Genomic DNA, 54,047 nt, shown 5'->3' with positions numbered 1-54,047 from the left:
CGAACCTCCTCTGCCCGGCGGCGGATGTCGGCGGTCGACGAAACGGGGATGGTCAGCGTTTTCAACGGATCGCTTCCTATATAGGTAACGACCAGCTGCCAGTCGGGGTGTCCTTCAAAGAGGCGGCGGATTCGTGTCAGCGACCATTCCGTAGCAGGGCTAGGGCGCTGCTTGACTTCGATGGCTATGTTGGCTCCCGGCTTTTTGGCGATGGCATCGGGCCGATAGGAGCCGAGGAACGCCGGAAGGTCGTCAGGCCGGGGATCGACAACAAAGGTGAAGCCCTGGTCAACATATTGAGCCCGCAGTCCCGCAAGGAACTCACGCTCAGCCTCTTCCGGCCAGGATCGAGCGGGTGCAGTCATTAGAGCCTCCTCCAGCTCAGATCGTTGTCGGCACGGACATATACAACAGGCGCGGGGCTCTCCGAAGCCGTGATTGTGTCCAACGCCGCCGCGAGCTGTTCGCTCGGCTCGGCGAAGGTCCATCTCACCCCGGGTTCGAACTTCTGGGCGACGACGCGTTCGACAACCTGATCGTCCAAGTGAACCACTCCTATCAAAGCGTCCATAATTGGCTTCACGATGTTATCGATGTCGCCGCCCATAGGAGCGGTGGGAAAATAGTAGATCGTCAGTGCAAGCGGCTCTTCCTCAAGGTACGTCCACTCTGCAGTTTCTCTTACTCGATTCCGGGCGGCCTCTTTCACCTCATTCTTCCAACGCACCTTCGAGGCAGTATTCGCTTGCAACGAAAGAGGAGTACCCACTAGGTAGAATTCGAAAGGGAAAAGCAAATCCTCGTCGCCCAATGCTATGCCCCACCTGCGATGGGTTCAATATCGGTAGTACCCTGCCGGGTCGTGTTCAATTAGGCAATGCTCTCCCTAGACTGGCCGCCCTCACACCGGATACAGCCGGTCCGCGAATTCGCCGAACGCCACCGCCGGCTGCGGCTCTCCCCAGCGCCGGTCCTTCACCTGCTCGGGCGCCGTGTCCTGCGCCATCAGCGCCACCAGGTCCTGGCGCACCCGCTTGTCGTTGCGCAGGTATTGGTGGCCGATCCAGTTCGGCTCCACCTCATGCGTCGGCACCGGCTTGAGGTCGGCCCCGGCCACCACCTCGCTGTAATCCACCACCTTCACATTGCCTGGCAGGTCCTTGGGCCGGCCCGGCCCGGCGGTGCCCAGCCGGTCGCCGCGGTTCACCTGGCCCGAGACCAGCGAGACCACCCCATCGGCGCGGTTCACCCCGATGGTCACGTAGCGCGCGAGGCTGGCCAGCGGCCGCATCCCGCCGGCGCTGTCGCTGGCCCAGCCCTCGCCCGCGTCGAACACATCCGCCGCGTCATCCCCGGCCATGATCACCGCCTGGCGGAAGACGCCCTTGGGCAGCGGCGAGAAGCGCTGCGCCATCTCCTGCATCGCGCAGCGGGTCGCCCGCGCGCCCATCGAATGCGCGAGATAGACGACCGGGACCGTCGGCTTCAGCGCGGCCACGGCCGCGACCAGCCGCGCCAGCGCGAGGCCGGAGCTTGCCGCATCCACCTGATCATCCTTGTAGGCGCCGATGCTGCCGACGCCATTGCTCGGCCAGGTGAAGCACAGCGGCACCAGCGGCGGCGCGCCACCCTCCTCCAGCCAGGCGCAAAGCGCGCCGGTGCGAGCCATGGCGGCGGAAAAACTGTAGTTGAAGCCATGCACCGAAAGCAGCGCGATGCCGCCCTCGGCCTTGGCGAGCCATTGCTTCAGCACGGTCACCAGCCCGCTGTCGGGATCATCGAACGCCTCGACATGCGGCGTGCCGGCCTTGCCCTCCAGTGCCGGATCGGCCTCGCCGGAGGTATCCACCCAGCCGGCCAGAACCCGGCCCGGCGGATCGTCCGGCACCGTGCCGAAGCCCGGACCCTTGGGGTCGAACAGGCGATTGGTCGCGAAAAACACCAGCCTTGTGGCCATGATGTCATCCCCCCGAACAGATTGGGATCGTATCAAACAGGACTTCCGGGCGCCAGCGGATTGCGGCGGCGATGCTGCTTGCGGAACGGCGCGGGAAGCCCCGAGACTGGCCGCGATCCAGGGAGAGATCAGGACATGAGGCTTTCATCCATCCCCCGGCTCCTCGGCGCCGGGATGCTGTTCCTATCGGCCCAGATGCTCTCGTCCCCCGCGGCCGAGGCCCAGCCCGCCACGGATATCATGGGCGCCATCCGCGGCCGCGGGATGCTGATCTGCGGCGTCTCGCCCTCCACCGCCGGCTTCGCCCTGCCCGACAGCCAGGGCGTCTGGCGCGGGTTGGATGTGGATATCTGCCGCGCCATCGCCTCGGCCTTGCTCGGCGATGCCTCCCGCGTGCGGAATGTGCCGACCTCGGTGCAGCAGCGCTTCACCGCGCTGCAATCGGGCGAGGTCGATGTGCTGGCGCGCAACACGACCTGGACCCTGGGGCGTGAGGCCTCGCTCGGCCTCGCCTTCGCCGGCATCTCGTTTTACGACGGCACCGGCTTCATGGTGAAGGCGGCCTCGGGCGTCACCAGTTCGCGCGGGCTGGACGGCGCGACGGTCTGCGTCTCGCCCGGCTCGACCACCGAACTCGGCGTCGCCGACTACTTCCGCCAGACCGGCATGCGGTTCAGCCCGCTGCTGATCGAGGATATCGAGGCGATGCGCGGCGCCTTCATCGCCGGGCGCTGCGATGCCTATGCGACCGACGTCTCCTCGCTGGCCGCCTTCCGCTACGCCCAGGGTGCCAATGGCACGGCCTGGCGCATCCTGCCGGAAGTGATCAGCAAGGAGCCGCTCGGGCCGGCCATCCGCAAGGGCGACTGGAAGTTCTTCGACCTCGTGCGCTGGACGCTCTACGCGCTGCTGACCGCCGAGGAACTGGGCGTGACCAGCCAGAACATCGACCAGATGATGGACAGCACGGTGCCGGAAGTGCAGCGCCTGCTGGGCCGCACCGGGGGGCTGGGCACGGCGCTCGGGGTGGATGACGCCTGGGCCGCGCGCATGATCCGTCAGGTCGGCAATTACGCGGAGATGTGGGAGCGCAACATCGTGCCGATCGGCATCGAGCGCGGCCCCAACCGGCTGTGGAGCCAGGGCGGGCTGCACTACGCGCCGCCGATGCGGTAGGCGGCCGGGTCCGGGGGGGCGGTTCCGCCCCCCCGGCGTGCCTCAGCCTGCCGCGAGGACCCGCCACACCTTCTCCGGCGTCGCCGGCATGTCGATATGCGCGATGCCCAAGGCATCCGCGACCGCCGAGACGATCGCCGGCGGCGCCCCGCAGGAGCCACCCTCCCCCGCGCCCTTCACCCCAAGCTCATTGGTCGGCGTCGGCACGATGTTGAAGCCGAGCACGAACTCCGGCGCATCGGCGGCGCGCGGCATGGCGTAGTCCTGGAAGGTGGCGGTGAGAAACTGGCCGCTCTCCGGGTCGTAGCGGGCATGTTCCAGCAGCGCTTGGCCGATGCCCTGCATGATCGCGCCATGCGCCTGGCCATGCACCAGCATCGGGTTGATCAGCCGCCCGCAATCATCCACCGCGGCGTAGCGCGCCAGGGTGACGGCGCCGGTCTCGGGGTCGATCTCGACCTCGGCGACGTGGCAGCCATTGGGGAAATTGCACTCGGTGTCGCGGCGATAGATGGTCTGTTCATCGAGGCCCGGGGCCTCGCCCTCGGGCGGGGCGTGGGACAATTCCATCACCTGGTCCCAGGAGGTGGTGAGGTCGGTGCCCGCCACACGGAACTGCCCGTCCTCGAAACTCACATCCTCGACGCCGGCTTCCAGCAGATGCGCCGCGAGGCGCTTGGCCTTGGCCATCACCAGATCGGAGGCGCGCAGCGTCGCCACGCCGCCCATCTGGCTGGAGCGCGAGCCGCCGGTGCCGGCGCCGGTCTGCACCGTGTCGGTGTCGCCCTGGACCAGATCCACCGCCTCGAAGGGCAGGCCGAGGCGTTCGGAGACGATCTGGGCGAAGGCCGTCGCATGGCCCTGGCCATGGCTGAAGGTCCCGACATGGAGCTTCACCCGCCCCGCCTCGATGCGGACCCGCGCCCATTCGAAGGGCTGGCCGCCCGAGGCCTCGATGAAATAACCCAGGCCGATGCCGCGCTTTTTGCCGGCGGCCTCGGAGGTGGCGCGACGGTCCGCGAAACTGTCCCATTCCGCGAGGTCGAGGGCCATCGCCTGCGTCTCGGCGAAATGGCCGCTGTCGATCAGATTCCCGGCGGTGTTCTTGTAGGGGATCTGGTCGGGGCGGATGTAGTTGCGGCGGCGGATCTCGTCGCGCCCGATGCCGAATTCCCGCGCCCCCATGTCGAGCATGCGCTCCACCACATAGGCCGTCTCCGGCCGCCCGGCGCCGCGATAGGCATCGGTGCTGGCGGTATTGGTGAAGACGCAGCGCACCTGCTGATGCACCGCCTGGATGTCATAGACCGTGCCCGAGATGCGGGCGCCGGCGACCGTCGGGATGCGCGGCCCGAAATCCATGAGGTAGGCACCCATCGCCGCATCGGTCCGCACCCGCAGGCCCACGGCCTTGGCAGTGTCGTCGAAGGCCATTTCGGCGGTGGTCACCTGGTCCCGCCCATGCGGATCGCACAGGAAGGTTTCCGTTCGCCCACTGCGCCATTTCACCGCCCGCCCCAGCCGCTTGGCGGCCCAGAGCACCATGGCCGATTCAGGAAACAGCTTGCCGCGCAGGCCAAAACCGCCGCCGACGTCCGGGGAGATCACCCGCAGCCTGTCCATCGGCACGTTGAAGATGAACTTGGCGAGGGAGTCGCGGACGCGGATCACCCCCTGGGTCGGGCTATGCAGCACATGGCGGCCGGCCTCGGCCTCCCATTCGCCGATGGCGACGCGGGGCTCCATCGGGTTGCCGACGAGGCGCTGGTTGATGAAGGAGAGAGAGACCCGCCGCGCGGCATGGGCGAAGGCGGCATCCGTCTCCTCCCCCCGCCCGCTGTCCCAGAGCACGCAGAGATTGTCGGCCCGGCCCTGGTCGTCCCAGATCACCGGGGCATCTGGGTCCATGGCGCGGGCCGTGTCGGTGATGCTGGGCAGGGGGTCGTAGTCGATCTCGACCAGCTCGGCGGCGTCCTGCGCCTGGGCGCGGGTCTCGGCGACGATGAAGGCGACCGGGTCGCCGACAAAGCGCACCCGGCCCTCGGCCAGGATCGGGCGGGGCGGGCAAAACAGCGGATCGGCGCTGGGGATCTCGACCTGGAGCGGGATCATCCCCAAGCCATCCTCGCGCGTTTCCGCCGCGGTCAGGACCGCGAGCACACCCGGGGCGGCGCGGGCGGCACTGGTGTCGATCGAGACGATCCTGGCATGGGCATGCGGGCTGCGCAGCACGACGCCATGCGCCTGGCCGGGCAGGTCGAAATCATCCGTGTACTGGCCCTGGCCGGTCAGGAAGCGGATGTCTTCCTTGCGGCGCACCGGCTGGCCGATCCCGAATTTTTCCATCGCGCGCTCTTCCCTGCTCGTTGCGGCCAGCATCGGATCGGGGGGCGGGGCGGGCAAGGGCCGAGCGGCGCCAAAACGCGACCAGGACCATGCCGAGCGCCGCGAGCAACACCCAATGCACCGGCCGCGGCGCCATGGCCCAGTCGAGGTTGGCGGCGGCGATGCGCTCGGCCGGCAGCCGGGTGGCCAGGGCGTACCAGGCATATTCCAGCCCTGCGGTCAGCAGCGTCACCACCGGGGCCATGGCCAGCAGCACCCAGGGGTTGGCCCGGCGTTCGGCCGGCAGCAGCCGCCAGCCCATCAGCCACAGGAACAGCCCGGCCGAGAGCGTCGCCTCGGTCACGTCGATCTTGCCCTGGAGGAAATGGTGGAACAGCGCGAGTGCCGTGATCGGATAGATCAGCCGATGCAGCCGCTTCCACCGCTTGCCCATCCGCCGCAGCGCCGCGTCGGTCGAGGTCCAGCCCAGCACCGCCATCCCGGCGAAGGCGACGAAGCCGATGGTGAGATAGAAGCGCAGCGCGATCTCGGAGACGATGGTGAGCGGCTTGTAGCCCTGCTCCGCCACATAGAGCGCCACATGCAGCCCGGCATAGGCCAGCGCCGAAAGCCCGATCATCCGCCGGAGCAGCACGCATTCCGGCCAGACGGCGGTCCAGCGCAGCGGCGTCACCGCCAGGGCCAGCAGCAGGCCACGGACGGCCCATTTGCCGCTCTCATGCAAGGCGGCGGGCAAGGGCTCCGGGTCGAAGGCGCCGGTATAGGCAAGGTAGAGCATCCACACCCCGGGGGCGCAGAGCAGGGCGAAGCAGGCCAGGCGAAGGGCCGAGACACGGCCACGACGATCCAGCCACGGGCAGAGCGAGAGGAGGGACATGCAGGGGGTTCGCTCCACAGGCGCGGATGGATAGCCTGGGATGTGGGGTCCGGTGCCCCAAACGGCAAACGGGGCCGGGGGATTGCTCCCACCGGCCCCGCCGTAGTCAGAGACGAAAAGGGCGGATCAGCCCTGGTCGTCGTCCTCGCTCGCCGCCTCGGGGCGGGGACCGGAGTCCAGGCCCTTGGCGGCAGTGTCGCGATCGACCAGCTCGATCACCGCCATGTCGGCGGCATCGCCGTAGCGCATGCCGGCCTTCAGGACGCGGCAATAGCCACCGGTACGACCCTTGTAGCGGTCGGCGATGGTGGTGAAGAGCTTGTCCACGATCCGCTCATCGCGGATCACCGCATAGGCCTGACGCCGGGCATGGAGCCCGCCGCGCTTGCCGAGGGTGATCACCTTCTCGACGTAGGGCCGGAGCTCCTTCGCCTTGGGAAGGGTCGTGGTGATCTGTTCGTGCTTGATCAGCGCCGTCGCCATGCTGCGAAGCATGGCAAATCGGTGGCTGGTGGTAACGCCGAGCTTACGGCCGGCAACTCCGTGACGCATTGTCTTATCCTATCCGGTGCCAGCTGCTCAGAACGGCTCTTCAATCTTCTTGGCGAGGTCTTCGATGTTCTCGGGGGGCCAGCCGGTCACGGCCATGCCGAGACCCAGGCCCATCGAGGCGAGGACTTCCTTGATCTCATTCAGCGACTTGCGCCCGAAATTCGGGGTGCGGAGCATTTCCTGCTCGGTCTTCTGAACCAGATCGCCAATATAGACGATGTTGTCGTTCTTCAGGCAGTTCGCGCTGCGGACCGACAGTTCCAGCTCGTCCACCTTGCGCAGCAGGTGACGGTTGAAGCCCAGGTCTTCCTCGACTTCCGCCGCCTTGAACTGCGTCGGCTCGTCGAAGTTGATGAAGAGCTGCAACTGGTCCTGCAACACGCGGGCGGCGACGGCCAGAGCGTCATCGGGAGCGACGGTGCCGTCGGTCTCGATGGTCAGCACCAGCTTGTCGTAGTCGGTGCGCTGACCCACGCGGGTCGGCTCCACCTTGTACGCCACGCGGCGGACCGGGCTGTAGATCGCATCCACCGGGATCAGACCGATGGGGGCATCCTCGGGCCGGTTCTCGGCGGCGGGGACATAGCCGCGGCCGATGTCGATGGTCAGTTCCATCGACAGCTTGGCGCCTTCGTCCAGCGTGCAGATGACCAGATCCGGGTTCGAGATCTCGATATCCCCGGTGGTCTGGATCTGGCCGGCGGTGACTTCGCCAGGACCGGTCGCGGTGAGCTGGAGGCGCTTCGGCCCCTCGCCCGGCATCCGGATCGCAAGCTTCTTGATGTTCAGGACGATGTCCGTGACATCCTCACGCACGCCCGAAAGCGCGCTGAACTCATGCAGGGCGCCATCGATGCGGATCGCCGTGACTGCCGCGCCCTGAAGGGACGACAGCAGCACGCGCCGCAGCGCATTGCCGAGGGTGACGCCGAAGCCGCGTTCCAGCGGCTCGGCGACAATGGTGGCGGTGCGATTGGGATCGTTCCCCGGCTCGACGTCGAGCTTCTCGGGGTGGATCAGGTCGCGCCAGTTGCGTTCGAGCAAGTGCTTCTCCTCCTCAGACGCGCCGGCGCTTGCGCGGACGGCAGCCGTTATGGGGGATCGGCGTCACATCGCGGATGGCGGTCACGTAGAAACCGACCGCCTGCAAGGCGCGCAGCGCCGACTCACGGCCCGAGCCCGGACCAGAGACGTGAATCTCGACCGTCTCCATGCCGTGCTCGCGGGCCTTCTTGCCCGCATCCTCGGCCGCGACCTGCGCGGCATAGGGGGTGGACTTGCGGCTGCCCTTGAAGCCCTGGCTACCGGCCGAGGACCAGGCGATCGCATTGCCCTGCGCATCGGCGATGGTGACGATGGTGTTGTTGAAGGAGGCCAGCACGTGGGCGACGCCGGAGGAGATGTTCTTCCTCTCCTTGCGCTTCACGGGGCCGCGGGCCGCGCCCGCGCGGGGTTCGCGAGCCATTACTTGGTCACCTTCTTCTTGCCGGCGATCGCGACCGCCTTGCCCTTGCGGGTACGCGCATTCGTATGGGTGCGCTGGCCGCGGACCGGAAGGCCCTTGCGGTGACGCAGGCCGCGGTAGCAGGCCATGTCCATGAGGCGCTTCTTGTTCATCGCCTCTTCACGGCGAAGGTCGCCCTCGACGCGGTAATCACGGTCCACGACTTCGCGGATCTTCATGATCTCTTCGTCGGTGAGCTGGTTCACCCGGCGATCCTCAGGGATCTTGAGGCTTTCACAGATCACCTTCGCATTGCTCGGGCCGATGCCGAAGATGTAGCGGAGGGAGATGAGAACCCGCTTGTTGGCGGGGATGTTCACGCCGGCGATACGCGCCACTGGTGTCACTCCTGGGGGCCGAAGCCCGCGATTGGCCCCGCCCCGGAACCGGGGCGGCAGCGGTGGGTCTTGAGGTGATCCTCACGCAGGCCCCAAGTCGGGCATACGCAAATACGCGCGCGGCCGGGTTGGGCCCGTCCGTGCGAGAGGGGGCGGTTAGACCCCTATGGCGTCGGAGTCAAGCCGAGGCGTGCGTCTTGGCCAGAATCGCGTCGATCTGCGTGGCGACATCGGCCATCTCGGCCATGCCATCCACCGTCTCCAACCGCCCACGGGCGGCGTAATAGGGCAGCAGCGGCGCGGTCTGGCGGTGGTAGGCCTCCAGCCGCGCGGCCACGAGCTCGGCCTTGTCGTCGGCGCGACGGATGAAACCCGTGCTGCCGCAGACGTCGCAGACGCCGGCCTGGGCCGTCGGCTTGAAGCGGTCGTGGTAGCCCGCACCGCATTTGGCGCAGGTGAAGCGGCCGGCGATGCGTTCGACCAGCGCCGCGTCATCGACCTTCAACTCGATCACATGGTCCAGCGTCAGCCCCTTCTCGGCCAGCACCGAGTCCAGCGCCTCCGCCTGCGGCAGCGTGCGGGGGAAGCCGTCCAGGATGAACCCCCGCGCGCAATCGGGCATGGCGACCCGCCGGGCCAGCATCGCCGTGATGATGCTGTCCGGCACCAGGCCACCGGCCTCCATGATCGCCTTGGCCTCGGCGCCGACCTGGCTGCCGGACTTCACCTCGGCCCGCAGCATGTCGCCGGTCGAGATCTGCGCGATCCCGTGCTTGTCCTCAAGCCGCTTGGCCTGGGTTCCCTTGCCCGCGCCCGGCGGTCCCAGAAGGATCAGGTTCATCGCGTCTTGCTCCATCAGCGTCGGTTCGGCTGGCCACGCCCGCCAAGACGGGCCTTTTTGATCAGCCCCTCGTACTGGTGCGCGAACAGGTGGGATTGCACCTGCGCCACTGTGTCCATCGTGACAGAGACGATGATCAAAAGGGAAGTGCCGCCGAAGTAGAAGGGCACGCCATACTGCGAAATCAAAATCTCAGGAATGATGCAGACCAAGGAAAGATAGATCGCACCGATGGCCGTCAGTCGCGTCAGCACCCGATCGAGATAGTCAGCGGTGCTTTGGCCGGGGCGGATACCGGGGATGAAGCCGCCGTATTTCTTGAGATTATCGGCGGTTTCGACCGGGTTGAACACCACGGCGGTGTAAAAGAACGCGAAGAACACGATCAGCGCGACATAGAGCGCCATGTACAGCGGCTGCCCATGCGCGAGCCAGGCCGCCACCACCGAGACCCAGCTATCCGCCGCACGGTCACCGAAGCCGGCGAAGGTCGCGGGCAGCAGCAGCAGCGAGGAGGCGAAGATCGGCGGGATCACGCCGGCGGTGTTCAGCTTCAGCGGCATATGGGTGTTTTCGCCGCCGAACATGCGGTTGCCCACCTGGCGCTTGGGATATTGCACCGGGATGCGCCGCTGGGCGCGTTCCACGAAGACCACCAGCGCGATGACGCCAAGCGCCATCACCATGAAGAACAGGATGAAGACCGGCGACAACGCGCCCGTCCGCCCGAGTTCCAGGGTCGAGGCCATCGAGGACGGCAGGTTGGCGACGATGCCAGCGAAGATGATCAGGCTGATGCCATTGCCGACGCCGCGGGCGGTGATCTGCTCGCCCAGCCACATCAGGAACATGGTGCCGCCGACCAGGGTGATGACCGAGGAGGCGATGAAGAAGGGCCCGGGATCGGAGACCGCAGGGCCGAAATTGCCGCGCATCGACTCCAGGCCGACCGCGATGCCATAGGCCTGGAACAGCGCGATCACGAGGGTCAGGTAGCGGGTGTACTGGTTCAGCTTCTTGCGGCCGGATTCGCCCTCTTTCTTGAGGGTTTCCCAGGCCGGGATCGCCGCGGTCATCAGCTGCACGATGATGCTGGCGCTGATGTAGGGCATGATGTTCAGCGCGAAGACCGTCATCCGCCCGAGCGCGCCGCCCGAGAACATGTCGAACATGCCGAGCACGCCATTGCCGTGCTGGCGCAGGATGTCGGCCATGACGCTCGCATCCACGCCGGGCACCGGAACATAGGTGCCGATCCGATAGACGATGAGGGCGGCGAGGGTGAACCAGATGCGCTTCTTAAGCTCGGTGGCCTTGCTCAGCACGCCAAGATTCAGATTGCCCGCAAGCTGTTCTGCGGCGGAGGCCATGTCGGACGACCCTTCGATAAGACGAAAACGGCGCCGGCGGGAGGTCCCGCGCGGCGCCGCCTGGAAGTGAGTAGCCGACCCCCGGGGGGGTCGGCAAGCGGATCAGGCTTCCGGGGTCGGCTCGGCCTTGACCGCGGTCAAGGTGATGGTGCCGCCCGCGGCCTCGATCGCCGCCTTGGCGGCCGCCGAGGCGCCCGCGACGGTGATCGTGATCGCGCGGGTGATCTCGCCCTTGGCCAGCAGGCGAACGCCCGCCAGACCGGCCTTGGTCCGCACCACACCGGCGGCGCGCAGGGCGTCCTCGGTGATGGGCTCGCCGGCCACGAGACGGCCTTCCTCGATCGCGGCATTCAGAACGCCGATGTTCAGCGCTGCGAATTCGCGACGGAAGATGTTCACGAAGCCGCGCTTCGGCATACGCCGGTAGATCGGGAGCTGACCGCCCTCGAACCCGTTCAGCGACACACCGCTACGCGCCTTCTGACCCTTGACGCCACGGCCGCTGGTCTTGCCCTTGCCCGAGCCAATACCACGACCGACGCGCTTGAACTTGGGCCGCGCGCCCGCATTGTCGCGCAGTTCATTCAACTTCATCGGATTATCCCTCCACCTTGATCAGGTGGGCGACCTTGGCGATCATGCCGCGCACCGCGGGCGTATCTTCCAGCTCGCGCGACTTGCGGATCTTGTTCAACCCGAGGCCGATCAGCGTCCCCTTCTGCCCCGGCTTGCGGCCGAGGACAGAGGCGATCTGCGTGACCTTCACGGTCTTCTTGACGAGATCAGACACCAGCGGCCTCCCCCGTCTCGACGACCGCGGCGGCTTCACGCTTCTGCGGCAGCAGATCGGTGACCTTCTTGCCACGGCGCGCGGCCACGGCCCGGGGGCTCGTGCAGCGGCTGAGGGCGGAGAAGGTCGCCTTGACCATGTTGTGCGGGTTCGTGGTGCCGGTGCATTTGGCGACGACATCGCCCATGCCCAGCGTCTCGAACACCGCGCGCATCGGCCCACCGGCGATGATGCCCGTGCCGGCCGGGGCCGCACGAAGGATCACGCGCCCCGCGCCGAAATCACCGATCACGTCGTGATGCAGGGTCCGGCCCTCGCGCATCGGCACCTTGATCAGGCCACGCTTGGCCCGCTCGGTTGCCTTGCGGATGGCTTCGGGCACTTCACGTGCCTTGCCAGCCCCCCAGCCGACGCGGCCCTTCTCGTCACCGACGACGACCAGAGCGGCGAAGGAGAAGCGACGGCCACCCTTCACCACCTTGGCGACGCGATTGATGGTGACCAGCTTGTCCTTCAGCTCATCGCCCTGCTCACGCTCCGGCTGACGCTCCGGACCACGATCGCTGCGGCGACGACGGCGATCGCCCTCGCCACCACCTTCACCTGGGCCTGCAGCCCTTGGTTCCCGTGCCATCTAGATGCTCCTCAGAACGACAGCCCGCCCTCGCGGGCGCCGTCCGCCAGGGACTTGACCCGGCCATGATAGAGATAGGGACCGCGGTCGAAGACCACAGCCGTGACGCCGGCGGCCAGGGCGCGTTCCGCGACCAGCTTGCCGACGGCCGAGGCCGCATCCTTGTCCGCGCCGGTCTTGAGCGTCTCGCGCATCGGCTTTTCGATCGAAGACGCCGCGGCGAGGGTCCGCCCCTGGCTGTCGTCGATCACCTGCGCGTAGATGTGCTTGCCCGACCGGAAAACCGACAGGCGCACGCGCCCACCGCTCTTTTGCTTGAGTGAATAACGCAGACGCGACCGCCGCCGCGTCTCGAGAGCGAGCTTGTCCATTACTTCTTCTTGCCCTCCTTGCGACGGATGACTTCGTCCGTGTACTTCACGCCCTTGCCCTTGTAGGGCTCGGGGCCGCGATAACCGCGGATTTCAGCTGCCACCTGGCCAACCACCTGCTTGTCCGAACCCTCGACCTTGACCAAGGTCGGCTTCTCGCAGGTGATCTTGATGCCCTCGGGCACCTGGTAGCGGATTTCGTGGCTGTAGCCGAGGTTCAGGATCAGCTCCTTGCCCTGGACCGCGGCCTTGTAGCCGGTGCCGGTGATTTCCATCGACTTGCTGTAGCCGGTCGAAACACCAACAACCATCGTGTTGATCAGCGCCCGCGTGGTGCCCCACAGCGTGCGCGCCTGGCGATCCGAACCACGAGGGGCGACCGCCACCTCATTGTCCCGGATCTCCACATCAACATGATCGGTCAGGGCCAGCTTCAGCTCACCGAGCTTCCCCTTGGCCACGACGGTGCGGTCCATGAGCGACACAGTCACTCCGGCCGGCACCACCACAGGATATTTGCCTACGCGCGACATTTGCCCATGCCCTCCGTCAGAACACGCGGCAGAGGACTTCGCCGCCAACATTGGCGGCGCGGGCCTCATTGTCGCTCATCACGCCGCGCGGCGTGGAGAGGATCGAAATACCGAGACCATTGTACTCCTTCGGGAGCTCCTTGATCTTGGAATACACCCGACGCCCCGGCTTGGAGACGCGGCTGATTTCCTTGATGGCGGGCTCGCCCTCGGAATACTTCAGCTCGATGTGAAGGTTCTTGATGCCCGGACGAACGTCCTCGATGCGCCAGCCGCGGATGTAACCTTCCCGCTTCAGCACTTCCAGGAGATCGGCGCGGAGACGCGAGGCGGGCGAGACGAGCTTCGTCTGCCGCGCGGACTGCGCGTTGCGGATGCGGGTCAACAGATCGCCCACAGGATCGGATAGCGACATGCCGGGTCCCCTACCAGCTCGCCTTGACCATGCCGGGGATCTGGCCTGCGGAGGCGAGCTCCCGCAGCTGGATCCGGCAAAGCTTGAACTTGCGATAATTGCCGCGAGCGCGGCCCGTGATCTCGCAACGCAGACGGATGCGGTTCTGGGCACCGTTGCGCGGCAGCTGCGCGAGCTTCAGAGTCGCCTCGAAGCGCTCCTCGACCGGCAGCTCGCGATCCATCACGATCTCTTTCAAGGCAGCACGCTTGGGGGCAAAGGCTTTCGCCATCGCCTCGCGCCGCTTGTTCTTCATGATCGAAGATGTTTTCGCCATGACTGTCCTAACCCTCCGGAACCTGCCGCGGCGTGCGCGGCGGTTTTCCCAAACTCAGTTGATGAAAGGCAGATCGAAAGCCTTAAGCAGGGCCTTCGCTTCCTTGTCGGTCTTCGCCGTCGTCACGAACACGATGTCCATGCCGCGCACGGTGTCCACCTTGTCGTAGTTGATCTCGGGGAAGATGATCTGTTCCTTCAGGCCGAGCGCGAAATTGCCCCGCCCGTCGAAGCCCTTATTCCCCGGCAGGCCGCGGAAGTCACGCACGCGCGGCAGCGCGATGGTGACCAGGCGGTCCAGGAACTCGTACATCCGGGCGCGGCGCAAGGTGACCTTGCAGCCGATCGCCTGACCGGCACGGATCTTGAAGCCGGCGATCGCCTTCTTCGAGATCGTCTTGATCGGCTTCTGGCCGGCGATCATCATCATGTCGGCAAAGGCTGCATCCAGCTTCTTGCCATCGGCGGCGGCTTCGCCGACGCCCATGTTGATGACGATCTTCTCCAACTTCGGCACTTCCATCGGATTGCCGTAGTTGAATTCCTCGGCAAGCTTCTTCCGCACGACATCGCCGTACAGAATCTGCATCCGGGGAAGCTCGCGAGCTTCGCTCATGCGTCGATCACCTCGCCGGACGCCTTGGCGAACCGGACCTTCTTGCCGTCATCCAGAACCTTGAAGCCGACGCGGGTCGGCTTGTCGCCCTTGGGGTCCAGCAGCGCGAGGTTGGAGAGGTGGATGGGACCCTCCTTCTCGATGATGCCACCGGGCTTGCCCATGCCCTGCGGCTTCGTGTGCCGCTTGACCATGTTCACACCCTGCACGAAGGCGCGCACTTCCGTCGGCGAGATGCTGAGCACCTCTCCGCGCTTGCCCTTGTCGCGACCGGCCAGAACCTGAACCGTATCGCCCTTGCGGATCTTCGCAGCCATTACAGCACCTCCGGCGCCAGGGAGATGATCTTCATGTACTTCTTGGCCCGCAGCTCGCGCACGACCGGCCCGAAGATGCGGGTGCCGATCGGCTCGCCCTGCTTGTTGATCAGCACCGCGGCATTGCTGTCGAAGCGGATCGCGGAACCATCGTTGCGCCGCACCGGATAGGAGGTGCGGACGATGACGGCGCGATGCACCTCACCCTTCTTCACCTTGGCGCGGGGAATGGCATCCTTGATGGACACCACGATGATGTCACCGACGCCGGCGGTCCGACGCTTGGAACCGCCGAGCACCTTGATGCACATCACCCGGCGTGCGCCGGAATTGTCAGCCACGTCGAGGTGGCTTTCGGACTGGATCATCGGTCTGGCGCCTTATGCCGCAACAGCGGCGGTGGCGGCTTCGAAGCCCTCGGGCTTCGGCACCGTCTCGCCGTTCCGAGTGATCAGCAGCCAGGTCTTGGTCTTGCTGATCGGCCGGCATTCCTCGATCTGAACCAGCTCGCCGACCTGGGCGATGTTCAGCTCGTCATGCGCGGCGTAGCGCTTCGAGCGCCGGATGAACTTCTTGTAGAGCGGATGCATCACGCGACGTTCGATCAGGACCGTGATGGTCTTGTCCGTCTTGTCGCTGACGACCCGCCCGGTGAGGACGCGCTTCGGCATGGCCGGGGTCTCCTCTTCAGGCGCGTGTTGCGGCGGCGCGGTTGCGCTCACCGATGATGGTCTTGACCTTGGCAATGTCGCGGCGAACCACTTTCACGCGGCTCAACGCTTCCAGCTGCCCGGTCGCCCGCTGAAAGCGCAGGTTGAACTGCTCCTTCCGCAGGTCGAGCAGCATGGCCTGCAGCTCATCGGCCGATTTGGCCCGAACATCAACAATCTTCGTCATGATCAGGCCTCCGCGCCCAAACGCTGCACCAGCTTGGTCTTGATCGGCAGCTTGGCAGCACCGAGGGCAAGCGCCGCGCGGGCGGTTTCCAACGGCACGCCGTCGATCTCGAACATGATGCGACCGGGCTTCACCCGGCACACCCAGAATTCCGGGGCACCCTTGCCCGAGCCCATGCGGACTTCGGCGGGCTTGGTCGACACGGGGACGTCGGGGAAAATCCGGATCCAGACGCGGCCCGCACGCTTCATCTCACGCGTGATCGCGCGGCGAGCCGCCTCGATCTGGCGCGCGGTGATGCGCTCCGGCTCCAACGCCTTCAGGCCGAAGGCGCCGAAGTTCAGCGTGAAGCCGGCACGGGCGATACCCTTGATCCGACCCTTATGCGCCTTGCGGTAGGTCGTGCGCTTTGGTTGCAACATCGTCGTTCAGCCTTACCGATCTCTCTCAGCGCTGCGGGGCTTGTTCGGCCGCGCGCTTGTCCTGCGCCATCGGGTCGTGTGCGAGGATCTCGCCCTTGAAGATCCAGACCTTCACGCCGCAAGTGCCATAGGTGGTCTTCGCCGTGGCCACGCCGAAGTCGATGTCGGCGCGCAGCGTGTGCAAGGGCACGCGGCCTTCGCGATACCACTCCATACGCGCGATCTCAGCACCGCCCAACCGGCCGGAGCAGTTGATCCGGATGCCACCGGCCCCCAGACGCATCGCCGACTGCACCGCGCGCTTCATCGCACGGCGGAAGGCCACGCGACGCTCGAGCTGCTGGGCGATGGACTCCGCGACCAGCGTGCTGTCGATCTCCGGCTTGCGGATTTCGACGATGTTCAGCGAAACCTCGGCGCCGGCCAGCTTGGCCATGTCCTGGCGCAGCTTTTCGATGTCCGCGCCCTTCTTGCCGATCACCACACCCGGACGCGCCGCGTGGATGGTGATGCGGGGCTTCTTGGCCGGACGCTCGATCACGACGCGGGAGACGCCCGCGCCCTTCAGCCGCTCACGCAGCGTGTTGCGCAGCTTGAGGTCGGCATGCAGCAGGGCCGCATAGCCACCGGGGCCACGGCCCGCATTGGCGTACCAGCGGCTGTCCCAGGTGCGATTGACGCCGAGCCGCAGCCCGATCGGATTGACCTTGTGACCCATTACGCGGCCTCCCCCTGCGAGGCGGCGGCAACTTGCGCCTGCTCGGCAACCACGATTTTCAAATGGCTGAACCACTTCTCGACACGCGCCGCCTTGCCGCGACCGCGGGCCTGGAAGCGCTTCATGACCATGCTGCGGCCCACCTCGGCACGCGCCACAACCAGACGATCGACGTCCAGTTGGTGGTTGTTCTCGGCATTGGCGATCGCGCTTTCGAGCGTCTTCTTCACAGTCTGCGCGATGCGCTTCTTGCTGAAGGCGAGATGCGCGATCGCGTCCTGCGCCTTGGCGCCGCGAATCATCGCGGCCACCAGGTTCAGCTTGGTCGGCGAGACCCGAATGTTCTTCAGGATCGCCTGGGCCTCGGTCTCAGGAAGACCGCGGGGATGATTCGGCTTGCTCATGTCAGCCCCGCTTCGCCTTCTTGTCCGACGAATGGCCGGTAAAGGTCCGCGTCGGCGAGAATTCGCCGAACTTGTGACCGACCATGTTCTCCGACACCTGCACGGGAATGAACTTCTTCCCGTTGTAGACGCCAAAGGTCAGCCCGACGAACTGCGGCAGGATCGTGCTGCGACGAGACCAGATCTTGATGATCTCGCTCCGCTTGCTCTCCCGGGCCGCATCCGCCTTGCCCAGCAGGTAGCCGTCAACGAACGGCCCCTTCCAAATGCTGCGCGCCATGGCGATCAGCCCTTCTTCACGGAAGCGCGGCGGACGATCAGGCTGTCCGTGCGCTTGTTGTTGCGCGTCTTGAAGCCCTTGGTCGGCTTGCCCCAAGGCGTCACGGGATGACGACCGCCGCTGGTGCGGCCCTCGCCGCCGCCGTGCGGGTGATCGACCGGGTTCATGACGACGCCGCGCTGATGCGGCTTGCGGCCGAGCCAACGGCTGCGACCGGCCTTGCCGAGTTCCTGGTTCTGGTTGTCCGGGTTGGACACCGCACCGATCGTCGCCATGCATTCGCCGCGCAGCAGGCGGACTTCGCCCGACTGCAGCTTGACCTGCACGTAGCCGCTGTCCTTGCCCACGAGCTGGGAGAAGGTCCCGGCCGAACGCGACATCTTGCCGCCGGCGCCGGGCTTCATCTCGATGTTGTGGATGATCGTCCCGACCGGGATCGCACCCATCGGCATCGCATTGCCAGGCTTGATGTCGGCCTTGAGGCCGGCCACCACCGAATCGCCCACCTTGAGGCGCTGCGGCGCGATGATGTAGGCGAGCTCGCCATCCTCATACTTCAGCAGCGCGATGAAGGCCGTGCGGTTGGGATCGTATTCGATCCGCTCCACGACGCCCGGCACATCGAACTTGCGACGCTTGAAATCGATGATGCGGTAGGTCTGCTTGTGTCCACCCCCACGAAACCGCACGGTGATGCGGCCGTGGTTGTTGCGCCCGCCCGAGGAGGAAAGCCCCTCGGTCAGGCCCTTCACGGGCTTGCCCTTCCACAGATCGGACCGGTCGATCAGCACCGTGCCGCGAAGCGACGGGGTGACCGGGTTAAAGCTTTTCATCGCCATGGCGTCACGCAAGCCCCGTCGTCAGGTCGATGCTCTGCCCGGCTTCAAGCCGGATCATCGCCTTCTTCCAATCAGAACGCTGGCCGGGCCGTCCCTTGAAACGCTTGGACTTGCCCTTGACCACCAGCGTGTTCACCGCCAGCACCGTGACGCCGAACAGGCCTTCGACCGCGGCCTTGATCTCGGGCTTGGACGCCTCGAGCGGCACGCGGAAGACGATCTGGCCGGTCTCGGACAGCATCGTCGCCTTTTCGGTCACCAGCGGTGACAGGATGGTCTGGTACATCTTCTCGCGGGAGATGACCGTCTTGGCCGCCCGCCTCTGAACTTCGCTCACGACAGCCGCTCCTTCAGGGCCTCGACGCCGGCGCGGGTGACCGCGAGGACGTCGTGGTTGAGGATGTCGTACACATTGGCGCCGATGGTCGGCAGCACATGCACGTTCGGCAGGTTGCTCACGACGCGGCCGAAGTTCTCATCGACCAGCGCATCGACAACCAGCGCCGTCTTCCAGCCCAGCGCCTTGACCTTGGCGGCCATGGCGGAGGTCTTGGCGTCCGACCCGGCCGAAGCCATGTCGAGCACGATAAGCTTGCCCTCGGCGGCCTTCTGGCTGAGCGCGCTGATCAGGCCCAGACGACGGACCTTCTTGTTCAGGCTGTAGCCGTGGTCGCGCACGACCGGCCCATGCACGATGCCGCCCTTGCGGAACTGCGGTGCGCGGAGCGAGCCCTGACGGGCGTTGCCCGTGCCCTTCTGGCGGTACGGCTTCTTGGTCGTGCCGGACACTTCGCCCATGCCCTTGACCTTGTGCGTGCCGGCACGGCGCTTTGCGAGCTGCCAGTGAACGACGCGCGCCATGATGTCGGCACGAGGAGCGGAGCCGAACAGCTCGGCGGGGAGATCAATCTCCCCCGCCGCGGCATTGTCCAGCGAGATGACGGGAAGTTGCATGTTCAGGGCGCCCCTTACGCCGCAGCCGTCGGATAGGGCGCATCGGCGTGCCGCTTGCGCTTCACCGCGTCCTTAACCATCACATAGCTGCCCTTGGCGCCAGGCACCGCGCCCTTGACCAGAAGCAGACCCTTCTCGAGGTCGTAGCCCGCGATCACCAGGTTCTGGGTGGTCACGCGCTCGGAGCCGAGATGGCCCGCCATCTTCTTGTTCTTGAAGGTCTTGCCCGGATCCTGACGGTTGCCCGTCGAACCATGGCTACGATGGCTGACCGACACGCCATGCGACGCCTCGAGACCCGAGAAGTTCCAGCGCTTCATCGCGCCGGCAAATCCCTTGCCCTTGGTGATGCCGACGACGTCGACGATCTGGCCCTTCACGTAATGTGCGGGCGAAACCTTGGCGCCGATGTCCAGCACCGCATCGGGAGCGACGCGGAATTCGAAGATCTTCTGGGGAGCCTCGACGCCGAGCTTGGCGAAGGCACCCTTGTTGGGCTTCGAGACGGTCTTCGCCTTGGCGTGGCCAATGCCGATCTGCAGCGCGACATAGCTGTCGCGTTCGTCCGAGCGCTGGCCGACGACACGGGTGTCATCGACGTGAAGAACAGTGACGGGGATGGTGGAGCCATCCTCGTTGAACACGCGGCTCATGCCGAGCTTGCGTGCGACCAGGCCGGTCCGGCCATAGGTAGCCATGACGTCGTCCTCAGATCTTGATTTCGACGTCCACGCCGGAGGCCAGATCGAGCTTCATCAGCGCGTCCACGGTCTGCGGAGTGGGGTCGACGATGTCGAGGAGCCGGCGGTGCGTCCGAATTTCGAACTGCTCCCGGCTCTTCTTGTCCACGTGCGGCGAGCGGTTCACGGTGAAGCGCTCGATCTGCGTGGGCAGGGGAATGGGACCACGGACCCGCGCGCCCGTGCGCTTGGCCGTGTTCACGATCTCCCGCGTGCTGCCATCCAGCACGCGGTGATCGAACGCCTTGAGGCGGATGCGGATATTCTGGCTGTCCATGGCGATGGGCCTGTTCGTCCTTCCGACCTACTTCTCGATCTTCGCGACGACGCCCGCACCGACGGTGCGGCCACCTTCGCGGATCGCGAAGCGCAGACCTTCATCCATGGCGATCGGCGCGATCAATTCGACGCTCATCGTCACATTGTCGCCCGGCATCACCATCTCCACACCTTCCGGCAGCTGCACCACACCCGTCACATCCGTCGTGCGGAAGTAGAACTGCGGACGGTAGTTGGTGAAGAACGGGGTATGACGCCCGCCCTCTTCCTTCGTCAGCACATAGGCTTCGGCGCTGAACTTCGTGTGCGGCGTGATCGAGCCCGGCGCGGCCAGAACCTGCCCGCGCTCCACATCCTCACGCTTCGTGCCACGCAGCAGCGCGCCGATGTTGTCGCCCGCCTGCCCAGAGTCCAGCAGCTTGCGGAACATCTCGACGCCGGTGACCGTCGTCTTGACCGTCGCCTTCAGCCCGATGATCTCGACTTCCTCGCCGACCTTCACCACGCCGCGCTCGACCCGACCCGTCACCACCGTGCCGCGGCCAGAGATCGAGAACACATCCTCGACCGGCATCAGGAACGGACGGTCCATCGCCCGCACCGGCTGCGGGATATAGGCATCCACCGCCGCCATCAGCTTCAGGATCGCCTGCTCCCCCTTCTCCGGGTCCTTGTCCTCCAGCGCCATCAGCGCCGAGCCATGGATGATCGGAATGTCGTCGCCCGGGTACTGGTAGGACGAAAGCAGCTCGCGCACTTCCATCTCCACCAGTTCCAGCAGGTCGGGATCGGCCATGTCGGTCTTGTTCAGGAACACCACCAGCGCCGGCACGCCGACCTGGCGCGCCAGCAGGATGTGCTCGCGCGTCTGCGGCATCGGGCCGTCCGCCGCCGAAACCACCAGGATCGCGCCGTCCATCTGCGCCGCACCCGTGATCATGTTCTTCACGTAATCCGCGTGACCCGGGCAATCGACATGCGCGTAGTGACGGTTCGCCGTCTCATACTCCACATGCGCCGTCGAGATCGTGATCCCGCGCGCACGCTCCTCCGGTGCCTTGTCGATCTGGTCATACGCCGTGTAGGTCGCACCGCCCGACTTCGCCAGAACCTTGGTGATCGCCGCCGTCAGCGACGTCTTGCCATGATCCACATGCCCGATCGTGCCGATGTTGCAGTGCGGCTTGTTCCGCTCAAACTTCGCCTTGGCCATCGTAATCTATCCCTCGAATCGGGTTCTGCGTTACCAGCGGTAGTGGCTGAAGGCCTTGTTGGCCTCTGCCATCCGGTGCGTGTCTTCGCGCTTCTTCACAGCGGTGCCGCGGTTGTTGGCCGCATCAAGCAACTCACCGGAAAGACGCTCTTCCATCGTGTTCTCGCCACGCTTGCGGGCCGAATCGATCAGCCAGCGAATGGCGAGGGCCTGGCGCCGCTCGGGGCGGACCTCGACCGGCACCTGGTAGGTGGCGCCACCAACACGGCGGGACCGCACTTCGACCGACGGCTTCGTGTTGTCCATGGCTTCATGGAACACGCGCAGCGGATCGGCAGCGGGGCCGGCACGACGCTTCAGGGTTTCCATCGCCGCATAGACGATGCCCTCAGCGGTGCTCTTCTTCCCGTCGTACATCAGCACGTTCATGAAACGGCTGAGCACGAGATCGCCGAACTTGGGATCCGGCAGGACTTCACGCTTTTCAGCGCGGTGACGACGCGACATGTCTCAGACCCTCACTTCGGCCGCTTGGCGCCGTAGAGCGAGCGCCGCTTGCGCCGCTTCGGCAGGCCCTGGGTATCCAGCACGCCGCGCAGGATGTGGTAGCGCACGCCAGGAAGATCCTTCACGCGGCCGCCACGGATGAGCACCACAGAGTGCTCCTGCAGGTTGTGCCCCTCACCAGGGATGTAGCTCACGACCTCATAGCCGTTGGTCAGCCGGACCTTGGCGACCTTACGGAGGGCGGAGTTCGGCTTCTTCGGCGTCGTCGTATAGACGCGCGTGCAGACGCCACGCTTCTGCGGGCAGCCCTCAAGCGCCGGAACCTTGTTCCGGGTCGGCTTCGGCTCGCGCCCCGCGGCGATGAGCTGGTTGATCGTCGGCATGACGCCCCTTCGTACCCGTCCATACAATACAACAGCCCAGCGCCAAACAGTACCGCCCGCCCAAGAGCGCAGATGCGCATCCCTGGCGGGCACTGTCCTGCCTGCGGCCTGTGTCGGGGGGTATCCCGACGGCGCCGCTGGCGCAGAACTGTCAACCAAACCAGCCTAGATGACCTCAGATCATCAAGGCGTGTGGGCGGCTTCTAAGCGGCCGCCCACATTGAGTCAACCCATCGCCTATTCGGCTGCAGGCTGCGGGAGGGCAGGAACCACCGCAGGCAGCCGTCCCTTGTCCCTTTGGGCCGCAATCGCGCGCAAACGGTTCATAACCGAGCCCGTGCCGGCGGGAATCAGGCGCCCGACGATCACGTTCTCCTTCAAACCGTTCAGCGTATCGACCTTGCCGGCCGTCGCGGCCTCCGTCAGCACCCGAGTCGTCTCCTGGAAGGAGGCGGCCGAGATGAAGGAGGTCGTCTGCAACGACGCCTTGGTGATGCCCTGCAGCACGGGTTCGGCCCGCGCCGGACGCTCCTTGGCGGCCAGGCGCTTGTCGTTCTCGGCCTCGAACTCGATTCGCTCGACCGTCTCGCCGACCAGGAAGGTGGTGTCGCCCGGATCCAGGATCTCGACCTTCTGCAGCATCTGGCGAACGATCACCTCGATGTGCTTGTCGTTGATCTTCACGCCCTGGAGTCGGTAGACGTCCTGCACCTCGTTCACGAGGTAGTTGGCCAGAGCCTCCACCCCCATGACGCGCAGGATGTCATGCGGCACGCGCGGCCCGTCGACCAAGGGGTCGCCGCGCTTCACGTAATCGCCTTCCTGCACCGAGACATGCTTGCCCTTGGGCACCAGGTACTCGCGCGGCACGGGCGGCTCGTCATCCACCTGGTCCGGCACCACCAGCACGCGGCGCTTGGCCTTGTAGTCCTTGCCGAACTCCACGCGCCCGTCGATCTCGCTGATGATGGCGTGATCCTTCGGACGGCGCGCCTCGAACAACTCGGCGACGCGCGGCAGACCACCGGTGATGTCACGCGTCTTGGACGACTCGCGCGGCAGACGCGCCAGCACGTCGCCGGCGGCGACCGTGGTGCGGTTGTCGGTCGAGAGCAGCGAGCCCGGCGGCAGGAAGCTGATCGCCTCGGTCCCGTTCACGCGGCGGACCACCGCGCCATGCTCATCCTTGAGCAGCAGGCGCGGCCGCAGGTCGGCGGCCTTGCCCGGGGCCTTGTATTCGACGACCTCCTTGAACGAGAGGCCGGTGACGTCGTCCTGGCGATCCATGAGGGTGATGCCCTCGATCAGATCGGCGTATTCGACGACACCCGCGCGCTCGGTGATGATCGGAAGGGTGAACGGGTCCCACTCGGCCAGCTTCTGGCCGCGCGCAACCTGCGCCCCCTCGTCGGTCAGCAGCTTGGCGCCATAGGGCACGCGGAAGCGTGCCCGTTCGCGGCCGGCCGCATCATACAGCAGGATCTCGCAGTTCCGGCTCATCACGATCGGCGCGTTCTGGCTGTTCACCACGATGTTGCGGTTCAGCACCTTCACGCTGCCATCCGCGGTCGCCTCGACCGCCGACTGCTCGGCGCCGCGCTGGGCGGCACCGCCGATGTGGAAGGTACGCATGGTCAACTGCGTGCCCGGCTCGCCGATCGACTGCGCGGCGATGACACCCACCGCCTCGCCGATGTTGACCGGGGTGCCGCGGGCAAGGTCGCGCCCATAGCAATGCGCACAGCAGCCGGTGGCCGCCTCGCAGGTCAGCACGGAGCGGATGAAGACCTCCTCCACGCCGGCGCGCTCGATCTTCTCGGCATCCGGCTCGTCGATCAGCACGTTGCGGCCGACGATGACCTCGCCGGTCGCGGGATCGATGATCTCGCGCTGCGTGGTCCGACCGAGGATCCGTTCGGACAGCGGCGAGACGACCTCACCCCCATCCATCACGGCGCGCACGGTCAGGCCGCGGTCGGTGCCGCAGTCGATCTCGGAGATGATGCTGTCCTGCGCCACGTCCACCAGACGCCGCGTCAGGTAGCCCGAGTTCGCCGTCTTCAGCGCGGTATCGGCCAGGCCCTTGCGAGCGCCATGAGTGGAGTTGAAATACTCCAGGACCGACAGGCCTTCCTTGAAGTTGGCGATGATCGGCTGCTCGATGATCTCGCCCGAGGGCTTGGCCATCAAGCCGCGCATGCCGGCCAGCTGGCGCATCTGCGCCGGCGAGCCACGCGCACCGGAATGGGACATCATCCAGACGCTGTTGGTCTGGTGGCCCACTTCCTGGCGGGAGATTTCCGCCATCATCGCCTGCGCGACCGCGTCGGTGCAGCGCGACCAGGCGTCGACGACCTTGTTGTAGCGCTCGCCGGCGGTGATCAGACCGTCCAGGTACTGCTGCTCGAAGTCCTTCACCTCGCCCTTGGTCTCGGCAATCAGGCGCCCCTTGCTGTCGGGCACCATCATGTCGTCCTTGCCGAAGGAGATCCCCGCCTTGGCCGCATTGGTGAAGCCGAGGCCCATCAGGCGATCGGCGAAGATCACGCTCTCCTTCTGGCCGCAGTGACGATAGACGGCGTCCATGACGTCCGACACCGCCTTCTTGGTCAGGGTGCGGTTGACCAGCGAGTAGGGCAGGTTCGGGTGCAGCGGCACCAGATTGCCGATCATCACCCGGCCAGGGGTCGTCACCACGCGCTCCATGACCAGCTCGCCGGCGGCGTTCATGGTCTGGCGGCGCATGCGGATCTTGGTGTGCACGGTCAGCGACTTGCCGGCCAGCGCCTGCTCGATCTCACCCATTTCCGAGAAGGCCTTGGCCTTCTGGTCGTCGGCGACGCGGAATTCGGGCGTCTCCAGGCTCAGGTAATAGATGCCGAGCACGATGTCCTGGCTCGGCACGATGATCGGCTTGCCATTCGCCGGGCTCAGGATGTTGTTCGTGCTCATCATCAGCACGCGGGCTTCCAACTGCGCCTCAAGGCTCAGCGGCACATGCACGGCCATCTGGTCGCCGTCGAAGTCGGCGTTGAAGGCGGTGCAGACCAGCGGATGCAGGCGGATCGCCTTGCCCTCGACCAGCGTCGGCTCAAACGCCTGGATGCCCAGGCGATGCAAGGTCGGCGCGCGGTTCAGCAGGACGGGGTGCTCGCGGATCACCTCTTCCAGGATGTCCCAGACCTCGGGACGCTCCTTCTCCACCATCCGCTTGGCGGCCTTGATGGTGGTGGCGTGGCCGTATTTCTCAAGCTTGCTGTAGATGAAGGGCTTGAACAGTTCGAGCGCCATCTTCTTCGGCAGGCCGCACTGGTGCAGCTTCAGCTCCGGCCCGACCACGATGACCGAACGGCCCGAGTAATCGACGCGCTTGCCGAGCAGGTTCTGCCGGAACCGGCCCTGCTTGCCCTTCAGCATGTCGGACAGCGACTTCAGCGGGCGCTTGTTGGCGCCGGCGATCGCACGGCCGCGGCGGCCGTTGTCGAACAGCGCATCCACCGCTTCCTGCAGCATGCGCTTCTCGTTGCGCACGATGATGTCGGGCGCGCGCAGCTCGATCAGGCGCTTCAACCGGTTGTTGCGGTTGATGACGCGGCGATAGAGGTCATTCAAATCCGACGTCGCGAAACGCCCGCCATCCAGCGGCACCAGCGGACGCAGCTCGGGCGGGATCACCGGGACGACGTCCAGGATCATCCACTCCGGGCGGCAGCCGGACTCGCCGAAGGCTTCGAGCAGCTTCAGCCGCTTGACCAGCTTCTTGCGCTTGGCCTCGGAGGTCGTCTCCTTCAGGTCGCCGCGCAGCTTCGGCGCTTCCTTCTGGATGTCGATGCCGTGCAGGATGTGCTTCACCGCCTCGGCGCCGATGCCGACCTGGAAGGCATCCTCGCCGAACTCGTCGATCTTGCCCTGGTAGGCATCCTCGCTCAGCAGCTGGTGCAGCTTGAGGTCGGTCAGACCCGGCTCCAGAACCACATGGCTTTCGAAGTAGAGGACCTTCTCCAGATCCTTCAGCGTCATATCGACCATCAGGCCGACGCGGGACGGCAGCGACTTCAGGAACCAGATATGGGCGACCGGGCTCGCGAGCTCGATATGGCCCATGCGCTCACGGCGCACCTTGGCCAGCGTCACCTCGACGCCGCACTTCTCGCAGATGATGCCGCGGAACTTCATGCGCTTGTACTTGCCGCACAGGCACTCGTAGTCCTTGATGGGCCCGAAGATGCGGGCGCAGAACAGCCCGTCCCGCTCCGGCTTGAAGGTGCGGTAGTTGATCGTCTCGGGCTTCTTGATCTCGCCGTAGCTCCAGGAGCGGATCTGCTCCGGGCTCGCGATCGCGATCTTGATCTGGTCGAAGGTGAGGGCCTGGCCGGTCTGGCCCAGGATCTTCATCAACTCGGACATGCTGGCGTCCTTTCCGTCGGGCCGCCGGATCGGCGGCACATGAAACCTGTCGGGCGCCGCGCGTCGTGGCGCGGCGCCCTGAAAATCACTCGCTGCGGGTTTCCAGATCCACGTTCAGGCCGAGGCTCTTCAGCTCCTTGACCAGCACGTTGAAGGATTCAGGGATGCCCGCCTCGAAGGTGTCCTGATCGCGCACGATGGCCTCATAGACCTTGGTGCGGCCGGACACGTCGTCGGACTTCACCGTCAGCATTTCCTGCAAGGTATAGGCGGCGCCATAGGCTTCCAGCGCCCAGACCTCCATCTCGCCGAAACGCTGACCGCCGAACTGCGCCTTGCCGCCCAGCGGCTGCTGGGTAACGAGCGAGTAGGGACCGATCGACCGCGCGTGGATCTTGTCGTCCACCAGGTGATGCAGCTTCAGCATGTAGATGTAGCCGACCGTGACCTTGCGCTCGAAGGTCTCGCCCGTGCGGCCATCCGTCAGCGTCACCTGCCCCGAGGATTCCAGCCCGGCGCGGGCCAGCATGCCCTCGATGTCGCTCATCCGCGCGCCGTCGAAGACCGGGGTCGCGATCGGGATGCCCTTCTTCAGGTTGTCCCCAAGCTCGATCAGGTCATCCTCGGACATGCCGGCGATGTCGCGCTGGTAGATTTCCTCGCCATAGATGTCGCGCAGCTTCTCCAGCAGATCGTCGCGGGCGGCCGCCGTGCGGCGGTAGTCCTCGACGAGCTCGCCGACCTGCTTGCCGAGCGTCGCGCAGGCCCAGCCCAGATGGGTTTCCAGGATCTGCCCGACGTTCATGCGCGACGGCACACCGAGGGGGTTCAGCACGATATCGACCGAGGTGCCATCATCGAGGAACGGCATGTCCTCGATCGGCACGACGCGGGAGACGACGCCCTTGTTGCCGTGGCGGCCGGCCATCTTGTCGCCCGGCTGCAGCTTGCGCTTCACCGCGACGAAGACCTTGACCATCTTCATCACGCCGGGCGGCAGCTCATCGCCGCGCTGCAGTTTTTCCACCTTGCTGTCGAACCGCTTCTGGAGCTTCTCGACCGCCGCATCGAACTCGCGCTTCAGCGCCTCGATCTCGGCCATGGAGGCGTCGTCCTGCACGGCAATCTGCCGCCAGGTCATGCGGTTGAACTCGGACAGCACCTCATCGGTGATGACCGTGCCGGCCTTGACGCCCTTGAAGCCGCCCGCGGCCTTGCGGTTCAGCAGCCGCTCGCGGAGACGCGAGGTGAAGCTGCGCTCCTGGATCGCGCGCTCATCGTCGCGATCCTTGGCCAGACGCTCGATCTCCGAACGCTCGATCGCCATCGCGCGCTCGTCCTTGTCCACGCCACGGCGGGAGAAGACGCGGACATCGACGATAGTGCCGGTGACGCCCGGCGGCAGCTTCAGCGAGGTGTCGCGAACATCCGACGCCTTCTCGCCGAAGATGGCGCGCAGCAGCTTCTCTTCCGGGGTCATCGGGCTTTCGCCCTTCGGCGTCACCTTGCCGACCAGGATGTCGCCCGGCTGCACTTCGGCGCCGATGTAGACGATGCCGGCCTCGTCGAGGTTGCGCAGGGCCTCCTCGCCGACGTTCGGAATGTCGCGGCTGATCTCTTCCTGCCCGAGCTTGGTGTCGCGGGCCATCACTTCGAATTCCTCGATGTGGATCGAGGTGAAGACGTCATCCCGCGCGATACGCTCGCTGATCAGGATGCTGTCCTCGAAGTTGTAGCCATTCCAAGGCATGAACGCGACCAGCACGTTCCGGCCGAGTGCCAGCTCGCCCAGATCCGTGCTCGGACCGTCGGCGATGATATCGCCGGCGGCGACCGCGTTGCCCACCTTCACCAGCGGGCGCTGGTTGATGCAGGTGCTCTGGTTGCTGCGCATGAACTTGCGCAGGCGGTAGATGTCGACGCCACGGGTGGTGCCGTCCTCGCCGGTCGCACGCACCACGATGCGCGCGCCGTCGATGCTGTCCACGATGCCTTCACGCCGGGCGACGATGGTCGCGCCGGAGTCGCGGGCGACCGCGGCCTCCATCCCCGTGCCGACCAGCGGCGCGTCGGACTGGATCAGCGGCACCGCCTGGCGCTGCATGTTCGAGCCCATCAGCGCGCGGTTGGCGTCATCGTTCTCAAGGAACGGGATGAGCGCCGCGGCGACGGAGACGAGCTGCTTCGGCGAGACGTCGATCGCGGTGACTTCCTCCGGCTTCACCAGCCGGAAGTCGCCGTTCTGGCGCACGCTGACCAGCTCGCTGCGGAAGGCGCCGGTTTCGATGTCCACATCGGCATCGGCCTGGGCGACGACCAGCTTGTCTTCCTGCATCGCCGACAGGTAGATCGGCTCGCCGGTGATCTTGCCGTCCTTGACCATGCGGTACGGCGTCTCGATGAAGCCGTACTTGTTCACCTTGGCGAAGGTCGCGAGGCTGTTGATCAGGCCGATGTTCGGGCCTTCCGGCGTCTCGATCGGGCAGATGCGGCCGTAATGGGTCGGGTGCACGTCGCGGACTTCGAAGCCCGCGCGCTCACGCGTCAGACCGCCAGGCCCGAGTGCGGACAAACGACGCTTGTGCGTCACTTCCGACAGCGGGTTGGTCTGGTCCATGAACTGGGACAGCTGGCTGGAGCCGAAGAACTCGCGCACCGCCGCCGCCGCCGGCTTCGCATTGATCAGGTCATGCGGCATGACGCTGTCGATATCGACAGAGCCCATGCGCTCCTTGATCGCGCGCTCCATGCGCAGCAGGCCAACGCGGTACTGGTTCTCCATCAGCTCGCCGACCGAACGCACCCGGCGATTGCCGAGGTTGTCGATGTCGTCGATCTGGCCCTTGCCGTCCTTCAGCTCCTGCAGGGTCTTCACCGTCGCGACGATGTCCTGCTTGCGCAGGATGCGCATGGTGTCCGGCGCCTCGTCGAAGGAGAAGCCGAGACGCATGTTCATCTTCACGCGGCCAACGGCCGAGAGGTCATAGCGGTCGGGGTCGAAGAACAGGCCCTTGAACAGGGTCTCGGCCGTGTCCGGCGTCGGCGGCTCACCCGGGCGCATGACCCGGTAGATGTCCATCAACGCTTCTTCGCGGTTGGAATTCTTGTCCACCGCGAGGGTGTTGCGGATCCAGGGACCGACCGTCTGGTCGATCGCCAGCATCGGCAGTTCGTTGATGCCGGCCTGCTCCAGCAGCACGAGCTTGGGCTCGGTCAGCTCCTCGCCGGCCTCGACCCAGATCTCGCCGGTCTCCAGGTTGACCAGATCCTCGGCCAGATAGCGGCCAAGCAGGTCGGCGCGGCTGACCAGCACCTCGGTGGTGCCGGCCTCGGCGATCTTCCGCGCGACGCGCGGGGTCATCTTGGCTTCCTTCTCGGCCACGACCTGGCCGGTCTTGGCATCGATCAGGGGCTCGATCAGCTTCACGCCACGGAAGGCGTCGGGCTCGAACGGGCGGCTCCAGCCCTTGAGGCCGTGGCGGAAGGCGACGCGGCCATAGAAATGCGTGAGGATCTCCTCCGCATCCATGCCACGCACCTCGCTCGGCTCCAGCGGCGAGCCCTTCTCGGCGCGCTTGGCCTCGGTCGCGGCGCTGTCGAGCGCATAGAGCAAGGTCGTCGCCGGCAGCTTGCGCTTGCGGTCGATACGAACGTAGCAGACGTCCTTGGCGTCGAACTCGAAGTCGAGCCAGGAGCCGCGATAGGGGATGACGCGCGCGGCGAAGAGGTACTTGCCGCTGCTGTGGGTCTTGCCCTTGTCGTGGTCGAAGAAGACGCCCGGGGAACGATGCATCTGCGACACGATGACACGCTCGGTGCCATTGATGATGAAGGTGCCGTTGTCCGTCATGAGCGGCATGTCGCCCATGTAGACATCCTGCTCCTTGATGTCGCGCACCGAGCGGCTGCCGGTATCCTCATCCACGTCCCAGACGATGAGACGCAGGCGCACCTTCAAGGGGGCTGCGAAGTTCAGCCCGCGCTGGATGCATTCCTCGACATCGTATTTCGGCTCTTCCAGCTCGTACTGGACGAATTCGAGGCGCCCACGGCCCGCGAAATCGTCGATCGGGAAGACCGACTTGAACACTTCCTGAAGTCCGGCGTGCTTACGGCTGTCCGGATGGACCTCCATCTGCAAAAACGCCTCGTAGCTCGCGCGCTGCACATCGATCAGGTTCGGCATCGCCGCAACTTCGGGCAGGCGCCCAAAGGACTTGCGGATGCGCTTGCGCCCGGTGAAGCTGCTCGTACCAAAGGACTTGCCGATCGCGTTCATGCCTGTCCTGCTGCCCCTATCTGCTCCGGCCCCATACTCCCCGGCCGGCGGGGTAACATCTGTCCGGGACCGCCATCGGCTCCGGCAGATCGGCGGCAAAGTCCCGCCTCAGTCTCTCTTCCGACGGTCGAAACCGCCGAAAACGCAGGCGCGGGAAGAAGCCGGTTCCCCGGCCTCCCCCCGTTCCCGTCAATCAATCACCCGGCATTCAAGCCCCGCAGGGCGGCATACCGGCCGGTTGAGGTCCGTCTTACTTGACCTCGACCTTGGCGCCATTGTCCTCAAGCACCTTCTTGATCTTCTCCGCTTCGTCCTTGCTGACCGCTTCCTTGACGACCTTCGGGGCGCCTTCGACCAGATCCTTGGCTTCCTTGAGGCCCAGGCCGGTGATGGTGCGGATTTCCTTGATCACGTTGATCTTCTTGTCGCCGGCGGCGGCCAGGATCACCGTGAATTCGGTCTGCACTTCAACCGGGGCGGCAGCAGCCGCGGCGGGGGCGGCAGCCGCCACCGGCGCGGCAGCAGACACGCCCCACTTCTCCTCGAGCATCTTCGAGAGTTCGGCGGCCTCGAGGACCGTCAGGGCGGAGAGTTCCTCCACCAGCTTAGCGAGTTCGGCCATGTTCGTGTTCCTTCGATCTAATGGCTTGGATTGGACTTGACAACCCCGGCCGGCGCGAATCCGGCATCAGGGCAATTGGCTGACGGCCTGTGATCAGGCCGCCTCGGCTTCCGTGCTCTCGTCCTTCTTGGCATAGGCCGCCAAGACCCGTGCAACCTGCCCACCCGGGGCCTGCAGCACCGAGGCGATCCGCGAAGCCGGCGTCTGGATCATGCCCAGCAAGCCTGCGCGCAGTGCCTCGAGCGACGGCAGCTCGGCCAGAGCCTTGATCCCAACCGGATCGAGCATCTGGGTTCCGAGCGAACCGCCGAGGATCACGAACTTGTCGTTCGTCTTGGCGAAATCCACGGCCGTCTTCGCCACAGCCACCGGATCGCGCGACCACGCAAGCGCGGTCGGACCCTTCAGCAGCGGCTTGATGCCCTGGAAATCGGTGCCATTGAGGGCGAGAACCGCAAGCCGGTTCTTCGCGACCTTATACGTCGCACCCGCCGCCTTCATCCGGCGTCGCAGCTCCGATACGTGCGCGACGGTCATGCCCTTGTTCTGGCCGACCAGCACGAACGACGTCTCTGCGAACACCGTGGCGAGGGAGGCGACGAAATCGCGCTTCTCCGTACGATCCACGTCTCGTCTCCGTCGGTGACCGGAACCTTCTGGAAGGGCCCCGGCCGGTTCACTACGGGATGGTGCGAATGCGCCATCCCGGTTCGACTGCCTGAGTCCGAGACGCCGAGCCAAGCCAAGCCATGGTCCAGACCATGACCGGTCAGTTCTGGCACCCCGCCTAGCCTCCGCGCCGCGCGATGCAGCCTTAAGGCCTTGAAAAGGCCACGTAGGATCTCTGACAGGTTTCGGGCGGGGGCCGCGCGCGGCCCCTGCCCTGCCTCCCGGCGCCGAAGCGCCGGGATATTTGTTCTCCGGGCGCCGAAGCGCCGGGATCGTTCAATCAGCCGTTCGCGCTCAGCGAAGCGACATCGACCTTCACGCCCACGCCCATGGAGGAGGACACCGCCACCTTCTTGACGTAGGTGCCCTTGGCGCCGGTCGGGCGGGCCTTCTGGATCGCATCCACGAAGGCGCGGGCATTCTCGATCAGCTTGTCTTCGTCGAAGGAGACCTTGCCGATGCCGGCATGCACGATACCGGCCTTCTCGGCGCGGTACTCGACCTGGCCGGCGCGGGCGGCGGCGATCGCGCCCTTCACGTCCATGGTCACGGTGCCGAGCTTGGGGTTCGGCATCAGGCCGCGGGGGCCGAGCACCTTACCCAGGCGGCCGACGAGGCCCATCATGTCCGGGGTCGCGATGCAGCGGTCGAAGTCCATCTTGCCGTCCTGCACCGCGGCGGCCAGGTCATCGGCGCCCACGATATCGGCGCCGGCGGCCTGGGCTTCCTCGGCCTTGGCGCCGCGGGCGAAGACCGCCACGCGCACGGTCTTGCCGGTGCCGTTGGGCAGGCCGACCATGCCGCGGACCATCTGGTCGGCGTGGCGCGGGTCGATGCCGAGGTTCATCGAGATCTCGACCGTCTCGTCGAACTTGGCGGTCGCATTGGCGCGGACCATCTTCACCGCCTCCACCAGGGCGAAGGACTTCTCGCGATCGAAGGCCTTGTAGGCCGCCGTCAGCTTCTTGCTCTGCTTGGCCATGGGATCAGCCCTCAACCACGGTGATGCCCATGGAACGGGCGGAGCCGGTCAGCATGGACACCGCGCTGGCGACATCCACGCAGTTCATGTCCTTCATCTTGATCGCGGCGATTTCCTCAAGCTGCGACCTGGTCACGCGGCCGACGGGGCCACCCTTGCCCGGGGTCGTCGTGCCCTTGTCGATCTTCGCGGCCTTCTTGAGGAAGTGCGTGTTCGGGGGGGTCTTGGTGACGAAGGTGAAGGTACGGTCGCTGAACGCCGTGATGACCACGGGCGTCGGCGTGCCGGGCTCGAGGCCCTGGGTCGCCGCGTTGAATTCCTTCACGAACTGCATGATATTCAGGCCGCGCTGACCGAGCGCCGGGCCGACCGGCGGCGACGGATTGGCCTTGGCCGCGGGAATCTGCAGCTTGATATAACCGACGATTTTCTTCGCCATCGTACCCCATCCTCTGTTGCGTCAGAGGCCCGCGGTGCCAACGGACCGGTTGCCCGGCCCTCCCGCGTTCCTGCAAACAAGTCTTTACGCCACGCTCCGGTTAAACCGAGGCGCGGCGGAGGCGGGCGTATAGGGGAAGGCGGATCGTGTGTCCAGTCCCAATCGGGGCCGGGGGCTAAAACCCCGCCGCCGCCATCAACTGAGTGTAATCCGGCCCGTCCAGCCGGTCCGACTCCGCCAGCCCGGCATGGGCGCGCCAGGCCCGGATGGCGCGCTTCGTCCCGTCGCCCAGCACCCCATCGACATCGCCCATGCCCTTGCCGAAACCGAGGTAGAGCAGCGCCGCCTGGGCGGTGCGGATGGTCAGGTCACGAATGGCGCCTTCGGAGAATTTCTCAAAATTCTGCTTCAGCTTCAGGTCGTACTGGTTGCGGGCAAAATCCTTGCCGTTATAGGCCCGCGCCACCGCCGCCCAATCGCCCTGCCTCAGCGCCCCGGCAAGCTTATGCTCCGCGACGAAACCGGCCATGGCCGCGAGGTGCTGATCCTCCTCGTCCAAATGCCGCTCCACCAGTTCGGTCGCCGAGTCGCAGCCGGCGGATTTGAAGTTGAAGCCCATGACCTGGCCGAGCCCCCAGGAGGCGCTGGCCAGGGCGGCCTCCGGCGGTTCGCCCTTGGCCGCCAGCAGGCCGATGGCGCGTTCCAGCCGGTCGTATTCGCCCTCACGGCCGACATATCCCCCGGGCGTCTCGGACGAGATACCGGGGGCCGCCTGGTCGAACCGCTTCCCGGTCTGCCGGCTGAAGACGTGGCGTTCGAACAGGATCTGTGGCCGGCGATCGGCCAGGAAGCCGAAGCCGCGGCTTTCGACCGCGACGATGGCCCAGAGCCGCGGCAGGTCCGCGGCAGGGTCCAGCCCCATGATCCGCAGTGCATTGTCCAGCCCCGCCTGCGTGAAGGGCTTACCCAGGCCGCGCAATCGCATGGCACACCCCAGATCGTTCCGCCAGCAACCTAATGCAGCCGTGCAAGCCGAGGCCAGGGCAAATTCGGGGGCGATCATGGGCCAATCTCCCGGAAGGCACGCCCCCCGGGGCGGGGTGTTACCCCTTCAGAGCTTCTCGACCTGGCCGTATTCCAGATCGACCGGGGTGGAGCGCCCGAAGATGGAGACGCTGACCTTGAGGCGGGAGCGTTCCTCGTCCACTTCCTCGACCGTGCCGTTGAAGCTGGTGAAGGGGCCATCCGCGACGCGGACCTGCTCGCCCACTTCGTAGATGATCGAGGGGCGCTTGGGCTTGTCCACCCCGTCCTGGACTTGCTTGACGACGCGCTGGGCCTCGGCCTCGGAGACCGGGGTCGGCTTGTTCTTGGTGCCCAGGAAGCCCGTGACCTTGGGGGTGTCCTTGACCAGATGCCAGGCCTCGTCGGTCATCGCCATCTTCACCAGCACGTAGCCGGGGAAGAACTTGCGCTCCGTCGCGACCTTCTGGCCTTTTCGCACTTCGACGACTTCTTCTGTCGGCACCAGGATATCGCCGAAGGCATCGGCCAGGCCCTTCTGGGCGGCCTGCTCCTTGATCTGCTGCGCGATCTTCTTCTCGAAGCCGGAGTAGACGTGCACGACATACCATTTGAGGTCGGCCATCTCAGCCTCCGTATTGGAACAGAAGGGTCATGGCGAACTGGACGATCTTATCCACCACCAGGAAGAAGACAGCGGCCAGCGCCGACAGCGCCAGCACGAGCCCGGTCGTGATGAGCGTCTCCTTGCGCGACGGCCAGGTGACTCGCGCCACCTCGGTCTTCACGTCGCGGACGTATTGCACCGGATCCAACCTGGCCAATTCCGGCCCCTTCAACGCTGCGCGGGCGGAAGGCCCGGATGGGCCCGCCACCCGCGGTGGAAACAGGACTGCGGAGGGGGTTGGCAGGGGCGGAGGGTCTCGAACTCTCAACCTCCGGTTTTGGAGACCGGCGCTCTAGCCAATTGAGCTACGCCCCTAAACCCCACCGCAGTGGACGCGCCTTATAGCGGCGCGTGTCTCCGCCCGCCATACCCTGGCGGGCGGAATTTGGACAAGCGCCTTACTTCTCGATCTTCGCGACGACGCCCGCACCGACGGTGCGGCCACCTTCGCGGATCGCGAAGCGCAGACCTTCATCCATGGCGATCGGCGCGATCAATTCGACGCTCATCGTCACATTGTCGCCCGGCATCACCATCTCCACACCTTCCGGCAGTTGCACCACACCCGTCACATCCGTCGTGCGGAAGTAGAACTGCGGACGGTAGTTGGTGAAGAACGGGGTATGACGCCCGCCCTCTTCCTTCGTCAGCACATAGGCTTCGGCGCTGAACTTCGTGTGCGGCGTGATCGAGCCCGGCGCGGCCAGGACCTGCCCGCGCTCCACATCCTCACGCTTCGTGCCACGCAGCAGCGCGCCGATGTTGTCGCCCGCCTGCCCAGAGTCCAGCAGCTTGCGGAACATCTCGACGCCGGTGACCGTCGTCTTGACCGTCGCCTTCAGCCCGATGATCTCGACTTCCTCGCCGACCTTCACCACGCCGCGCTCGACCCGACCCGTCACCACCGTGCCGCGGCCAGAGATCGAGAACACATCCTCGACCGGCATCAGGAACGGACGGTCCATCGCCCGCACCGGCTGCGGGATATAGGCATCCACCGCCGCCATCAGCTTCAGGATCGCCTGCTCCCCCTTCTCCGGGTCCTTGTCCTCCAGCGCCATCAGCGCCGAGCCATGGATGATCGGAATGTCGTCGCCCGGGTACTGGTAGGACGAAAGCAGCTCGCGCACTTCCATCTCCACCAGCTCCAGCAGGTCGGGGTCGGCCATGTCGGTCTTGTTCAGGAACACCACCAGCGCCGGCACGCCGACCTGGCGCGCCAGCAGGATGTGCTCGCGCGTCTGCGGCATCGGGCCGTCCGCCGCCGAAACCACCAGGATCGCGCCGTCCATCTGCGCCGCACCCGTGATCATGTTCTTCACGTAATCCGCGTGACCCGGGCAATCGACATGCGCGTAGTGACGGTTCGCCGTCTCATACTCCACATGCGCCGTCGAGATCGTGATCCCGCGCGCACGCTCCTCCGGTGCCTTGTCGATCTGGTCATACGCCGTGTAGGTCGCACCGCCCGACTTCGCCAGAACCTTGGTGATCGCCGCCGTCAGCGACGTCTTGCCATGATCCACATGCCCGATCGTGCCGATGTTGCAGTGCGGCTTGTTCCGCTCAAACTTCGCCTTGGCCATCGGCCGGATCTCCGTGTCGTCAGCTCTGTGTGGTGGGGTGGTGTGGGCCCGCGGCTACCGGCGTTCTGGAGCGGGTGACGGGAATCGAACCCGCACAACCAGCTTGGAAGGCTGGGACTCTACCGTTGAGCTACACCCGCTCAGAATCACGCGCCCTCGTCTGGCCGGTCGGAGTATGGAAGGGGTTGGATTCGAACCAACGTAGGCGTGCGCCAGCGGATTTACAGTCCGCCCCCTTTAGCCACTCGGGCACCCTTCCGCGACGACCGACAGTCGAAGGCGGCCGGAGGTATCCGTAAACACCATGCAGTGTCAACGCGCCGACATCAGCTTATCGTAATCCGCCCTTGCGCGCCGGGCCGGCGCGCGCTTGATGCGGCAATGCCACGCCCCCCTGCCCGTCCGCCCCGCGGCGGTCCGCCCACCGACAAGACCCAGAAGCCGTCCGATTCCGAGCAGACGCGCGGCCGGGGGTACGACGCTCCACGCCCCCCCCGTGGCGCGCCCGCCGAAGGGCGAGCCCGCCCCCCCGCCGGTGCCGCCCGGCCACGCCCGCCCCGTGACGAGGAGGCCCCGCGCCGCCCTGCCCGCGCGGCCGCCGGCGAGCGCCCGAGCTTCGTTCGTGGCGCGGAGCGCCCGAGCTTCGTTCGCGGCGCGGAGCGCCCGACGCGCGCGGCGCGCCCGGCGCCCGAACGCTCTTTCTCCGACCGCTCCGGCTCCGACCGCCCCGGCTCCGACCGCTCCGGTCCCGGCCGCGACGCGCCCCGCCCCACGCGTGGCCCTCGCGCCGCCCCGGCCGCCGAGGCGCCCACGCCCTTCCAGCGCGGCCCTCGGCGCCCAACGGCCGAATCCCGCGACCAGGCGCCCGAGCGCCCGGCGGCACGCCCCGCCCCTGCCCCGCGCTTCGTGCCGACCCGCACCGCCCGCGCGCCCATGGCCCCCCGCCAGCAGGACCCGGACGCGCCGCAGCCCCGCGCGCCGCGGCCCGTAGCCGCCGCCCCCCCGCCGGAGACCTTCCGCGCGCCCTCCACCGCTTACTGGCTCTACGGGCTGCATGCGGTCGAATCGGCGCTGCGCAACACCGCGCGCCGCGCCCACCGCCTGCTGCTGACCGCCGATGCCGAGGCGACGCTGACCTCGCGCCTGCCGCCCGACGCGCTGACCCGCGCCCGAGTCACCCCCGAACGCGCCGATCGCCAGCGGTTCCAGACCTTCCTGACCGAGGATGCCGTCCACCAGGGCGCGGCCATGCTGGTCGAGCCGCTGCCGAATCCGGCGCTGGAGAAGATCGTCACCACCGGCACCGGGCCGGTCGTGCTGCTCGACCAGGTGACCGATCCGCGCAACGTGGGCGCCATCCTGCGCTCGGCGGCGGCCTTCGGCGCGGTCGCCGTGGTGCTGCAATCCCGCCACGCGCCGCCCGAGACCGGCGCCATGGCCCGTGCCGCCTCCGGCGCGCTCGACATCGTGCCGGTGGTGCGGGAGGTGAACCTGTCCCGCGCCATCCAATCCTTGCAGCGCCTGGGGTTCTGGGTGGTCGGCATGGCCGGCGACGCGCCGCGCAGCATGGCCGAGGCGGGGCTCGGGGAGCGCCGCATCGCCCTCGTGCTGGGCGCCGAGGATGCCGGGCTGCGCCGTTTGCAGCGCGAGACCTGCGATGAGCTGGTCCGCCTGCCGATGGCCGAGGGGGTGGAGAGCCTGAACGTCTCCGCCGCCGCCGCCGTCGCGCTGTACGAGATCGCCCGCCGCTGAGCTGACCAGGAGCTGAGGATACCAGCCATGACCGACGCCGCCCGCCTGATCCTGGACGCCCGCCGCGCGCGGTCCCGGCTGGAGCCTTTGGGGGCGGCGGCGCCGGTCGATGAGGCGGCCGGCTATGCCGCGCAATACGAGCTGGCCGGGATGATCGGCGCGGTGCCGCCGGCCGGCTTCAAGATCGGTGCCACCGCCAAGGTGATGCAGGCCTATCTCGGCCTCACCGGCCCGGCGGCGGGATTCGTGAGCCGGGAGGGGCTGTTCGTCTCGGGCGCCTCCGTCCCCTTCGATGATTTCCTGGCCCCCGGCGTGGAATGCGAGGTGGCGCTGCGACTGGGCGCCGACCTGCCGGCCGGCCCCTGCACGCTGGAACAGGCAAGCGCCGCCGTCGCCGAGGTCTTCGCCGGGATCGAGATCGTCGAGAAGCGCTACGACGACCTCGCCGCTTTGGGCACACCGACCCTCATCGCCGACCAGGTGTTCCATGCGGGGGGTGCGCTCGGCGCCCCGGCGCCGGGCTGGCCCGGGATCGACCTTGCGGCGGCGCGGGGCGAGATCCTGGTGGATGGCAGTCTGCGCGGCAGCGGCCTCGGCGCCGATCTGCTCGGCCATCCGCTGGCAGCGCTAGCCTGGCTGGCCGATTCGGGGGCCGCCCATGCCTTCGGCGGGCTGAAGGCGGGCCAGGTGGTGTTCCTCGGCTCCGTCACCCCGCCGATCTGGCTGGATGGCCCCTGCATGGTCACGGTCAGCTTCGACCTGCTCGGGACCACGACGCTTCGCTTCACTTGAAGGCTGGGGCCGCGCTGGTCTTCATCTTTCCGCAAGGGTGATGCGGCAGAAAGACCTTGCCGCCAGTCTCCGGGCGGAACCTTGCCAGGACGGCTTGCGGGTAAGGAAACCCCCATGCCGACCGTCATCTGGCCGGAGCTGTCCGACGACCAGCAATTGATCCTGGCGCGTGAGGCCATGCGCCGCGCCGCCGAAACCCTGGCCGATCATGCCGAGCTTCTGGCCGCGGAAATGGAGGATGGTGGGCTGGTGGACCAGGGCGGGCCGGAGGCGCTGCGCCTCTTCGCCGCCGTGGTGCGGGCGACCAATGGCGACAGTTTTGGCGTCGCGGGGCATGCCTGAAGACGCGGCGCCGCTGACAAGCCTGGCCTGACCCGCTAAGCACGGCCCCCAAGCTCGGGGGCGTGACCATGGCACTGACGGCGGACCAGGAAGAGGAAGTCGCCGCGGCCCGCGCCGCCTCGGCGCAGACCCGCCGCCCCACGGTGCCGGCGCTGGAAGCCCTGCTGTTCCGCGCGCTTCCGGTGCTCGACCACGGCTTTGTCCGCGTCGTGGACTACATGGGCGACGATGCCGCCGTGGTGCAGGCCGCCCGCGTCTCCTATGGCCGCGGCACCAGGGCCGCCAATGAGGATCGCGGTCTGATCCGCTACCTCATGCGCCACCGCCACTCGACGCCCTTCGAGATGTGCGAGATCAAATACCATGTGAAGCTGCCGATCTTCGTCGCGCGGCAGTGGATCCGCCACCGCACCGCCAATGTGAACGAGATCTCGGCCCGGTATTCGATCCTGGACCGTGAGTTCTACCTCCCCGCCCCCACGGCCCTGGCCGCGCAATCGCCCGCGAATCGGCAGGGCCGTGGCGAGGTCCTGGCCGGGGCCGAGGCCGCCCGCGTGCTGGACCTGCTGCGCGAGGACGCCACCCGCAACTACGACCACTACCTCGACATGCTGAACGAGGGCGAGGACGGCAAGCCGGCCGACCCGTCCCGCCCCGGCCTCGCGCGGGAGCTGGCGCGGATGAACCTCACGCTCAACGCCTATACGCAATGGTACTGGAAGACGGACCTCTACAATCTGTTCCACTTCCTCTCGCTGCGCGCCGATAGCCACGCCCAGTACGAGATCCGCGTCTATGCCGAGGCGATGATGGACACCGTCCGCGCCTGGGTGCCGCATTCGGCCGAGGCGTTTTCCGACTATCGCCTCGGTGCCGTGACGCTTTCGGCCCAGATGGTCTCCGTCGTCCGCCGCCTGCTGGCGGGCGAGGCGGTCGCGCAGGAAAGCTCCGGCCTGTCCAAGCGCGAATGGCGCGAGATGATGGACAGCCTCGGCCGCGGCGATGGCTGATCCGCGCCCGGCCCCCGCCCCGCGCCGCGCGGCCCCGCGCCGGCCGGCCACTGGCGCCGCCCGCAGCAAGCGCGCGGCACCGCCCCCGGGCCGGCCGGCGCTGCGGCGCTGGGGCTGGGCCATCGCGGGCGGGGTCGGGCTGGTGATCGGCGTGCCGGTGGCGGTGGCGACGATCGGCGAGATCGGCGCCATCATGGTGATGGCGCTCGTTGCCGGCATCGTCATCGGCAAGGCCTGGCGGTGACGACGCCGCGGCTGGCCTCGGTGCTGGAGTTCCTCACCCTCGCCGACCAGCTCAAGCATGTGCTGCGCCGCGGCCGCACGCTGGATGCCGACGGCATCGCCCGCTGGGAGAATTCGGCCGAGCATTGCTGGCATGTCGCCCTGGCCGCGGTGCTGTTGCGGGACGAGCTGGCCTTCCCGGTCGATCTCGGCCGGGTGCTGGCCATGATCGCGGCGCATGACCTGGTGGAGATCGAGGCCGGCGACACCTTTGCCTATGACGCGGCGGGGGCCGCCACCCAGGCCGAGCGCGAACAGCGCGCCGCCGACCGGATCTTCGGCACCCTGCCGCCCGACCTTGGCGCGCAGATGCACGCGCTCTGGGCCGAGTTCGAGGCCGGCGTCACGCCCGAATCGCGCTTCGCCATGGGCTGCGACCGCTTGCAGGGCTTCTTCCAGGGCGTGATTTCCGGCGGCAAGGCCTGGATCGAGGCCGGCGTCACCACTGCCCAATCCGCCCGCCGCATGGACCCGGCCGCCGCCGTGGACCCGGCCTTCGCAACCCTCATCGCCGCCCTGCGCGAGCGCGCCTTGGCCGAGGGGCTGCTGCGGCCGTGAGCGTGCTGGTCTTCGGCTCGGCCGCGGCCGATATCGTCTTCCGCCTGCCGAGCCTGCCCCACCCGGGCGAGACCATCCTCGGCGACGCCGCGCCGCTGCAAGCCGGCGGCAAGGGGGCCAACCAGGCGCTGGCGGCGGCGCGCGACGGGGCCAGGGTTGCCTTCGCCGGCGCCATCGGCGCGGATGCAGCCGGTGAGGTGGTGCGGGGCCCGCTGCTGGCGGCCGGGGTCGATTGCTCCCGCCTCGCGGTGGTGGATCGCCCCACCGGGATTGCCGCCGTCTGTGTCGATCCCGAAGGCGCCAATCTGATCGCCGTGGCCACCGGGGCCAATGCCCGCGCCTCGGCCGCCCAGGTCGAGGAGGCCGCCCTGCACCCCGGCCTCGTGCTGCTGTTGCAGATGGAGGTGCCGGCGGCCGAGACCGCCGCGCTGATTTTTCGCGCCCGGGCGCAGGGCGCGCGGATCATCCTGAACCTGGCCCCAGCGGCGGCGCTCGATCCGGCGGCGCTGCGGGCGCTGGACCTGCTGGTGGTGAATGAGCATGAGGCCGCCTGGCTCGCCGCCCAGCTTGGTGCCGGAGCCGGCGCCGAGGCGCTGCATGCAGCACTCGGCATCGGCGTCGCCGTCACCCTCGGCGAGCGGGGCGCGATGGCGGCGACGGCGGCGGGCGTCGTCACCCTTCCTGGCCTGCCGGTCCGGGCGGTGGATACGGTGGGTGCCGGGGATTGCTGGTGCGGGGTGCTGGCCGCCGCCCTGGATCGTGACCTGCCGCTGGAGGCCGCGATGCGCCGCGCCAATGCCGCCGCCGCGCTGTCCTGCACCCGCCCCGGCGCCGGGGCGGCAATGCCGGATGCCGCCGAGATCGACGCCCTGCTGCGAAAAGGCTGAGCCGATGCGCCTTGCCATCATCAACGACTACCAGTCCCTGGCGCTGGAGGCGGCCGACTGGTCGTCCCTGCCGGTCGAAGTCGCGGTGCATGGCCGCATCGCCGATCCGGCCGCGACGCTGGCCGGCTGCGCCATGGTGGTGACGGCACGGGAGGAGACGCGCTTCGATGCCGCGCTTCTCGCGCAGCTCCCCGAGCTGCGGTTGCTGGTGACGCATGGCATGGGCAATGCGGCGCTCGACCTGCCGGCGCTGGCGGCGGCGGGGGTCACGGTCTGCGGCACCGGGCTCGGCTTTCCGGGTGCCACGGTGGAGCTGACCTGGGGGCTGATCCTCGGCCTCGTCAAACACATCCCCGCCGAGGATGCGGCGATCCGCGCCGGGGGCTGGGGTGCGGGGCTCGGGCGCGGTCTGACCGGGCGGGTTTTGGGCATCCTCGGCCTTGGGGAATTGGGCGGGCAGGTCGCGCAGGTCGGGCGGGCGATGGGCATGGAGGTCATCGCCTGGAGCGAGAACCTGACCGCGGAGGCCTGCGCCGCCCGGGGCGCGCGGCTGGTGACGCGGGAGGCGCTCTTCGCCGAATCCGACGTGCTCAGCATCCATCTGCGCTTCTCGCCGCGCAGCCGGGGGCTGGTCGGGGCCGCCGATATCGCGCGGATGAAGCCGGATGCGCTGCTGATCAACACCGCCCGTGGCCCGATCGTGGATGAGCCGGCGCTGGTCGCGGCGCTGGCGGCGGGGCGGATCGGCGGCGCCGGGCTGGATGTCTTCGCCGAGGAGCCGCTGGCGGCCGATCACCCGCTGCGCCACCTGCCGAACACGCTGCTGACCTCCCATATCGGCGGCCGCACGCGGGACAATATCCTGCTGCGCTACCGCGACAGCCTGGAGGATGTGCGGGCCTGGCTGGCGGGCGCGTCGATCCGGGTGATCGGGGCCGGGTGATCGGGGCCGGGTGATCGGGGCCGGGTGATCGGGGCCGGGTGATCGGGGCCGGGTGATCGGGGCCGGGTGATCGGACGTTGAGAAAACCGGCCATGGGCGCTAGGACAGCAGCGCCATGCCCGGTTAGCACAGCGGTAGTGCAGCGGTTTTGTAAACCGAAGGTCGGGGGTTCAATCCCCTCACCGGGCATTGGCTTCCCCCCCTGCCGGCTCGGCGTCACGGCGGTTGAACGCGGCCAGGGCCTCGCCTTCGCCGGTGAGCTCGGTCGTGATCGCGACCGGCGCAGGCCGCCCCGGAGCGAGCCCGCCTGGAGCGAGCCCACCCCGCGCGCCGCTGGCCATTGGGGCGTGCCGGCGATGGTCTTCGCCGGCAAGCCCTTCTTCGGGCAGGAACCGCTTCTACATGCTGCTCTGGCGGAACTCTGAGGCTACTCCTTCACCGCCCCGGTCAACGAGGACACGTAGTAGTCCACGAAGAACGAGTAGAAGAGCGCCACCGGCAGCGAGCCCAGCAGCGAACCCGCCATCAGCGCGCCCCACTGATAGACGTCGCCGGTGACAAGCTCGGTCAGGATCGCGACCGGGACGGTCTTGTTCTCGCTGCTCTGGATGAAGGCCAGCGCATAGATGAACTCGTTCCAGGACAGGGTGAAGGAGAAGATCCCCGCCGAGATCAGCCCCGGCACCGCCAGCGGCAGCGTGATCCGGCGCAGGATCTGCAACCGGGTCGCGCCATCCATCAGCGCGCATTCCTCCAGCTCATAGGGGATCGACTTGAAGTAGCCGATCAGCAGCCAGGTGCAGAAGGGAATGAGGAAGGTCGGGTAGGTCAGGATCAGCGCGAAGGGCGTGTCGAACAGCCCGAGCTGAAACACCATCGTCGCCAGCGGAATGAACAGGATCGAGGGCGGCACCAGATAGGCGAGGTAGATCGCAAGCCCGACATAGCCCGAACCGCGGAACCGCAGCCGCTGGATCGCATAGGCCGCCAGCGTGCTGGAGACCAGCGAGAGCACCGTCGCACAGACCGCCACCAGCATCGTGGTCCAGAGCCAGCGCGGATAGGCCGTCTCGAACAGCAGCATGTAGAGGTGGTCGAGGGTCGGCGAGCCGATCCAGAACGGGTTGTACCGCTTGTAGTCGTAGAGCTCGGCGTTCGGTTTGAAGGCGGTGATCGTCATCCAGTAGAACGGGAACAGCAGGATCAGCACGAAGCAGGCCAGCGGCACATAGACCATGACGACGCGCCGCGAGCGGCTGTCCCAGGCCATGGTTTCGGGCGGCGGGCTGCTGCCATTCGCCTTGGTGGCGGCCTCAGTCATTGCCTTCTCCCTGCTGCCACTTGCGCCGGGCGAGGCCGAAATAGCTGAACAGCGTGGCGAAGATCAGGAACGGGATCATGGAGACGGCGATCGCAGCGCCCTCGCCCAATTGCCCGCCCGGAATGCCGCGCTGGAAGGCCAGGGTCGCCAGCAGATGCGTCGAATTCACCGGCCCGCCGCGCGTGATCGCATAGACCAGCTGGAAGTCGGTGAAGGTGAAGATGATCGAGAAGGTCATGACGATCGCCAGGATCGGCATCAGCATCGGGAAGGTGATGTAGCGAAACCGCTGCCATGGCGTGGAGCCATCGAGCAGTGCCGCCTCGTACAGCGACGGCGAGATCGTCTGCAGCCCCGCCAGCAGCGAGATCGCGACGAAGGGAATCCCGCGCCAGATATTGGCCGCGATCAGCGACCAGCGCGCCGGCCAGGCACTGCCCAGGAAGTCGAAGTTCGTTGTCCTGACGCCAAGGACATCGACCGCGAGATAGGAGATGATCGAGAATTGCGGATCGTAGATCCACCAGAAGGCGATCGCCGAGAGCACCGTCGGCACGATCCAGGGCAGCAGGATGATCGCGCGCAGCAGGCTCTTCAGCGGCAAATGGTTGTTCAGCAGCAGCGCGAGCCAGAGCCCGAGCGCGAATTTCCCGAGGGTCGCGACGCCGGTGTAGAACACGCTGTAGAAGACCGCGTTCCAGAAGATCGGGTCGGTGAACAGATACTCGAAGTTCTCAAACCCGATCCAGACGCCGCGCCGACCGATCGTGGTGTCGGTGAAGGCCAGCCAGATGCCCAGGCCCAGCGGATAGGTAAGGAACACCCCGAGCAGGCCGAGCGCGGGCAGCAGGCAGGCGAAGACCAGGAAGGGCTTGTAGTCGAACAATCGGGCCAGGCGGCCCGGTTGCTGCCGGGCCTTGTTCCAGGTGGCAGGCACGGTGGTTGCGGACATCATGTGCTCCTTGGCAGGCGGCGCCCTCCGGACCCGGGGAGCGCCGCCGCCTGGATTGGGTCTCAGCGGGCGCGGAAGAAGCGGCGCGCCCGGCGTTCGGCTTCCGCCGCCGCCGCCTGCGGCGTCGCCTGGCCGGAGGCGACGGAGGCGCACATCTGCACCATGACGTAATCGGCGTTGGCCGCCGCCGAGCCCTCGCTGATCGGGCCTTTGTAACCAAGCCAGAAGTCGCTGTTCATGGTGGTGCGGAACACCGCCACCTTGGGGTCGCCCTTCCAGGTGTCGCTTTCGTCATAGGCGTTCAGCGGCTGGCCCCAGTAGCCGACATTGGCCTGCAACCAGGGGTCGTACTGTTCCGCCTCCAGCATGAAACTCAGGAAGGCCTTGGCCGCGTTCGGGAAGCGGCTGTGCTTGAAGACCATGGCATTCAGCGTCAGCCCCGCATTCGGCGCGGTGGCCGCCAGGCCCTTGGGCATCGGCTGGATCTGCGTATCCTCCGCCAGCGGCGCCAGCGCCGGATCGTTCTTCAGCGAGAAGTACAGCGAGACGCCGTTCTCCGTCATCCAGCATTCGCTGGCCGAATAGGCCCGGTTGTTGCTGACATCGCCCCAGGACAGCGTGCCCGGAAGGAAGGTCGGGTACAGGTCCTTCAGGTAGGTCAGCGCCGCGATGGTCTGCGGGCTGTTGATGGCGACCTTGCCCTCCTCATCGACGAGGTAGCCGCCATGCGACCAGACCAGCCAGTTGGCGAAGGCGTTGCCATCGCCGACCGCGTTGCCAAGCGCGAAGCCCGCAGGCTTGCCGATCCGCTTCAGCCCCTGGCAGACCCGCAGGAAGCCGGCCAGATCCTCGGGGATCTCGGTGAAGCCGGCCTCGTTGACCGCGGATTTGCGCCAGATCAGCGGGCCGCCTGAAGCCCCGAAGGGCAGGCCCAGCCAGTTGTTGCTGCCGGCGCGCTTGCCGTAGCGCTGCGCCAGCGCCTTCCACCCGCCATATTTGGTGCCGAGGTAGGTCGCGACATCGGTCACGTCGACCAGCTTGTCCTGATAGACATGCGGCGATTCATTGAAGCCGATGATCAGGTCCGGCCCCGCGCCGGTATTGGCGGTGACGGCGGTCTGCTGGGTGATGTCCTCCCAGCCGACGAAATCCACGCGGACCTCGACGCCGGTCGCCGCGGTGAAGCGGGCGGCATTGGCGCGAAACACATCCTCATCCGGCTGCACGAAGCGCACCGGGCGCAGCATCCTCAGCGTGGCGCCACGCTCGATCGGGAGGCTGGGGGCGGTTGCGGGCGAGGTGGGGATGGCGGCCATCGCGCGGCCGCCCAGCAGGGCTGCCCCGGCGAGCCCGGCCGTGCCGCGGCGGGTGAACATGTTTGTCATTTTTCTGTTTCCTCCCTGGGTTCGTTTTCTTGGACGGCTAGAGCCGCCTGCCATCCGGTCCGAAGAGATGGACCAGGTCGAGATCCGGGCTGATCATCAGCGTGTCGCCGTGCCGGCCCATGACGCGTTCGCGGAAGGCGCCGAGCAGATGCGTCTCCCCGATGTTCAGGGAAACCTGCGTCTCCGACCCGGTCGGCTCCACCACGATGATCGAGGCGGCGATGCCGGCATCATCCAGGCGCAGATGCTCCGGCCGGATGCCATAGGTCGTGGCGGTCGGCGGCGCCCCCGGCGGCAGCGGCATCACCGCGCCCCCATCGGCATGGAAGGCGCCATCCCGCACCCGCCCCGACAGCAGGTTCATCGCCGGGCTGCCGATGAAGCCGGCCACGAACAGATTGGCGGGCGTGTCGTAAAGATCGAGCGGGGCGCCCGATTGTTCGATGCGCCCACCATTCATGACCACGATCTGGTCGGCCATGGTCATGGCCTCGATCTGGTCATGGGTGACGTAGACGGTCGTCACCTTCAGCCGCTGATGAAGTTCCTTGATCTCGCTGCGCATCTGCACCCGCAGCTTGGCATCGAGGTTGGAGAGCGGTTCGTCGAACAGGAAGACCTGCGGATCGCGCACGATGGCGCGGCCCATGGCGACGCGCTGCCGCTGCCCGCCCGACAATTGCCGGGGATAGCGGTCCAGCAGCACATCAAGCCCCAGGATCTTGGCCGCGCGCTGGACCTCCGCCTCGATCACATCCGCCGGCGCCTTGGCCAGCATCATCGAGAAGGCCATGTTCTCGCGCACGGTCATATGCGGGTAGAGCGCGTAGTTCTGGAACACCATCGCGATGTCGCGGTCCTTCGGCGGCACGGTGTTGACCACCTTGCCCCCGATCGCGATCTCGCCCTCGGTGATGTTCTCAAGCCCCGCGATCATGCGCAGCAGGGTGGATTTGCCGCAGCCGGAGGGCCCGACCAGAACGACGAATTCGCCGTCGCCGATGCTTACATCAACGCCGTGCAGCACCTTGGTGCTGCCGTAGGATTTGCGGGCCTGGCGAATGGAAACGTCAGCCATAAGGGTCAGCGACCCACATAGCTGTGACGGCAAGCGACCCTCTGGTCCATGACGCTACCTTCCCTGAACGCACCCCTTTTGTCGGGGCATCAGGGTCAGGCTAGCCGCGGCAGCGTCGAAGATGCAATGGCTGTGGAAAGGTGGCCTCAGAAGTCAAGGTCGGCGTAATGCTCCGCCGGCGCCATCCCCGGCACCCGGTCCGCGAGGATCGCGCGGAAGGAGGGGCGCGACTTCACCCGCGCATACCAGTGCTTGGCACTGTCGCTGAGCGACCAGTCCACATCGCCGATATAATCCAGCGAGGACAGATGCGCCGCGGCCGCGAGATCGGCGATGCTGATCTCGCGGCCCGCGAGCCAGGGCCGCGTCTCGGCCAGCCAGCCGAGGTAGTCGAGGTGGCTGCGCAGGTTCTGGTAGCCGGCGCGCAGGGCCGCGGCCTCGGGGTGCCCGCGGCCGAGAAGCTTCTTCATGGTCCGCTCGGTCAGCAGGTTGGCGGTGACCTCCTGGCCGAACTTCAGGTCGAACCAGGCGACCAGGCGGCGCACTTCGCAACGGTCCGCGAAGGTACGGCCCATCAGCGGCGGGTCGGGATAGGCCTCGTCCAGATATTCGCAGATCGCGTTGGAGTCCGCGATCACCAGCCCATTCTCCTCGACCATCACCGGCACGGTGCAGGCCGGGTTCATCGCCAGGAAGGCGTCGCGCCGCTCCCAGACCTTCTCGACCAGGGTCTCGAAGGGAATGTGCTTTTCGGCCAGCGCGAGGCGGACCTTACGGCAATAGGGCGAAAGAGGGAGGTGATGGAGGAGTCGCATGTCCGCTGCGGGGCTTGCCACGGCAAGCCCCGCAGGTCCACCCGCCGATTGCCGCCTACTCGGCGGCGGCGGCGACCTCCTCCATCGGCCGGGCCAGGTACTTGGCGTATTCTTTCGGCACGACGTGCCAGAACCGACCCAGCGCCGCCTCCCAGTCGTTCAGCAGGCGGGCGGCGAAGCGACTGCCCGTCTCATCCACATGCCGCTGGATGAGGGCGCGCAGCTCGCCCTCCCAATGCGCCGAGGCGATCCGGCGCCAGAGCAGGGTCTCGGGGTTCAGCCGCTTCTCGAAGCTGCCATCCGCATCCCAGACGAAGGCCTGCCCGCCGGTGAAGCCGGCGCCGAAATTGTCGCCGACCGCGCCCAGGATCACCACCGTCCCGCCCGTCATGTATTCGCAGGCATTGGCGCCGACGCCCTCGACAACCGTCGTGGCGCCCGAATTGCGCACCGCGAACCGCTCGCCCGCCTGCCCGGCCGCGAACAGCCAGCCCGCGGTCGCACCGTACAGCACGGTGTTGCCGATGATGGTGTTCTCGTTCCAGATCAACGGCGAGGAGGGCGCGGGGCGGACCACGATGGTCGCGCCCGACAGGCCCTTGCCGACATAGTCATTGGCATCGCCATAGACCTCCAGCTTCAGCCCCTTCACCCCGAAGGCGCCGAGCGACTGCCCGGCCGAGCCGCGCAGCCGGACGGTCAGATGCCCGTCCTGCAGATGCGACATGCCGAACTGCCGGGTGATCTTGGAGGAGACCTTGGTGCCGATCGCGCGGTGGGTGTTCCGGATGTTGTAGGCGAGCTGCATCTTCTCGCCCCGCTCGAACAGCGCCGCGGCGTCGCGGAGCATTTCGGCGTCGAGTGTCTCGGGGACCTCGTTGCGGCCCTCGATGGTGCAGTAGGAGGCGTGCCCGCCGGCATCGGCCTTCACCAGCAGCGGGTTCAAATCCAGGTCATCAAGGTCGTCGGCACCGCGGCTGACCTGGCGCAGCAGATCGGTGCGGCCGATCACATCGGTCATCCGCCGCATGCCCAGCGAGGCGAGGATCTCGCGCACTTCCTCGGCCACGAAGGAGAACAGGCTGATGACCTTCTCCGGCGTGCCCGTGAATTTTTGCCGAAGCGCCTCGTCCTGGGTGCAGACGCCCACCGGGCAGGTGTTGCTGTGGCACTGGCGCACCATGATGCAGCCCATCGCCACGAGGCTCGCGGTGCCGATGCCGAATTCCTCGGCCCCCAGCATCGCCGCGATCACCACGTCGCGCCCGGTCTTCAGCCCGCCGTCGGTGCGCAGCCGCACCCGGTGCCGCAGCCGGTTCAGCAGCAGCACCTGATGCGTCTCCGACAGCCCCATCTCCCAGGGCAGGCCGGCATATTTGATGCTGGTCTGCGGGCTCGCACCGGTGCCGCCGGAATGGCCGGAGACCAGGATGGCGTCGGCCTTGGCCTTGGCCACGCCCGCCGCGATGGTGCCGATCCCCGACCGCGAGACCAGCTTCACGCAAACCGAGGCCTCGGGGTTGATCTGCTTGAGATCGTAGATGAGCTGCGCCAGATCCTCGATCGAGTAGATGTCGTGATGCGGCGGCGGCGAGATCAGCATCACCCCCGGCGTGGAATGCCTGAGCTTGGCGATCAGCCCGGTCACCTTGAAGCCGGGCAGTTGCCCGCCCTCGCCGGGCTTGGCCCCTTGCGCGACCTTGATCTCGATCTCGCGGCAGTTGTTGAGATACTCGGCGGTGACGCCGAAGCGGCCGGAGGCGATCTGCTTGATCGCGCTGCTGGCATTGTCGCCATTCGCGCGCGGCTTGGCGCGGGCGGGGTCCTCGCCGCCCTCGCCGCTGTCGCTGCGGGCACCGATCCGGTTCATCGCGATCGACAGCGTCTCATGCGCCTCGGGCGAGAGCGCGCCCAAGGAAATGCCGGGGGCCAGAAGCCGCTTGCGGATTTCGGTGATGCTCTCGACTTCCTCGATCGCGATGGGCGACAGCCCCTCGGGGCGGAAATCCAGCAGGTCGCGCAGCGCCACCGGCGGCTGCTTGCGCACGGCCTCCGAATACCGCTTGAAGGTCTGGTAGCTGTCGGCCTCCACCGCCGCCTGCAGCATGTGGATCAGCGTGCCGTCGAAGGCATGCGCCTCGCCGCGGCGACGCAGCTTGTACATGCCGCCGACCGGCAAGGTGAGGACTTCCTCGGCCCAGGCCTGGGCATGCAGCGCCAGCACGCGGCGCGCGATGCCCTGCAAGCCGATGCCGGAGATGCGCGACTGCGTGCCCGGGAAGAATTCCGCGACCAGCGAGCGCGACAGCCCGATCGCCTCGAAATTCATGCCCCCGCGATAGGAGGCGATGACCGAGATGCCCATCTTGGACATGACCTTCAGCAGGCCCTTGTCCACCGACTTCTTGTAGCGGGCAACGCACTCCTTGAGGCTGAGCGTGCCGAACAGCCCGCGGCGCTGGCGGTCCGCGATGCTCTCCTGCGCCAGATAGGCGTTGACCGAGGTCGCCCCCGCCCCGATCAGCACGGCGAAGGTATGCACATCGACGCATTCCGCCGCGCGCACGTTCAGGCTGGTGAAGGTGCGCAGCGAGGTCTTGACGAGATGCGTGTGCACGCCCCCGACCGCGAGGATCATCGGGATCGGCGCGCGATCCGGGCCCTGGTGCTCATCGGTCAGCACCACATGGGCGCGGCCGGAGCGCACGCCCTCCTCGGCCTCGCGCCGGATGCGCTCGATGCCGCGACGCAGCCCCATCTCGCCCTCGGCCGCGGGGTAGGTGCAATCCACCTCCACCGCGGTGTCGCCCATATAGGCGCGCATGGCGGCGAATTCGGCGTTGGACAGCACCGGGCTGTCCAGCATCAGCATGTCGCACTGGGAGGGGTCCTCATCGAGGATGTTCCCCAGATTCCCGAGCCGCGTCTTGAGGCTCATCACCTGCGTCTCGCGCAGAGAATCGATCGGCGGGTTGGTGACCTGCGCGAAGCTCTGGCGGAAGTAGTGGTGCAGGCCCCGGTAATGCTCCGACAGCACCGCGATCGGGGTGTCGTCGCCCATGCTGCCGATGGCCTCGGAGGCATCCTCGACCATCGGGTGCAGGATCTGCTCCAGCTCCTCCAGCGTCATGCCCACGGCGAGCTGGCGGCGGCGCAGCATCTCGCCCTGGTACAACACGGTCTCATCCGCATCGGCGCGCACGATGCCGTCGATCCGCGTGGTGCGCTCGGTCCATTTGCCATAGGGCTTCTGGGCCGAAAGGCGGTCCTTCAGCGCGGCATCGGCATAGAAGCGGCCCTCGGCGAGATCGACGCCGATGCACTGGCCGGGGCCGACGCGGCCCTTCTCCAGGATCTGGTCCTCGGGGATCTTCACCATGCCGGTCTCGGAGCCGATCACCAGCAACCCATTGGCGGTGATGGAGTAGCGCATCGGCCGCAGGCCGTTGCGGTCGAGCCCCGCGATCACCCATTTGCCATCGGTCGCGGCAATCGCCGCCGGCCCGTCCCAGGGCTCCATCACCGCGTTGCAGTAGAGGAAGAAATCGCGATGCGCCTGCGGCATCGTCGCGTTGTTGCCGAGCGATTCCGGGATCAGCATCGCCTTGGCCATCGGCGCGTCGCGCCCGCCGCGAACCAGAAGCTCGAAGACGGCATCGAGCGTCGCGGTATCCGAGCTGCCCGCCTGCACCACCGGCTTGATGTCGCCCATCACGCCATCGAGCAGCGGATGCGACATCCGCGTCTCATGGCTCTTCATCCAGTTGACGTTGCCGTGCAGCGTGTTGATCTCGCCGTTGTGGGCCAGCATCCGGAACGGCTGCGCCAGCTTCCAGGTCGGGAAGGTATTGGTCGAATAGCGCTGATGATAGATCGCGAAGCGGCTGATGAAGCGCGGATCGGTCAGGTCGGGATAGAAGGCGGTCAGGCTCTCGGCCAGGAACATGCCTTTGTAGATCAGCGAACGCGCCGACAGCGAGCAGACGTAGAAGCCCTGCACCTCGCCGGCGATGGCCTCCTTCTCGATCCGGCGGCGGATCGCATAGAGGTCGCGCTCATAGTCGTCGTCGGAGACGCCGCGCGGGTCCCAGATCAGGATCTGCTCGATCTCGGGGCGGGTCGCATTGGCCTTCTCGCCGATCACGGAGACGTCGATCGGCACCTGGCGCCAGCCGTAGATGGCATAGCCCCCGTTCAGGATCTCGGTTTCCACGATCTGGCGGCAGCGCTCCTGCGCGCCGAGATCGGTCTTCGGCATGAAGACCATGCCGACGGCGATGCGGCCGGGCTTCACCTTGTCGCCGCCGAGGCGCACGGCATCGGCGAAGAAATCCTGCGGGATCTCGATATGGATGCCGGCGCCATCGCCGGTCTTGCCATCGGCATCGACGGCGCCGCGGTGCCAGACCGCCTTCAGCGCATTGATGCCGGCCTCGACCACATCGCGGCGCGCGGTGCCGTCCAGGCTGGCGACGAGGCCGACACCGCAGGCGTCATGCTCGGTCAGGTCGATATGGGCATCGGCCAGAAGGGCGAGATTGGCCGCGTGGGATGCGAGATACTCGTTCATGCCGCCTTACCCCTTTTCCTTGCGTGCTGAAGGCTGCGAAGCTGTGGGCGCGCAGGCGATGCGGGTATGGTTGTCATGCTTGCTGCTGCTGATGGTTC

At 66.9% G+C, this 54,047-nt stretch carries 60 protein-coding genes and 4 tRNA genes (1 of these 64 running past the window's edge); 10 read left to right on the top strand and 54 right to left on the bottom strand.

Features of this window, described 5'->3' with window-relative positions:
* The 3 genes from C8P66_RS19170 to C8P66_RS19160 all read right to left on the bottom strand — a co-directional run.
* Positions 1-365 carry the 5' portion of a HepT-like ribonuclease domain-containing protein gene (locus C8P66_RS19170; RefSeq protein ID WP_111399896.1) on the bottom strand. Its footprint begins 298 nt before the window's first position, so 365 of the gene's 663 nt are visible here — the first part of the coding sequence; it begins with the start codon at positions 363-365; its stop codon lies beyond the left edge, outside the window.
* On the bottom strand, positions 365-727 hold the full coding sequence (locus C8P66_RS19165; protein ID WP_281271362.1) for a RusA family crossover junction endodeoxyribonuclease: 363 nt from the start codon (positions 725-727) through the stop codon (positions 365-367). The genes C8P66_RS19170 and C8P66_RS19165 overlap by 1 nt, the downstream gene beginning before the upstream one ends.
* Positions 728-901: 174 nt before the next feature.
* A complete protein-coding gene (locus C8P66_RS19160; protein ID WP_111399894.1) occupies positions 902-1,957 on the bottom strand; it encodes an alpha/beta hydrolase in 1,056 nt (351 codons plus the stop codon).
* Between the two features lie 135 nt (positions 1,958-2,092).
* Between C8P66_RS19160 and C8P66_RS19155 the strand changes: the two genes are divergently transcribed.
* Positions 2,093-3,133: an amino acid ABC transporter substrate-binding protein gene (locus C8P66_RS19155; RefSeq protein WP_211314204.1), complete on the top strand. Its 1,041-nt coding sequence runs from the start codon at positions 2,093-2,095 to the stop codon at positions 3,131-3,133.
* 42 nt (positions 3,134-3,175) lie between these two features.
* Here C8P66_RS19155 and C8P66_RS19150 read toward each other — a convergent pair whose 3' ends face one another.
* The 45 genes from C8P66_RS19150 to C8P66_RS18930 all read right to left on the bottom strand — a co-directional run bounded on the left by C8P66_RS19150 (position 3,176) and on the right by C8P66_RS18930 (position 37,521).
* Complete coding sequence (locus tag C8P66_RS19150) at positions 3,176-5,479, bottom strand: xanthine dehydrogenase family protein molybdopterin-binding subunit (RefSeq protein WP_111399911.1); 2,304 nt, start codon at positions 5,477-5,479, stop codon at positions 3,176-3,178.
* Positions 5,397-6,356 (bottom strand): protein-methionine-sulfoxide reductase heme-binding subunit MsrQ, encoded by a 960-nt coding sequence (locus C8P66_RS19145; protein WP_111399892.1) that lies wholly within the window; start codon positions 6,354-6,356, stop codon positions 5,397-5,399. Before C8P66_RS19145 ends, C8P66_RS19150 begins: the two co-directional genes overlap by 83 nt.
* 126 nt (positions 6,357-6,482) lie before the next feature.
* On the bottom strand, positions 6,483-6,908 hold the full coding sequence (gene rplQ / locus C8P66_RS19140; RefSeq protein WP_111399891.1) for a 50S ribosomal protein L17: 426 nt from the start codon (positions 6,906-6,908) through the stop codon (positions 6,483-6,485).
* Between the two features lie 27 nt (positions 6,909-6,935).
* Positions 6,936-7,952: a DNA-directed RNA polymerase subunit alpha gene (locus C8P66_RS19135; protein WP_111399890.1), complete on the bottom strand. Its 1,017-nt coding sequence runs from the start codon at positions 7,950-7,952 to the stop codon at positions 6,936-6,938.
* 13 nt (positions 7,953-7,965) lie between these two features.
* Entirely contained in the window at positions 7,966-8,373 is a 408-nt protein-coding gene (rpsK, locus tag C8P66_RS19130; RefSeq protein WP_111399889.1) for a 30S ribosomal protein S11, read from the bottom strand.
* Positions 8,373-8,750, bottom strand: coding sequence for a 30S ribosomal protein S13 (rpsM, locus tag C8P66_RS19125; protein WP_111399888.1), 378 nt, complete (start codon positions 8,748-8,750; stop codon positions 8,373-8,375). Before rpsM ends, rpsK begins: the two co-directional genes overlap by 1 nt.
* Before the next feature lie 178 nt (positions 8,751-8,928).
* Positions 8,929-9,591, bottom strand: a complete 663-nt coding sequence (locus C8P66_RS19120; protein ID WP_111399910.1) for an adenylate kinase — start codon at positions 9,589-9,591, stop codon at positions 8,929-8,931.
* A 14-nt stretch (positions 9,592-9,605) separates the two neighbouring features.
* Positions 9,606-10,961 (bottom strand): preprotein translocase subunit SecY, encoded by a 1,356-nt coding sequence (gene secY / locus C8P66_RS19115; protein WP_111399887.1) that lies wholly within the window; start codon positions 10,959-10,961, stop codon positions 9,606-9,608.
* 102 nt (positions 10,962-11,063) lie between these two features.
* Positions 11,064-11,555: a 50S ribosomal protein L15 gene (rplO, locus tag C8P66_RS19110; protein ID WP_111399886.1), complete on the bottom strand. Its 492-nt coding sequence runs from the start codon at positions 11,553-11,555 to the stop codon at positions 11,064-11,066.
* Positions 11,556-11,559: 4 nt separating this feature from the next.
* Entirely contained in the window at positions 11,560-11,751 is a 192-nt protein-coding gene (gene rpmD, locus C8P66_RS19105) for a 50S ribosomal protein L30 (RefSeq protein ID WP_111399885.1), read from the bottom strand.
* Entirely contained in the window at positions 11,744-12,385 is a 642-nt protein-coding gene (gene rpsE, locus C8P66_RS19100; protein WP_111399884.1) for a 30S ribosomal protein S5, read from the bottom strand. Before rpsE ends, rpmD begins: the two co-directional genes overlap by 8 nt.
* 11 nt (positions 12,386-12,396) lie before the next feature.
* Positions 12,397-12,756, bottom strand: coding sequence for a 50S ribosomal protein L18 (gene rplR, locus C8P66_RS19095; RefSeq protein ID WP_111399883.1), 360 nt, complete (start codon positions 12,754-12,756; stop codon positions 12,397-12,399).
* On the bottom strand, positions 12,756-13,289 hold the full coding sequence (rplF, locus tag C8P66_RS19090) for a 50S ribosomal protein L6 (protein ID WP_111399882.1): 534 nt from the start codon (positions 13,287-13,289) through the stop codon (positions 12,756-12,758). The genes rplR and rplF overlap by 1 nt, the downstream gene beginning before the upstream one ends.
* 16 nt (positions 13,290-13,305) lie before the next feature.
* On the bottom strand, positions 13,306-13,704 hold the full coding sequence (gene rpsH, locus C8P66_RS19085; protein ID WP_111399881.1) for a 30S ribosomal protein S8: 399 nt from the start codon (positions 13,702-13,704) through the stop codon (positions 13,306-13,308).
* Between the two features lie 10 nt (positions 13,705-13,714).
* Entirely contained in the window at positions 13,715-14,020 is a 306-nt protein-coding gene (gene rpsN, locus C8P66_RS19080) for a 30S ribosomal protein S14 (RefSeq protein ID WP_111399880.1), read from the bottom strand.
* A gap of 54 nt (positions 14,021-14,074) precedes the next feature.
* On the bottom strand, positions 14,075-14,635 hold the full coding sequence (gene rplE, locus C8P66_RS19075) for a 50S ribosomal protein L5 (protein ID WP_111399879.1): 561 nt from the start codon (positions 14,633-14,635) through the stop codon (positions 14,075-14,077).
* The gene (gene rplX, locus C8P66_RS19070; protein WP_111399878.1) at positions 14,632-14,952 is read right to left on the bottom strand and encodes a 50S ribosomal protein L24; all 321 of its coding nucleotides are present in this window, start codon (positions 14,950-14,952) and stop codon (positions 14,632-14,634) included. The genes rplE and rplX overlap by 4 nt, the downstream gene beginning before the upstream one ends.
* Entirely contained in the window at positions 14,952-15,320 is a 369-nt protein-coding gene (rplN, locus tag C8P66_RS19065) for a 50S ribosomal protein L14 (protein WP_111399877.1), read from the bottom strand. Before rplN ends, rplX begins: the two co-directional genes overlap by 1 nt.
* 12 nt (positions 15,321-15,332) lie before the next feature.
* The gene (rpsQ, locus tag C8P66_RS19060; protein WP_111399876.1) at positions 15,333-15,623 is read right to left on the bottom strand and encodes a 30S ribosomal protein S17; all 291 of its coding nucleotides are present in this window, start codon (positions 15,621-15,623) and stop codon (positions 15,333-15,335) included.
* Between the two features lie 16 nt (positions 15,624-15,639).
* On the bottom strand, positions 15,640-15,849 hold the full coding sequence (rpmC, locus tag C8P66_RS19055) for a 50S ribosomal protein L29 (RefSeq protein ID WP_111399875.1): 210 nt from the start codon (positions 15,847-15,849) through the stop codon (positions 15,640-15,642).
* A 2-nt stretch (positions 15,850-15,851) separates the two neighbouring features.
* Positions 15,852-16,271, bottom strand: coding sequence for a 50S ribosomal protein L16 (gene rplP / locus C8P66_RS19050; RefSeq protein ID WP_111399874.1), 420 nt, complete (start codon positions 16,269-16,271; stop codon positions 15,852-15,854).
* 25 nt (positions 16,272-16,296) lie between these two features.
* Positions 16,297-16,989, bottom strand: coding sequence for a 30S ribosomal protein S3 (rpsC, locus tag C8P66_RS19045; RefSeq protein ID WP_111399873.1), 693 nt, complete (start codon positions 16,987-16,989; stop codon positions 16,297-16,299).
* Positions 16,989-17,393 carry a 50S ribosomal protein L22 gene (gene rplV / locus C8P66_RS19040; RefSeq protein ID WP_111399872.1) on the bottom strand — a complete coding sequence of 135 codons (405 nt, stop codon included), beginning with the start codon at positions 17,391-17,393 and terminating at the stop codon, positions 16,989-16,991. The genes rpsC and rplV overlap by 1 nt, the downstream gene beginning before the upstream one ends.
* A gap of 1 nt (position 17,394) precedes the next feature.
* Positions 17,395-17,673, bottom strand: a complete 279-nt coding sequence (gene rpsS / locus C8P66_RS19035) for a 30S ribosomal protein S19 (protein ID WP_111399871.1) — start codon at positions 17,671-17,673, stop codon at positions 17,395-17,397.
* A 5-nt stretch (positions 17,674-17,678) separates the two neighbouring features.
* Positions 17,679-18,512: a 50S ribosomal protein L2 gene (gene rplB / locus C8P66_RS19030; protein WP_111399870.1), complete on the bottom strand. Its 834-nt coding sequence runs from the start codon at positions 18,510-18,512 to the stop codon at positions 17,679-17,681.
* A gap of 4 nt (positions 18,513-18,516) precedes the next feature.
* The gene (locus C8P66_RS19025; protein ID WP_456303650.1) at positions 18,517-18,813 is read right to left on the bottom strand and encodes a 50S ribosomal protein L23; all 297 of its coding nucleotides are present in this window, start codon (positions 18,811-18,813) and stop codon (positions 18,517-18,519) included.
* A gap of 32 nt (positions 18,814-18,845) precedes the next feature.
* The gene (gene rplD, locus C8P66_RS19020; RefSeq protein WP_111399868.1) at positions 18,846-19,466 is read right to left on the bottom strand and encodes a 50S ribosomal protein L4; all 621 of its coding nucleotides are present in this window, start codon (positions 19,464-19,466) and stop codon (positions 18,846-18,848) included.
* A gap of 14 nt (positions 19,467-19,480) precedes the next feature.
* Positions 19,481-20,164, bottom strand: a complete 684-nt coding sequence (gene rplC, locus C8P66_RS19015; RefSeq protein WP_111399867.1) for a 50S ribosomal protein L3 — start codon at positions 20,162-20,164, stop codon at positions 19,481-19,483.
* A gap of 10 nt (positions 20,165-20,174) precedes the next feature.
* A complete protein-coding gene (rpsJ, locus tag C8P66_RS19010; RefSeq protein WP_027285682.1) occupies positions 20,175-20,483 on the bottom strand; it encodes a 30S ribosomal protein S10 in 309 nt (102 codons plus the stop codon).
* Between the two features lie 27 nt (positions 20,484-20,510).
* Entirely contained in the window at positions 20,511-21,698 is a 1,188-nt protein-coding gene (tuf, locus tag C8P66_RS19005; RefSeq protein ID WP_111399856.1) for an elongation factor Tu, read from the bottom strand.
* Positions 21,699-21,728: 30 nt separating this feature from the next.
* Complete coding sequence (gene rpsG / locus C8P66_RS19000; protein WP_111399866.1) at positions 21,729-22,205, bottom strand: 30S ribosomal protein S7; 477 nt, start codon at positions 22,203-22,205, stop codon at positions 21,729-21,731.
* 11 nt (positions 22,206-22,216) lie between these two features.
* The gene (rpsL, locus tag C8P66_RS18995) at positions 22,217-22,588 is read right to left on the bottom strand and encodes a 30S ribosomal protein S12 (RefSeq protein ID WP_111399865.1); all 372 of its coding nucleotides are present in this window, start codon (positions 22,586-22,588) and stop codon (positions 22,217-22,219) included.
* Positions 22,589-22,825: 237 nt separating this feature from the next.
* Positions 22,826-26,995, bottom strand: coding sequence for a DNA-directed RNA polymerase subunit beta' (gene rpoC, locus C8P66_RS18990; RefSeq protein WP_111399864.1), 4,170 nt, complete (start codon positions 26,993-26,995; stop codon positions 22,826-22,828).
* Positions 26,996-27,080: 85 nt separating this feature from the next.
* Positions 27,081-31,274, bottom strand: coding sequence for a DNA-directed RNA polymerase subunit beta (gene rpoB / locus C8P66_RS18985; RefSeq protein WP_111399863.1), 4,194 nt, complete (start codon positions 31,272-31,274; stop codon positions 27,081-27,083).
* Positions 31,275-31,524: 250 nt separating this feature from the next.
* Positions 31,525-31,896 (bottom strand): 50S ribosomal protein L7/L12, encoded by a 372-nt coding sequence (gene rplL / locus C8P66_RS18980; protein ID WP_111399862.1) that lies wholly within the window; start codon positions 31,894-31,896, stop codon positions 31,525-31,527.
* Positions 31,897-31,989: 93 nt separating this feature from the next.
* Positions 31,990-32,523 (bottom strand): 50S ribosomal protein L10, encoded by a 534-nt coding sequence (gene rplJ, locus C8P66_RS18975; RefSeq protein WP_111399861.1) that lies wholly within the window; start codon positions 32,521-32,523, stop codon positions 31,990-31,992.
* A gap of 322 nt (positions 32,524-32,845) precedes the next feature.
* Positions 32,846-33,547, bottom strand: coding sequence for a 50S ribosomal protein L1 (gene rplA, locus C8P66_RS18970; RefSeq protein WP_111399860.1), 702 nt, complete (start codon positions 33,545-33,547; stop codon positions 32,846-32,848).
* Positions 33,548-33,551: 4 nt separating this feature from the next.
* Entirely contained in the window at positions 33,552-33,986 is a 435-nt protein-coding gene (gene rplK / locus C8P66_RS18965; protein ID WP_111399859.1) for a 50S ribosomal protein L11, read from the bottom strand.
* 175 nt (positions 33,987-34,161) lie between these two features.
* Positions 34,162-34,971, bottom strand: a complete 810-nt coding sequence (locus C8P66_RS18960; RefSeq protein ID WP_158537316.1) for an N-acetylmuramidase domain-containing protein — start codon at positions 34,969-34,971, stop codon at positions 34,162-34,164.
* Between the two features lie 126 nt (positions 34,972-35,097).
* A complete protein-coding gene (gene nusG, locus C8P66_RS18955; RefSeq protein ID WP_111399857.1) occupies positions 35,098-35,634 on the bottom strand; it encodes a transcription termination/antitermination protein NusG in 537 nt (178 codons plus the stop codon).
* A gap of 1 nt (position 35,635) precedes the next feature.
* Positions 35,636-35,833 (bottom strand): preprotein translocase subunit SecE, encoded by a 198-nt coding sequence (gene secE / locus C8P66_RS18950; protein WP_111399909.1) that lies wholly within the window; start codon positions 35,831-35,833, stop codon positions 35,636-35,638.
* An 81-nt stretch (positions 35,834-35,914) separates the two neighbouring features.
* A tRNA-Trp gene (locus C8P66_RS18945) sits at positions 35,915-35,991 on the bottom strand.
* A gap of 83 nt (positions 35,992-36,074) precedes the next feature.
* Entirely contained in the window at positions 36,075-37,262 is a 1,188-nt protein-coding gene (tuf, locus tag C8P66_RS18940; RefSeq protein WP_111399856.1) for an elongation factor Tu, read from the bottom strand.
* 66 nt (positions 37,263-37,328) lie between these two features.
* Positions 37,329-37,402 (bottom strand) — tRNA-Gly (locus C8P66_RS18935).
* A 36-nt stretch (positions 37,403-37,438) separates the two neighbouring features.
* A tRNA-Tyr gene (locus C8P66_RS18930) sits at positions 37,439-37,521 on the bottom strand.
* 122 nt (positions 37,522-37,643) lie between these two features.
* On the opposite strand from C8P66_RS18930, the gene rlmB reads away from it, so the two are divergent.
* The 9 genes from rlmB (at position 37,644) to C8P66_RS18890 (ending at position 44,017) form a co-directional block, all read left to right on the top strand.
* Entirely contained in the window at positions 37,644-39,014 is a 1,371-nt protein-coding gene (gene rlmB, locus C8P66_RS24505; protein ID WP_245903674.1) for a 23S rRNA (guanosine(2251)-2'-O)-methyltransferase RlmB, read from the top strand.
* 27 nt (positions 39,015-39,041) lie between these two features.
* On the top strand, positions 39,042-39,806 hold the full coding sequence (locus C8P66_RS18920) for a 2-keto-4-pentenoate hydratase (RefSeq protein WP_111399854.1): 765 nt from the start codon (positions 39,042-39,044) through the stop codon (positions 39,804-39,806).
* Between the two features lie 114 nt (positions 39,807-39,920).
* On the top strand, positions 39,921-40,148 hold the full coding sequence (locus C8P66_RS18915; RefSeq protein WP_111399853.1) for a hypothetical protein: 228 nt from the start codon (positions 39,921-39,923) through the stop codon (positions 40,146-40,148).
* 68 nt (positions 40,149-40,216) lie between these two features.
* On the top strand, positions 40,217-41,158 hold the full coding sequence (gene thyX / locus C8P66_RS18910) for an FAD-dependent thymidylate synthase (RefSeq protein WP_111399852.1): 942 nt from the start codon (positions 40,217-40,219) through the stop codon (positions 41,156-41,158).
* Positions 41,151-41,402 carry a hypothetical protein gene (locus C8P66_RS23930; RefSeq protein WP_158537315.1) on the top strand — a complete coding sequence of 84 codons (252 nt, stop codon included), beginning with the start codon at positions 41,151-41,153 and terminating at the stop codon, positions 41,400-41,402. The genes thyX and C8P66_RS23930 overlap by 8 nt, the downstream gene beginning before the upstream one ends.
* On the top strand, positions 41,399-41,998 hold the full coding sequence (locus tag C8P66_RS18905) for an HD domain-containing protein (RefSeq protein WP_158537314.1): 600 nt from the start codon (positions 41,399-41,401) through the stop codon (positions 41,996-41,998). Before C8P66_RS23930 ends, C8P66_RS18905 begins: the two co-directional genes overlap by 4 nt.
* Positions 41,995-42,885 (top strand): PfkB family carbohydrate kinase, encoded by an 891-nt coding sequence (locus C8P66_RS18900; protein ID WP_111399850.1) that lies wholly within the window; start codon positions 41,995-41,997, stop codon positions 42,883-42,885. Before C8P66_RS18905 ends, C8P66_RS18900 begins: the two co-directional genes overlap by 4 nt.
* A 4-nt stretch (positions 42,886-42,889) precedes the next feature.
* The gene (locus C8P66_RS18895; protein ID WP_111399849.1) at positions 42,890-43,828 is read left to right on the top strand and encodes an NAD(P)-dependent oxidoreductase; all 939 of its coding nucleotides are present in this window, start codon (positions 42,890-42,892) and stop codon (positions 43,826-43,828) included.
* Between the two features lie 117 nt (positions 43,829-43,945).
* Positions 43,946-44,017 (top strand) — tRNA-Thr (locus C8P66_RS18890).
* Between the two features lie 238 nt (positions 44,018-44,255).
* Here C8P66_RS18890 and C8P66_RS18885 read toward each other — a convergent pair.
* The 6 genes from C8P66_RS18885 to gltB form a co-directional block, all read right to left on the bottom strand.
* On the bottom strand, positions 44,256-45,149 hold the full coding sequence (locus C8P66_RS18885; protein WP_111399848.1) for a carbohydrate ABC transporter permease: 894 nt from the start codon (positions 45,147-45,149) through the stop codon (positions 44,256-44,258).
* Positions 45,142-46,101 carry a carbohydrate ABC transporter permease gene (locus C8P66_RS18880; RefSeq protein ID WP_111399908.1) on the bottom strand — a complete coding sequence of 320 codons (960 nt, stop codon included), beginning with the start codon at positions 46,099-46,101 and terminating at the stop codon, positions 45,142-45,144. The genes C8P66_RS18885 and C8P66_RS18880 overlap by 8 nt, the downstream gene beginning before the upstream one ends.
* A 62-nt stretch (positions 46,102-46,163) precedes the next feature.
* On the bottom strand, positions 46,164-47,486 hold the full coding sequence (locus tag C8P66_RS18875) for an ABC transporter substrate-binding protein (RefSeq protein ID WP_245903673.1): 1,323 nt from the start codon (positions 47,484-47,486) through the stop codon (positions 46,164-46,166).
* A 37-nt stretch (positions 47,487-47,523) separates the two neighbouring features.
* Positions 47,524-48,564, bottom strand: coding sequence for an ABC transporter ATP-binding protein (locus C8P66_RS18870; protein ID WP_111399846.1), 1,041 nt, complete (start codon positions 48,562-48,564; stop codon positions 47,524-47,526).
* Positions 48,565-48,710: 146 nt separating this feature from the next.
* Positions 48,711-49,379 carry an FtsZ-binding protein FzlA gene (fzlA, locus tag C8P66_RS18865; protein ID WP_111399845.1) on the bottom strand — a complete coding sequence of 223 codons (669 nt, stop codon included), beginning with the start codon at positions 49,377-49,379 and terminating at the stop codon, positions 48,711-48,713.
* A gap of 55 nt (positions 49,380-49,434) precedes the next feature.
* Positions 49,435-53,949 carry a glutamate synthase large subunit gene (gene gltB / locus C8P66_RS18860; RefSeq protein WP_111399844.1) on the bottom strand — a complete coding sequence of 1,505 codons (4,515 nt, stop codon included), beginning with the start codon at positions 53,947-53,949 and terminating at the stop codon, positions 49,435-49,437.
* Positions 53,950-54,047: the final 98 nt, after the last annotated feature.

Source organism: Humitalea rosea, from assembly GCF_003253705.1.
Classification (GTDB): domain Bacteria; phylum Pseudomonadota; class Alphaproteobacteria; order Acetobacterales; family Acetobacteraceae; genus Humitalea; species Humitalea rosea.
The sequence above is the reverse complement of the archived record's forward strand: the minus strand, read 5'-3'. Positions and strand labels throughout refer to the sequence as shown.

What these genes read in the sequence shown, in the direction of transcription:
- C8P66_RS19160 (WP_111399894.1), bottom strand. Translation starts at nt 1,957, where the DNA reads ATGGCCACAAGGCTGGTGTTTTTCGCGACCAATCGCCTGTTCGACCCC.
- C8P66_RS19155 (WP_211314204.1), top strand. Translation starts at nt 2,093, where the DNA reads ATGAGGCTTTCATCCATCCCCCGGCTCCTCGGCGCCGGGATGCTGTTC.
- C8P66_RS19150 (WP_111399911.1), bottom strand. Translation starts at nt 5,479, where the DNA reads ATGGAAAAATTCGGGATCGGCCAGCCGGTGCGCCGCAAGGAAGACATC.
- C8P66_RS19145 (WP_111399892.1), bottom strand. Translation starts at nt 6,356, where the DNA reads ATGTCCCTCCTCTCGCTCTGCCCGTGGCTGGATCGTCGTGGCCGTGTC.
- rplQ (WP_111399891.1), bottom strand. Translation starts at nt 6,908, where the DNA reads ATGCGTCACGGAGTTGCCGGCCGTAAGCTCGGCGTTACCACCAGCCAC.
- rpsK (WP_111399889.1), bottom strand. Translation starts at nt 8,373, where the DNA reads ATGGCTCGCGAACCCCGCGCGGGCGCGGCCCGCGGCCCCGTGAAGCGC.
- C8P66_RS19120 (WP_111399910.1), bottom strand. Translation starts at nt 9,591, where the DNA reads ATGAACCTGATCCTTCTGGGACCGCCGGGCGCGGGCAAGGGAACCCAG.
- secY (WP_111399887.1), bottom strand. Translation starts at nt 10,961, where the DNA reads ATGGCCTCCGCCGCAGAACAGCTTGCGGGCAATCTGAATCTTGGCGTG.
- rplO (WP_111399886.1), bottom strand. Translation starts at nt 11,555, where the DNA reads ATGAAGTTGAATGAACTGCGCGACAATGCGGGCGCGCGGCCCAAGTTC.
- rpsE (WP_111399884.1), bottom strand. Translation starts at nt 12,385, where the DNA reads ATGGCACGGGAACCAAGGGCTGCAGGCCCAGGTGAAGGTGGTGGCGAG.
- rplR (WP_111399883.1), bottom strand. Translation starts at nt 12,756, where the DNA reads ATGGACAAGCTCGCTCTCGAGACGCGGCGGCGGTCGCGTCTGCGTTAT.
- rplF (WP_111399882.1), bottom strand. Translation starts at nt 13,289, where the DNA reads ATGTCGCGCGTAGGCAAATATCCTGTGGTGGTGCCGGCCGGAGTGACT.
- rpsH (WP_111399881.1), bottom strand. Translation starts at nt 13,704, where the DNA reads ATGTCGCTATCCGATCCTGTGGGCGATCTGTTGACCCGCATCCGCAAC.
- rpsN (WP_111399880.1), bottom strand. Translation starts at nt 14,020, where the DNA reads ATGGCGAAAACATCTTCGATCATGAAGAACAAGCGGCGCGAGGCGATG.
- rplE (WP_111399879.1), bottom strand. Translation starts at nt 14,635, where the DNA reads ATGAGCGAAGCTCGCGAGCTTCCCCGGATGCAGATTCTGTACGGCGAT.
- rplX (WP_111399878.1), bottom strand. Translation starts at nt 14,952, where the DNA reads ATGGCTGCGAAGATCCGCAAGGGCGATACGGTTCAGGTTCTGGCCGGT.
- rplN (WP_111399877.1), bottom strand. Translation starts at nt 15,320, where the DNA reads ATGATCCAGTCCGAAAGCCACCTCGACGTGGCTGACAATTCCGGCGCA.
- rpsQ (WP_111399876.1), bottom strand. Translation starts at nt 15,623, where the DNA reads ATGCCGAAGCGCGTCCTCACCGGGCGGGTCGTCAGCGACAAGACGGAC.
- rpmC (WP_111399875.1), bottom strand. Translation starts at nt 15,849, where the DNA reads ATGACGAAGATTGTTGATGTTCGGGCCAAATCGGCCGATGAGCTGCAG.
- rplP (WP_111399874.1), bottom strand. Translation starts at nt 16,271, where the DNA reads ATGTTGCAACCAAAGCGCACGACCTACCGCAAGGCGCATAAGGGTCGG.
- rpsC (WP_111399873.1), bottom strand. Translation starts at nt 16,989, where the DNA reads ATGGGTCACAAGGTCAATCCGATCGGGCTGCGGCTCGGCGTCAATCGC.
- rplV (WP_111399872.1), bottom strand. Translation starts at nt 17,393, where the DNA reads ATGAGCAAGCCGAATCATCCCCGCGGTCTTCCTGAGACCGAGGCCCAG.
- rpsS (WP_111399871.1), bottom strand. Translation starts at nt 17,673, where the DNA reads ATGGCGCGCAGCATTTGGAAGGGGCCGTTCGTTGACGGCTACCTGCTG.
- rplB (WP_111399870.1), bottom strand. Translation starts at nt 18,512, where the DNA reads ATGGCGATGAAAAGCTTTAACCCGGTCACCCCGTCGCTTCGCGGCACG.
- rplD (WP_111399868.1), bottom strand. Translation starts at nt 19,466, where the DNA reads ATGCAACTTCCCGTCATCTCGCTGGACAATGCCGCGGCGGGGGAGATT.
- rplC (WP_111399867.1), bottom strand. Translation starts at nt 20,164, where the DNA reads ATGGCTACCTATGGCCGGACCGGCCTGGTCGCACGCAAGCTCGGCATG.
- rpsJ (WP_027285682.1), bottom strand. Translation starts at nt 20,483, where the DNA reads ATGGACAGCCAGAATATCCGCATCCGCCTCAAGGCGTTCGATCACCGC.
- tuf (WP_111399856.1), bottom strand. Translation starts at nt 21,698, where the DNA reads ATGGCCAAGGCGAAGTTTGAGCGGAACAAGCCGCACTGCAACATCGGC.
- rpsG (WP_111399866.1), bottom strand. Translation starts at nt 22,205, where the DNA reads ATGTCGCGTCGTCACCGCGCTGAAAAGCGTGAAGTCCTGCCGGATCCC.
- rpsL (WP_111399865.1), bottom strand. Translation starts at nt 22,588, where the DNA reads ATGCCGACGATCAACCAGCTCATCGCCGCGGGGCGCGAGCCGAAGCCG.
- rpoC (WP_111399864.1), bottom strand. Translation starts at nt 26,995, where the DNA reads ATGTCCGAGTTGATGAAGATCCTGGGCCAGACCGGCCAGGCCCTCACC.
- rpoB (WP_111399863.1), bottom strand. Translation starts at nt 31,274, where the DNA reads ATGAACGCGATCGGCAAGTCCTTTGGTACGAGCAGCTTCACCGGGCGC.
- rplL (WP_111399862.1), bottom strand. Translation starts at nt 31,896, where the DNA reads ATGGCCGAACTCGCTAAGCTGGTGGAGGAACTCTCCGCCCTGACGGTC.
- rplA (WP_111399860.1), bottom strand. Translation starts at nt 33,547, where the DNA reads ATGGCCAAGCAGAGCAAGAAGCTGACGGCGGCCTACAAGGCCTTCGAT.
- rplK (WP_111399859.1), bottom strand. Translation starts at nt 33,986, where the DNA reads ATGGCGAAGAAAATCGTCGGTTATATCAAGCTGCAGATTCCCGCGGCC.
- C8P66_RS18960 (WP_158537316.1), bottom strand. Translation starts at nt 34,971, where the DNA reads ATGCGATTGCGCGGCCTGGGTAAGCCCTTCACGCAGGCGGGGCTGGAC.
- nusG (WP_111399857.1), bottom strand. Translation starts at nt 35,634, where the DNA reads ATGGCCGACCTCAAATGGTATGTCGTGCACGTCTACTCCGGCTTCGAG.
- tuf (WP_111399856.1), bottom strand. Translation starts at nt 37,262, where the DNA reads ATGGCCAAGGCGAAGTTTGAGCGGAACAAGCCGCACTGCAACATCGGC.
- rlmB (WP_245903674.1), top strand. Translation starts at nt 37,644, where the DNA reads ATGCCACGCCCCCCTGCCCGTCCGCCCCGCGGCGGTCCGCCCACCGAC.
- C8P66_RS18920 (WP_111399854.1), top strand. Translation starts at nt 39,042, where the DNA reads ATGACCGACGCCGCCCGCCTGATCCTGGACGCCCGCCGCGCGCGGTCC.
- C8P66_RS18915 (WP_111399853.1), top strand. Translation starts at nt 39,921, where the DNA reads ATGCCGACCGTCATCTGGCCGGAGCTGTCCGACGACCAGCAATTGATC.
- thyX (WP_111399852.1), top strand. Translation starts at nt 40,217, where the DNA reads ATGGCACTGACGGCGGACCAGGAAGAGGAAGTCGCCGCGGCCCGCGCC.
- C8P66_RS23930 (WP_158537315.1), top strand. Translation starts at nt 41,151, where the DNA reads ATGGCTGATCCGCGCCCGGCCCCCGCCCCGCGCCGCGCGGCCCCGCGC.
- C8P66_RS18895 (WP_111399849.1), top strand. Translation starts at nt 42,890, where the DNA reads ATGCGCCTTGCCATCATCAACGACTACCAGTCCCTGGCGCTGGAGGCG.
- C8P66_RS18885 (WP_111399848.1), bottom strand. Translation starts at nt 45,149, where the DNA reads ATGACTGAGGCCGCCACCAAGGCGAATGGCAGCAGCCCGCCGCCCGAA.
- C8P66_RS18880 (WP_111399908.1), bottom strand. Translation starts at nt 46,101, where the DNA reads ATGTCCGCAACCACCGTGCCTGCCACCTGGAACAAGGCCCGGCAGCAA.
- C8P66_RS18875 (WP_245903673.1), bottom strand. Translation starts at nt 47,486, where the DNA reads ATGACAAACATGTTCACCCGCCGCGGCACGGCCGGGCTCGCCGGGGCA.
- C8P66_RS18870 (WP_111399846.1), bottom strand. Translation starts at nt 48,564, where the DNA reads ATGGCTGACGTTTCCATTCGCCAGGCCCGCAAATCCTACGGCAGCACC.
- fzlA (WP_111399845.1), bottom strand. Translation starts at nt 49,379, where the DNA reads ATGCGACTCCTCCATCACCTCCCTCTTTCGCCCTATTGCCGTAAGGTC.
- gltB (WP_111399844.1), bottom strand. Translation starts at nt 53,949, where the DNA reads ATGAACGAGTATCTCGCATCCCACGCGGCCAATCTCGCCCTTCTGGCC.